Annotated in this window: 33 protein-coding genes and 2 pseudogenes; 18 read left to right on the top strand and 17 right to left on the bottom strand. The window is 34.3% G+C overall.

Going from position 1 to position 53,974, the window contains the following annotated elements; all coding sequences use genetic code 11:
* Window positions 1-105 precede the first annotated feature (105 nt).
* The 3 genes from ACP6PM_RS06605 to ACP6PM_RS06595 form a co-directional block, all read right to left on the bottom strand.
* Window positions 106-1,968 carry a methyltransferase domain-containing protein gene (locus ACP6PM_RS06605; protein WP_426582975.1) on the bottom strand — a complete coding sequence of 621 codons (1,863 nt, stop codon included), beginning with the start codon at window positions 1,966-1,968 and terminating at the stop codon, window positions 106-108.
* 366 nt (window positions 1,969-2,334) lie between these two features.
* Window positions 2,335-5,355, bottom strand: coding sequence for a glycosyltransferase family 92 protein (locus ACP6PM_RS06600; RefSeq protein WP_426582973.1), 3,021 nt, complete (start codon window positions 5,353-5,355; stop codon window positions 2,335-2,337).
* Between the two features lie 175 nt (window positions 5,356-5,530).
* On the bottom strand, window positions 5,531-8,107 hold the full coding sequence (locus ACP6PM_RS06595; RefSeq protein ID WP_426582971.1) for a sulfotransferase domain-containing protein: 2,577 nt from the start codon (window positions 8,105-8,107) through the stop codon (window positions 5,531-5,533).
* Window positions 8,108-8,618: 511 nt separating this feature from the next.
* On the opposite strand from ACP6PM_RS06595, the gene ACP6PM_RS06590 reads away from it, so the two are divergent.
* From ACP6PM_RS06590 to ACP6PM_RS06565, 6 genes and pseudogenes are all read left to right on the top strand, one after another.
* Complete coding sequence (locus ACP6PM_RS06590; RefSeq protein ID WP_426582969.1) at window positions 8,619-11,879, top strand: tetratricopeptide repeat protein; 3,261 nt, start codon at window positions 8,619-8,621, stop codon at window positions 11,877-11,879.
* Window positions 11,880-12,214: 335 nt separating this feature from the next.
* The gene (locus ACP6PM_RS06585; RefSeq protein ID WP_426582968.1) at window positions 12,215-12,505 is read left to right on the top strand and encodes a hypothetical protein; all 291 of its coding nucleotides are present in this window, start codon (window positions 12,215-12,217) and stop codon (window positions 12,503-12,505) included.
* Window positions 12,506-12,573: 68 nt separating this feature from the next.
* Entirely contained in the window at window positions 12,574-18,051 is a 5,478-nt protein-coding gene (locus tag ACP6PM_RS06580) for a tetratricopeptide repeat protein (RefSeq protein WP_426582966.1), read from the top strand.
* Window positions 18,052-18,586: 535 nt separating this feature from the next.
* Window positions 18,587-19,157: pseudogene (locus ACP6PM_RS06575) on the top strand (Uma2 family endonuclease).
* Between the two features lie 376 nt (window positions 19,158-19,533).
* On the top strand, window positions 19,534-19,719 hold the full coding sequence (locus ACP6PM_RS06570) for an STELLO glycosyltransferase family protein (RefSeq protein WP_426582964.1): 186 nt from the start codon (window positions 19,534-19,536) through the stop codon (window positions 19,717-19,719).
* Between the two features lie 213 nt (window positions 19,720-19,932).
* Window positions 19,933-20,835 (top strand): sulfotransferase family protein, encoded by a 903-nt coding sequence (locus ACP6PM_RS06565; protein WP_426582962.1) that lies wholly within the window; start codon window positions 19,933-19,935, stop codon window positions 20,833-20,835.
* A gap of 76 nt (window positions 20,836-20,911) precedes the next feature.
* Here the strand turns inward: ACP6PM_RS06565 and ACP6PM_RS06560 are convergent, their stop codons facing one another.
* Both ACP6PM_RS06560 and ACP6PM_RS06555 read right to left on the bottom strand, forming a co-directional pair.
* Window positions 20,912-23,527, bottom strand: coding sequence for a glycosyltransferase 61 family protein (locus tag ACP6PM_RS06560; RefSeq protein ID WP_426582960.1), 2,616 nt, complete (start codon window positions 23,525-23,527; stop codon window positions 20,912-20,914).
* Window positions 23,528-23,650: 123 nt separating this feature from the next.
* On the bottom strand, window positions 23,651-26,482 hold the full coding sequence (locus ACP6PM_RS06555; protein WP_426582958.1) for a sulfotransferase: 2,832 nt from the start codon (window positions 26,480-26,482) through the stop codon (window positions 23,651-23,653).
* Between the two features lie 1,829 nt (window positions 26,483-28,311).
* Between ACP6PM_RS06555 and ACP6PM_RS06550 the strand changes: the two genes are divergently transcribed.
* A complete protein-coding gene (locus ACP6PM_RS06550) occupies window positions 28,312-28,491 on the top strand; it encodes a hypothetical protein (protein WP_426582956.1) in 180 nt (59 codons plus the stop codon).
* A complete protein-coding gene (locus ACP6PM_RS06545; protein ID WP_426582954.1) occupies window positions 28,460-29,920 on the top strand; it encodes a tetratricopeptide repeat protein in 1,461 nt (486 codons plus the stop codon). Before ACP6PM_RS06550 ends, ACP6PM_RS06545 begins: the two co-directional genes overlap by 32 nt.
* Window positions 29,921-30,517: 597 nt before the next feature.
* Here the strand turns inward: ACP6PM_RS06545 and ACP6PM_RS06540 are convergent.
* The gene (locus ACP6PM_RS06540; RefSeq protein WP_426582952.1) at window positions 30,518-31,231 is read right to left on the bottom strand and encodes a hypothetical protein; all 714 of its coding nucleotides are present in this window, start codon (window positions 31,229-31,231) and stop codon (window positions 30,518-30,520) included.
* A gap of 467 nt (window positions 31,232-31,698) precedes the next feature.
* On the opposite strand from ACP6PM_RS06540, the gene ACP6PM_RS06535 reads away from it, so the two are divergent.
* Window positions 31,699-32,046, top strand: coding sequence for a hypothetical protein (locus tag ACP6PM_RS06535; protein WP_426582950.1), 348 nt, complete (start codon window positions 31,699-31,701; stop codon window positions 32,044-32,046).
* 664 nt (window positions 32,047-32,710) lie between these two features.
* Here the strand turns inward: ACP6PM_RS06535 and ACP6PM_RS06530 are convergent.
* On the bottom strand, window positions 32,711-32,989 hold the full coding sequence (locus ACP6PM_RS06530; protein WP_426582948.1) for a hypothetical protein: 279 nt from the start codon (window positions 32,987-32,989) through the stop codon (window positions 32,711-32,713).
* A 641-nt stretch (window positions 32,990-33,630) separates the two neighbouring features.
* Here ACP6PM_RS06530 and ACP6PM_RS06525 point away from each other — a divergent pair.
* From ACP6PM_RS06525 to ACP6PM_RS06515, 3 genes are all read left to right on the top strand, one after another.
* Window positions 33,631-33,915, top strand: coding sequence for a DUF427 domain-containing protein (locus tag ACP6PM_RS06525; RefSeq protein WP_426582946.1), 285 nt, complete (start codon window positions 33,631-33,633; stop codon window positions 33,913-33,915).
* Window positions 33,916-34,528: 613 nt separating this feature from the next.
* The gene (parS, locus tag ACP6PM_RS06520) at window positions 34,529-35,008 is read left to right on the top strand and encodes a type II RES/Xre toxin-antitoxin system antitoxin (RefSeq protein ID WP_293093167.1); all 480 of its coding nucleotides are present in this window, start codon (window positions 34,529-34,531) and stop codon (window positions 35,006-35,008) included.
* 382 nt (window positions 35,009-35,390) lie between these two features.
* Window positions 35,391-35,885, top strand: a complete 495-nt coding sequence (locus ACP6PM_RS06515) for an RES family NAD+ phosphorylase (RefSeq protein ID WP_426582945.1) — start codon at window positions 35,391-35,393, stop codon at window positions 35,883-35,885.
* A gap of 86 nt (window positions 35,886-35,971) precedes the next feature.
* Here the strand turns inward: ACP6PM_RS06515 and ACP6PM_RS06510 are convergent, their stop codons facing one another.
* Window positions 35,972-38,464, bottom strand: a complete 2,493-nt coding sequence (locus ACP6PM_RS06510) for a GAF domain-containing sensor histidine kinase (protein ID WP_426582943.1) — start codon at window positions 38,462-38,464, stop codon at window positions 35,972-35,974.
* An 869-nt stretch (window positions 38,465-39,333) separates the two neighbouring features.
* Window positions 39,334-39,915, bottom strand: coding sequence for a thioredoxin family protein (locus ACP6PM_RS06505; protein WP_426582940.1), 582 nt, complete (start codon window positions 39,913-39,915; stop codon window positions 39,334-39,336).
* 344 nt (window positions 39,916-40,259) lie between these two features.
* On the opposite strand from ACP6PM_RS06505, the gene ACP6PM_RS06500 reads away from it, so the two are divergent.
* Both ACP6PM_RS06500 and ACP6PM_RS06495 read left to right on the top strand, forming a co-directional pair.
* Window positions 40,260-40,664, top strand: a complete 405-nt coding sequence (locus ACP6PM_RS06500) for an NIL domain-containing protein (protein WP_426582939.1) — start codon at window positions 40,260-40,262, stop codon at window positions 40,662-40,664.
* A gap of 6 nt (window positions 40,665-40,670) precedes the next feature.
* The gene (locus tag ACP6PM_RS06495; RefSeq protein ID WP_426582937.1) at window positions 40,671-41,096 is read left to right on the top strand and encodes a hypothetical protein; all 426 of its coding nucleotides are present in this window, start codon (window positions 40,671-40,673) and stop codon (window positions 41,094-41,096) included.
* Window positions 41,097-41,445: 349 nt separating this feature from the next.
* Here ACP6PM_RS06495 and ACP6PM_RS06490 read toward each other — a convergent pair whose 3' ends face one another.
* The 5 genes from ACP6PM_RS06490 to ACP6PM_RS06470 all read right to left on the bottom strand — a co-directional run bounded on the left by ACP6PM_RS06490 (window position 41,446) and on the right by ACP6PM_RS06470 (window position 47,381).
* Window positions 41,446-41,583, bottom strand: a complete 138-nt coding sequence (locus ACP6PM_RS06490) for a hypothetical protein (protein WP_426582935.1) — start codon at window positions 41,581-41,583, stop codon at window positions 41,446-41,448.
* A 602-nt stretch (window positions 41,584-42,185) separates the two neighbouring features.
* Complete coding sequence (locus ACP6PM_RS06485) at window positions 42,186-42,743, bottom strand: shikimate kinase (RefSeq protein WP_426582933.1); 558 nt, start codon at window positions 42,741-42,743, stop codon at window positions 42,186-42,188.
* A 142-nt stretch (window positions 42,744-42,885) separates the two neighbouring features.
* A complete protein-coding gene (locus ACP6PM_RS06480) occupies window positions 42,886-43,626 on the bottom strand; it encodes a hypothetical protein (protein WP_426582931.1) in 741 nt (246 codons plus the stop codon).
* On the bottom strand, window positions 43,619-44,251 hold the full coding sequence (locus tag ACP6PM_RS06475) for a flavin prenyltransferase UbiX (RefSeq protein ID WP_426582929.1): 633 nt from the start codon (window positions 44,249-44,251) through the stop codon (window positions 43,619-43,621). Before ACP6PM_RS06475 ends, ACP6PM_RS06480 begins: the two co-directional genes overlap by 8 nt.
* A gap of 823 nt (window positions 44,252-45,074) precedes the next feature.
* Window positions 45,075-47,381 carry a ribonuclease R family protein gene (locus ACP6PM_RS06470; protein ID WP_426582927.1) on the bottom strand — a complete coding sequence of 769 codons (2,307 nt, stop codon included), beginning with the start codon at window positions 47,379-47,381 and terminating at the stop codon, window positions 45,075-45,077.
* Window positions 47,382-47,704: 323 nt separating this feature from the next.
* On the opposite strand from ACP6PM_RS06470, the gene ACP6PM_RS06465 reads away from it, so the two are divergent.
* The gene (locus ACP6PM_RS06465; RefSeq protein WP_426582925.1) at window positions 47,705-47,869 is read left to right on the top strand and encodes a hypothetical protein; all 165 of its coding nucleotides are present in this window, start codon (window positions 47,705-47,707) and stop codon (window positions 47,867-47,869) included.
* Window positions 47,870-48,212: 343 nt separating this feature from the next.
* Window positions 48,213-48,419 (top strand): hypothetical protein, encoded by a 207-nt coding sequence (locus ACP6PM_RS06460; protein WP_426582923.1) that lies wholly within the window; start codon window positions 48,213-48,215, stop codon window positions 48,417-48,419.
* A 153-nt stretch (window positions 48,420-48,572) separates the two neighbouring features.
* On the opposite strand, the gene ACP6PM_RS06455 is transcribed toward ACP6PM_RS06460, so the two are convergent.
* The gene (locus tag ACP6PM_RS06455) at window positions 48,573-48,773 is read right to left on the bottom strand and encodes a zinc ribbon domain-containing protein (RefSeq protein ID WP_426582921.1); all 201 of its coding nucleotides are present in this window, start codon (window positions 48,771-48,773) and stop codon (window positions 48,573-48,575) included.
* A gap of 203 nt (window positions 48,774-48,976) precedes the next feature.
* On the opposite strand from ACP6PM_RS06455, the gene ACP6PM_RS06450 reads away from it, so the two are divergent.
* Together ACP6PM_RS06450 and ACP6PM_RS06445 are read left to right on the top strand one after the other, a co-directional pair.
* Window positions 48,977-49,099, top strand: coding sequence for a hypothetical protein (locus ACP6PM_RS06450; RefSeq protein ID WP_426582919.1), 123 nt, complete (start codon window positions 48,977-48,979; stop codon window positions 49,097-49,099).
* Window positions 49,100-49,258: 159 nt separating this feature from the next.
* Window positions 49,259-50,413 carry a hypothetical protein gene (locus ACP6PM_RS06445; RefSeq protein WP_426582917.1) on the top strand — a complete coding sequence of 385 codons (1,155 nt, stop codon included), beginning with the start codon at window positions 49,259-49,261 and terminating at the stop codon, window positions 50,411-50,413.
* 584 nt (window positions 50,414-50,997) lie between these two features.
* On the opposite strand, the gene clpP is transcribed toward ACP6PM_RS06445, so the two are convergent.
* Both clpP and ACP6PM_RS06435 read right to left on the bottom strand, forming a co-directional pair.
* Complete coding sequence (clpP, locus tag ACP6PM_RS06440; RefSeq protein ID WP_426582915.1) at window positions 50,998-51,603, bottom strand: ATP-dependent Clp endopeptidase proteolytic subunit ClpP; 606 nt, start codon at window positions 51,601-51,603, stop codon at window positions 50,998-51,000.
* A 676-nt stretch (window positions 51,604-52,279) separates the two neighbouring features.
* Window positions 52,280-53,359, bottom strand: a pseudogene (locus ACP6PM_RS06435) (ATP-grasp domain-containing protein).
* Between the last annotated feature and the right edge of the window lie 615 nt (window positions 53,360-53,974).

Genomic DNA, 53,974 nt, shown 5'->3' with positions numbered 1-53,974 from the left:
AGTCAGAAAATTTTACTATCCATCTACATCCGGCGTGCGCTTGAGAAAATGAATTAATCAAACTTACTTTTAACTTTTGACTTGCCCTTTATTCCCTATTACCTGTTAAATACTTTTTTCCAAAACTAACAAATCTTCTTTAATAGATGAAGTCCGACCACACCAATAACCATAAGATTTTTCTAGAATCTTAAAACCTCGTTCTTCTATCCATTTTAATAGTATATTCTCACTAAACCCAATCCCTTTCTCTGGCAAATTAATATCTATATTAAAATCATCCTCTATTTCATAAATAAGCTGTAGGGGCTTGGTTACCAAGCCCCTACTTTTACCTTTAGTAATCAACTCTTCTGATTCTGAATTGACTAAAAAGCAGATTAATAAACATCTCCCTCCAGATTGCAAAACTCGATATATTTCATCCAAATAATGACGAACTTCATCACTTTGTAAATGAGTAAATAAGTGAGAAATACAAACACAATTAAAACTAGCATCAGGATAAGGAAAAATAAAATTAGTTGCAGATATTTCTCCAGTAGGATTGTAGAGAGGATGATAAATATTATGCCAGTTAAAATTAAAGTTAGCTTTGCGATTAGTAATTTCTTTTTTTGCCGAGGCAATAAAGTTTTCTACTACATCAAAACCTTCATAACGACCAGAAGGTTGTAGGTAATGAACTAAGCCATAAGCAACTGTACCAATATTACAACCAACATCAAGAATATGGTCTGTTGGCTGCAAACCTAATCTCTGAATTAAATCTCCTAATAATTTGAAGGAAGTACGAATAAATTGACTACTGTCATCTTCTCCAATTATTTCTATAAATTTCTCGTCAGGCAGTGGTAAAAGTGGTGCTAATACTTTCAATATGACAATACCTTCACTACCTTGAAACTGAGGAATTAAAGCAATTAATGAATGTTTTAATTGATTAATTTGTTGTTGATTTAAAAGCACTTTAATACGGAATCTAGCATTACCAGAACCACATAAACTAGGGTGAACTTTCTCTACATCTGGACTAGGTATATTAATAGTTTTTTCAAAGAAACTAAACTCTTGATTCCCAATAGAAACTTTAAACCCTTCTAATATACCAGCATCTAGGGAAGCAACCCAACCAGATAAGCGTAAAACTTGATTTTTAATTATTACTTTATCTATAGAACCCCAAGTAAGCAAAGGATTAATTTTTCGTTTTTTGCCGATAATTTTTTGTTTACTAGAATAGTCTTGAGTATAGTATTGTATCTGGGATATTTTTCTCCGCTTCTGCCGTAAACTTAAAGCCTCTTGATAAAGTTCTATATCTTCCTGATTTATCGTCGATATTTTATTGACTATTTCTTGATTAGATAATACTTCTTCTAGTAATAACTTATATTCTGGATAGGGATTAGTATTTTGAGTTTCTAATTCATACTCTGGCCAATTTAGCATTGCTTTGAGTTCATATAAATCCTCACTAAAAAATTGTTGAATCCCGACAAAATAAAAATCTGTTAATTTCTGTTCTTGCACAAATTTTGATTTGATTAGATTTTGCATCTCCGGCTTTTCAGCAAATTCTCTAAATGTAAAATTTGATTCTTTGACAGGTGCTAAATTTTCTGTATCACTTTCTACTAATATTTGCCAAGTTTTCCAAAAAAAGTAAAGAGAAATCAACCGTTTTATCGGGTCTCTTAGCCAAATAATTTTTCTATACTCTGGAAATTTATTATCATATTTATGGCCAGGAAAATGACCATGAATTATTTTGACTCCAGGCTTGGGATTAGTTAACATTTTATGGCGTAAATCACCTCGATGTGGATAGTCAAAGAAAATCTCTTCTGGATGATATACTTGTCTCAAAACTTTTTTAAATGTTGTACCAGCAGTTTTTGGTACATGAATTGAAATAACTTTTGCGTTTACTTCTTCTGGTCGGTGAGGTTGATTTATCTCGCTCATTTTTCGATTAAATTTTTACAATAATATTGTGCTTAATTCGTAAGCATTCAGCTATTACCAGTCAGCTCATCCTGCGGAATGCTACGCAAACAGCTTTTTAATGAACTATGTGGTTCGATAGACTATTAAGGTTGACTAATAGACATCTCCAATAATAAAAAATCAAATCAATTATCCCACATAAATCATTAATTCTTTTCCCCTACTCCCTACTCCCTCTTTTCTGGAGATATCTAATATAATTTTACACATACTTTTAATTCTTGGAAATCTCTCAATTACTTTTTCCTCCCTTAATAGTAATAAAGCTGTTAATGAAGTTCCTCCGCAGGAGGCTAGCTGATAGCTGACCGCTGAATGCTTACATTAATTCTGGTTAATTTGAGATTTTGAAGCATCAATTTGAACCTGAATTTTTTCTAATTTAGACTTGTATTTTTCTAAGATTACCTGGTAGTTAGATAACTTTGAGTTAAGTTCAGTTTTTTTTTCTACAATTAGCAAATCTTGATAAGTAAAAGATTTGCGCCCACACCATGAACCATAATATTTGCCTACAATAGTTAAGCCACTTTCTTTTATCCAATCAATTAGTAGGGATTCTTGAAAACCTACAGTCTTTTCTGGCAGTTCTGGATCTAAACATAAACCACCTTCTATTTCATGAACTAAAGGCTGAGAACTTTTATCATCAGCAATTAATGTTTCAGTTTCATAGTTAATTAAAAAACAGGCAAATAAACACTTTCCTCCTACTTTTAAAACTCGCTGAATTTGATAGAAATAATGACGCATATCAATACTAGACAAATGATAAAAAAGATTACTAATACAAATCACATCAAAACTTGCTTCTGGATAGGGCAATATAAATTCTGTCATAGGCATAGTTCCCTTAGTATTACAAAGAGGATGATAAATATCGTGCCATTGAAAGTTAAAGCTAGGCTTTCTAGAAGTAATTTCTTGCTTTGCCCAATCAATTACTTTTTCTGAAAATTCAATACCTTCATAACGCGCTCTAGGTGTTAAGTAATAAGACAAACCATAGGCAATTTCACCTATTCCACAGCCTATATCAAGAATACTATCTCTAGGTTTGATACCTGTTCTTTGAATTAAATATCCTAACCACTTGAAAGCATTAGACCGAAAATTAAAAGAACTATTTCTATTAACTCGATCTATGTATTCTTTGCTAGGAAGCATAAAAGAAGGATTAAAGACATTAACCAAAATGCAACCTTCATAATTTTCCGCAATAGGAGTTAAAACAATTAGGAGGTTTTGATAGTTTTTTATATGTGTTTTATTAAGAGGTATTTCCAGATAAAATCTCGCTTTTCCTGACCCTTTTAATCTAGGGTGGGCTTTTTTTATTCTCGGACTTGCCATTCCTAGAGTTTGTTTAAAGTCTCTATATTCTTCACCTCCAATCAAAACTTTAAAGCTGCTGATAGGAATCAGATTTAGAGAAACTATCCAACCTGTTAATTTTAGGTATTCATTCTCAATCACTACTTTACCTAAATTTCCAATAGTTAGTAATGAGTTGGATTTTTCTAAGGAATATTTTACCTTGCTTTTCTCCTTGGCAACTGCTGCTAATGATTTCTTGAGTTGAGGAATATATCTGTGAATAGTTAAATCTTCTACTTCATTAAATATCACATCTTTCGATTCAAAATGCGACCATCGTCTCCGTTCGTTTTTATTTGCCTTACCTCGCATCATTTTTTTCATACTTTCTTCTTTTGAGCGAGTAGTATAATGATTTATTCTTATTTTTTTGATGGAATGTGTTGATGACCAAGGTCTGTTAATTGGTCGTTTATTTTCTGTGACTACTTTACCTTGGGAAAATACAAATTGATGAGGATTCAGCGGGCGAACTGTTTTTTCTGGTTGTATAATACATTTGATATGTTTATTCGGACCGAAACTTGTCTTAGCACGTTTAATAAAGTTTTCTATTTGTAATCCTTCTGGCTTTTTTTCATATCCTGAAGTACCAAAGTTTAGCCAATTAACTCCTAGGGCTGAAACGTCAGAAAATTCATCTATTATGTCTGTTATCTTATCTGCTACTGTGGGAAATAAAAATTCATCTAAGTCTATAAATGCTATCCATTCTGAGTCATATTTGTGATTATTTAAGCAATGGGTATAAGCAGAAATTTGCCCTGGTCTATCCGGCCAATTATAATAAATAACTTCACTATTTTGAATATAGAATTGCAAAATATCCTGAGTATTATCTGTGCTATTGTTATCGTATAAGTAGAATTTTTCTACACCAACTAATTTATGAAATTCTAGCCATTCTTCTAGATATAGACCTTCATCCTTCATAATTGCACATATACTTAATTTGCACTTTTCTCCTTTTTTGTTAAGGTAATCGCTTTCCACCTCTTCTATTAACTGATTTCCCTCTAAAGATTTGCCAATAATTTCATCATAATTCTCAGTAGTATTTGAGTCGATATTTGTGACTTCTGTTGTTTTTAATGCTGCTTTTAATTTAGGGATAAAACGTTGAATAGTTAAATCCTCTACATCATTACGGTCATGGTATTTTATTTCTCCTAGTTTTCTTTTTTTATTGACAGTTGCTCTACCCCTTTTTATCTTATTTAAAGCTTCTTCCATAGAGCGAGTAAAGTAATGATTAATTCTCACTTTTTTCACTGAATGTTTAGAAGAAATGTTCTCTGATAATTTTTCATGATTTTCGCTAACTGCTGCTCCATCATTAACATAAACAAAATGATGAGGAGTCGTACATTTAATCGTAAATTCACTCTGAACAATACATTTAAAATTTAGATTAGCCTTAAAATCTTCTTTAGCTCGTTTAGTAAAATTTTCTATTTGCAACCCTTCCGGTTTTTCCTGATGTCCTGATGTGCCAAAAATCAACCAATTAATCCCTACAGCCGGAACATCTGAGAACTCTTCTAATATTTCTCTTAAATCATTTTTTTCTGTGGGAAATAAAAATTCATCTAAATCTATAAATGCTATCCATTTTGATTCATTTTTATACTTTTTAAAAAAATGATTATATGCTTTCATTTGTTGACCATTTTGCACTGGCCAATTTTCCATAACTACTTCATTATTTTCTCTATACGGACGCACAATATCAAGAGTATTATCATTACTATTGTTGTTGTATAAATAAAACCTTTCAACACCAACTAACTTATGAAATTCTAACCACTCGACCAAATACGGTCCTTCATTTTTCATAATTGCACACACACTTAAAGTGGCTTTTTCTCTGGCTTGATTCATAGAAATATCTCCTAAGTTACAGACTAATGCTACAACTACGTTAATTTTTTGGCGACAAAGAACACGAGCAAGTGGACAAATCCTCAAATTATATGAGCAAACTTAGTCGCAGCCAACATCTTCCTAAGCTTATGAAATAAATTGTCTATTTCCAGCTATTGGCAAGCATACCAAAACTTTTATATTTATCCTCCGAGACACTCGTTTTGGGCAACAACAAATAGAACTCAGGGTTCTGACTGATGAATGTTCAGGTAATCTATCACAGATGTTTAAATCCTTTAGGATTGATAACTCTTAAACCTTTTTTGGAATTTATTTTTTTAGCTACTAATGGTAAATTTTTATGCCTTCCATGTAGAATTTTGACAGTTCCAAAAACAGCTCCGAGAAAAGGAAACCTGCAATTATATTCTGGGGCTAGAGTTGCTATTCTGAGTTGACTCTTATATAAAGCTTCTCTAAAAGTAGGCTGATCGAAATTAGGTGGATTATACCATTCTAACCAATTGGCAAAAAATTGTTCTACTTGAGGAGATTTTTTATATAAGATTACCCCTGAGTTGAACTGTTGAAAACTTTCAGGTACACCATTCTGAAAGCCCTTCATATTCAAGGGAGCATGAGCTACTCCAATGTCAAATTTATCTAAGAGTGCAAATATCTCTGAAAAGTCAGCAGAAATATAGGTATCTGTATCAATAAATAATGTGTAATCATAAGGTGATGCATACATATATTGAACTTTATCTACATGATTGTAATGAGGTTTTTCTATAACTACTACTTGCTCAAAGTTAGAATTTTTGATATCTTCATCGGCAAAAATTGTGACAGGCATCTGAGGCATTTGAGCTTTCAAACTAGCTACTGATTGACAGGCTTCACGAATATATTTTTCTCCAGTAGCAATATAAATTACGCCTATTGATTTGTCAGGTTTAATATGTAATTTTATGGAGCCAAGAGGTACACGGCTTTTATCTTTTAGTATGGCTTGTAATGTTAATTCTGATTCTTTTGGTAAACCAATTAATCCTATATCTGCGACAAAACCACTTGTTTTTGCCAGGGGAATTTGGGGATAAGCCTTTGCCACACCAGGACGTTTTTTATTAATAGATACTTTTTGAAGTAATTTACCATTGCTGAGAACTTCTACCGCTACTGCTTGAGAGCTTTTCCCCAAAATCCAACCAATAATTTCAATCTGATTATTGTCAGAATCAATTTTATCTCCTTTTTTTGGTCTATCTATATGGTATTTCAGTAGATTTTGGGAATCAATTTTGGCAAAGCTAATATCTATAATTTCTATTTTTGCTTGTGGTTTTACTTCAGGTAATTGTTTTTCATGTTGATCAGAATCTGGTTTTTGCCACCAATAGGTAGCTTTTTGAATCTTAGTCTTACTAACAGTTTTGGTCAATTGCCAATCTCTTAACAAATTATATGCTGGTTTGTACCTCTCTCTTTGTGCATCATCTACCATCAATATTCCACCTTTTTTTAAAACTGTCATTGATGCTTCAAGACATTCTGCTCGATCGCGACCGTCTACTATAATCAAGTCGAAAAATTCACTCTTAAATTCTTGGCAAACTGTATGATATGGTCTAGCAAGTAGTCTAAAGTCCACTGGATTACAACTATTATCAGCTTGGAGATAATTTGTAACTTTTTTATACCACTCTATATCATGCTCAATAGAAACGAGTTTTTTAGTTAGCTTTGATAACCAAACTGTGGAAATACCACTGCCAAATTCCAATACTTTAGCGTTCGGTTTTTGCCGCAAAAAGTTCTCTAAAAAATTAACCGCATCTTTAGTTAAAACTGGAACAGTTCTTTTCGACTTTGGTTTTTTTGCCACTAAGTCATCATTGCTAAATTTCATATTTATTTCTCCATTAGATGAGGAAAATGGTTTTGAGTCTAGCTGTGAATGTATTTTCTCTAGCTGAGACTGATAGTTATCTAATTTCTCTTTGAATTCAGACATTAATATCTGTTCCTTTTGTTGTAAATTATGTGCTTGATTTTGTTCTTGGTCAGCACTCATATCCCAATTAAACTTTATACCCAAATATTCTTCTAGCCTTTGATTATAAGGTTGAAAATATTTGCCAAGACTAGAGCGCATTTTTTGATCTATTGGCTGATAAGATCGTTCATTGTATTTCCTGTTATTTATTACTTGATGATTAGGTAAGCCTAAAAAATTAAATACCTGTGTTAGTATAACATTTGGGTTATCATAAAAATCTTCGCTTTTGAGAATTAAGAACTGTTCTCTAGGAAAAATACTCATCCATTTTTCTAATTGTTCAATGTAAATCCCTCTTTCTAAATAGCTGTAGTTTCTATGAAATAAACTTCTATAATTTTCATCAGAGATGAGTTTTTCTTTTTCTAGATTCAATCTTTCTGGTTCTTTTTCAATTGCTTGTCTGAAAGGTAAAGGTTCTCGTTTTTTACTAATTCCTCGATTATGATGATAATGAGATACCGCTCTATCTACAGGATTTCTGAGAAGCACAATTAGTTTAACATCTGGTAACAAATTAAACATTCTCTGGGGAGTATATGGATCTACTAAATAATCTGGCGTAGCTTCCCCAGTAATGAGATTTTTTCCATTAGGAATTGTGGGAAAATGAGATAAATACCAATCTACTCCTTCTGCTTTTTTGTTGTTTACTGGTTTAGAAAACCAATTAAAAAAATGCAATTCTTTCATTGCTGCAGGTAAAATTTGTGGATGCTCAATCATATAGTTATACAAGGAAGTTGTACCACACTTTTGAGCGCCTATAATGATAAAATTAGGTAAAGTCATCTTGATATTATGAAACCTCTCTATATTTTTAGATATTGTCTTTAATTCAATAATTTATATTTGATATACAGTGGCAGAAAAAATTGATAATATTTAAGCATTCAGCTCTTAGCAGTCAGCTATCAGCAACAAAGCCATGAATAATTACTGCTAGGGTTAAGGGAGGGTAGTTTGGCAGTAACTTTTTATTCTCTCTCAATTTCTCAATTGTTTTTACCTCCTCCTCTCATCAATAACTGATATAGCGCTATGCGCAAGTCAGAAGTCAGAAGTAATTCCTAACTGAATTTGAGCATTTATAAATGTCCGCGCCCTATTTGCGTAGTGCTATAGCTAATAGCTGACGGCTGAATGCTTACGATAATATTTTTGAAATTATTGTTGCCTCTTCCTAGCCAATTGAACTACAAATTCCTATAGTCATTTATAAATGAGAACCTCAAAATCAAATTTGATCTAGGCCGAAATAATAAAATATAGCTACCTATAGTATCCTAAATTAAATACAAATATGCACTCCCAGTTAAATCCAAAAACGATAGCAGTTGAAAATCTCCAACAGGCAGAAACCTATTTGGCCAAAGGAAAATTAGATAAAGCCCAGGCAGCTTGTCAAAAAGTCTTAGCAGCACTACCAGACTTTGCCCCTGGGCACAAAATACAAGGAAACATTAGCCTTGCTATGGGCCAAGTAGAAGAAGCTATGGGTTGGTACAAAAAAGCCCTTGCTGCTCAACCTGATTGGGCAGAAGTCCATGCTAATATGGGTAGTCTATATGCTATGCAAAAGCAGTGGCAGCTGGCTATAGCCTCTTATCAAAAAGCGATCGCCCTCAAACCAAACATTGCTGGATTTTACCGAAACTTAGCAAAAATTTGGCAGTTGCTAGGTAAACTAAAGTTAGCTGCTGAGTGTTCTTATCAAGTATTAACTCTAGAGCCAAAGTCGGCAACAGCATCAGAATGTTTAAGTCTAGGTAAAGCTCTTTTTGACCATCAGAAGTTGAGTGAAGCGATCGCTTGTTATAGGCGAGCAATTGAGTTAAATCCTAATTTATTTAGAGCTTATCATTTATTAGGAGATGCTTTGGCAAGTCAGGGTAGTTTGGATGAAGCAATTAGCTATTATCAAAAAGCTGTAAAGCTCCAACCTAATACATGGATAGCTTATCAAAAAATAGGGAAAGTTTTACTAGAAAAACGTGACTTTTCGGAAGCTGTTGTTTCTTTTCAGAGCGCTATAGAAATCAATCCTAATTCTCTGTGGTCTTACCAAAAATTAGGTGTGGCTTGGATGAAATTAAAAAATTGGGATGGAGCAATTAATGCTTACCGTAAGACTATAGAGTTTAATTCTCAAAATGGTTTTTTTTACAACAATTTGGGGTTGGCTTTATCTGAACAAAAGCAATGGTCAGAAGCAGTTGATGCCTACAAAAGTGCGATTGAATTACAGCCAAATAATTCTGGGTTTTATCATAATTTAGGTAAAGTTTTATCAAAGCAAGGCAAGAAGGAAGAAGCGATCGCCTGCTACTCAAAGGTAATTGAATTAAATCCAACTAACGGTGATGCTTACTATTTATGGGGAGAAATATTACGAGAAACAGGGAGGTTTGCTGAAGCTTTAGATATTTACCAAAAAGGGTTAGAAATTTTACCTACAAAATCTCAATTTTTCGCTAAACTTAAATCTTTACTGTCACAGCAGAAGCAAAGTCTAATAGAAGATTACCGTAGTTGTGCAAAAGACCACAAACAAACTGGAAATTTAACAGAAGCAATTCAGGCTTATCAGAAAGTTACTGAACTTCAGCCTCAAAATTCAGACTATTATGAACTAGGGATGTTGTGGATGGAAAAACAAGATTGGGAGGCAACACTTTTATGCTATGAAAAAGTTTTATTTTTAGATAAAAAGTCTAGCAAAGAGAGTCAAATTTCCAAATACCTCTTGTTAGGAGTGTCTTTGGTGAAAAATGGAAAAATCAAACAGGTTATTGATTGTTATCATCGAGTTTTCCAGAAAAATTTGCAGAATTTATGGTGGTATTATTGGTTAAGTATTAGTTTGTCAGAAGTAGGCTTAATTCCAGAAGCAGTTAGTTTGTTTAAGGAATGGCCTAAACCACAGTATTACTTATTACCAAAGCAAAAAATTAATAATAATTCTCCCGATTCAATCTACGATAAAATCTGGAATTGGTTTAATCAAAAAAATACCAAAGAATTAGATTTAGATATAGAGAATATAAATTCTGAGAATTTGGAAACAGAAGCAGATAAAATTAAAAATTATTTTGCTAAACATAAAATTGTAATATTTAATATCAAAAAACTCACAGAATCAGAGCAAGAGCATCTTCAAACATTGGGAATATCTTTAGAGTATCTACAAATCATTGCTCTAGAAAATAATGAGCTAGAAAATATTTATATCAATTATTTTGATCAAGAATTACCAGTTAATCCTCTCAAAAGAATACAGCATTATCCCCATAGAAAACTATCTACTCCAGATCACCGTCTAAATAGTGGAGTAGAATTTAGCCAGACCATAGTAGAATTCCAATATATGTATGCTGTAGATCCAATCACTGGTAATCTAATCAGGTCTAATGAATCTTTTTATCTTCAAGACCTCACAATTATTTATCGTTTCGTGGGTGCAGAAGTATTTTATATATTAGCAGGTAGTTTTGGTGGCTGGAAAATATCTTTGTATATTCCTAAATTTGAGATAGCTATAATATTATCAAATAAAGCTCCCCATACTATTAAACAAACTCAGGGTAATTATAATGCCTTGAAGGCTTATTTTGTTACTTATTTTAGAGAAGTTAAACAATATATTCATTCCCAACAGCCAAGATTGTTAACATCAATTGTTGGTTTCCGACCCAATCTAGGACACTTTTTTTGGCAAGAACTTAATGGAATATATTATTTATACAAAAATCTTTTGTTAGACCGGATAGATTGTTTAGCAATAGGAAACTCTCAACACTTAGAAGTGACAGAAATTTTTCCCGAACTCAAAAATAAAAAACAGTTAATTCTGCGAGATTTGTCAGAAATCAAAAAGTTCCAGTTATTATTGAAAAATAACTGTTTATGTTTGAGGATGGCGGAACATTTTATTACTCAAGAATATGTTGCTAGAATATATGATGTTGCTTGGCATAAATGCAGTGAAAACTTCAAAGAAGTCTTGCCAAATAGAGAAAATAATCAAGAGTGTTTCCCTCTACTCTGGGTAAACATTCGGGCGCACAATAAAAGTTGGATATCACAAGAGAAAGGATATGCAAATATCATCAATAAATTAAGTGAAGATTTTCCCACTATCGGGGTGGTTTTTGATGGCTGGATTGATTGTAATGAAATAGTAGAAAATATTTTTAAACTGCTAAAACAAGATATAAAAATATATAATACATTGGGTTGTCCTTTACATGAAAGTATAGTTTGGGCACACCAAATTTATGCTTATATTTGTGTGCTTGGTTCGGGATTAGTAATTACATCATGGTTAAGTGATAAACCTGGTGTAGCTTATGCTAATCAAGGTCATCTTAAACAACAAAACTTTTGGTCGCGTGTGAAAGAAAATGCTATAGTTCCCTCTTTTTTGAGATATCAAGATATTAAAGAACTACAGAAAGGAGCCTATGGAAATTATGAAATTAATTGGCAAACTATATATCAAAGAATATTTAAGATTCTCAAAAAAGTTGAAAAGGAAAAACTAATGGCTAAAGACAAAAACTAAAAATAAGTAGAAGATATTATGATGGTTGCTAGCCAACTTTGAATAAATAAGCAGGTGGGTTTAATTAAGTGTAAAATGTCATTGCGAGGAGGAACGACGAAGCAATCCTAATTACTTTACTAGGTATACTCTGCCAACTTTTTTCGCCTTGGATGCAGCATATTATATTTATTTATGTCTACCTACATAAAAATTACAGCAAATTCCAGGTATATGAAGTACAGGTATTAAAAATTAAATGTTCCTAGTGCGAGCATCTTGCTCGCTTCGGGGTGTACCTCACCAAGGTGGAATCCGCTGTATATTTATTTCTGCCTACCTACATAAAAATATAGATGCAATCTAAAACAATATTAGTTGTCACAACAATTTCATCACCCAATAAAGCTTTAAGAGAATTGGCAGTAGGCTGTCAGTTATACCACTGGAATTTCATAATTATTGGTGATACAAAAACACCAAGTGACTTTTCTTTGGTTAAACTAAAAACTGGAAAAAATGAAATATTAGATAATCTCAGAAAATGCTACGATACTCTCATTAAAAATGAAATATTTCCATCAAAAGAGGGTGATTTACTAGAAGTTTGGCTCAAAGATATAAATTCAGTAATCAAAAGAAAATAGTCTCTAGATCAAAAAAAATCGACTTTGAATCAGAAACATAATCTTTAACTATTAGAGAAATGAAATCCTTGTCCTCAGTAAATTCAGAAACTATAACTCAATACTTCCAACAAGGCAAACAAGCTGTAGCAGCAGGTCAACTAGAAAAAGCTGTTACTCTCTATCAAAAAGCCATCGAACTTAACCCAAACTTGGCCTTGTATTACCAAAGTCTAGGGGATGTTCTAGTTCAAATAGGTAAATGGGGAGAAGCAGCTACAGTCTATCAAAAAGCGATAGAACTAAAGCCTACTTCTGCATTGTCTCATCATAATTTGGGAAAAATCCTAGTTAATCAAGGTAATCTGGAACAAGCTATCACATCTTATTCCCAAGCCATTAAGATTAATCCTAATTTCTCAGAATTCTACATTAGTTTAGGAGCAGCTTTAGTCCAAAAAGGGTTACTTTATGAAGCGATCGCTCATTTCCAAAAAGCTATTTCTCTAGAACCTGACTCTAGCATTGCTCATCAAAATTTAGGAGTAGCTTTAGAAAAACAAGGTCAGATTGAGGAAGGGATAATCTGTTATCGAAAAGCAATTGAAATTGACCCTGGTTTCTGGGAAGGATACCAAAAATTAGGAACGGCTTTAACAAAATTGGGAGACTTCCATCAAGCTGCCAAAATTTATTTAAAGGCTTGCCAAATAATTCCTAATTTTGCTACAGTTTATCATTATTATGGGGAAATCTTGGCAAAATTGCATCGGTGGGATGAAGCTATTGCTGCATATCAGAAGGCAATTGATTTGTTGGGTGAGCACAAAGGCACTGCCCCTACGGCAGTAGTCTATCACCAGTTTGGATATCTTCTAACCCAGCAACAAAAATGGGATGAAGCTATCTCAGCTTATACAAAAGCAATCGAACTTCAGCCTAACTCCCCAGATGTTTATCACCATTTAGGATATGCTCTGGCTCAACAGCAAAAGTGGGAAGAAGCAGCAGCAGCTTACCGGAAAGTTACGGAATTCCAGCCGGACTCCCCAGAGGTTTATCATTATTTAGGATATGCTCTCTCTCAACTCCAACAATGGGAGGAAGCTGTAGTTGCTTACCGCAAGGCTTCTGAGCTTCAACCTAACTCTCCAGATGTTTATCATCAGTTAGGTCATGCTTTGATTCAATTAAAGCAGAATGATTGGGCAGTGGCAGTTCTGCGCCAAGCCATAGAACTTAATCCTAACTTAGCTGAAGCTCACGGGGACTTGGGCAAAGCTTTGAGTAATATTAAACAGTGGGACGAGGCGATCGCTTCTTTGGAACTTGCCATTAAACTTAATCCCAATTTAGCTGAGGTTTATAGTTATTTAGGGGAAGCTTATGCTTCACAAAAACAGTGGGATGAGGCTATTGTCAATTATCGTCGCGCCCTGGAGTTTAACCCCAAGTTACCAAAAGTTTATCATAGTTTGGCTTTAGCTTTGGTACAGCAACAAAAATTTGATGATGCTATTGTCAGTTATCGGCAAGCTATTGAACTGGGTATTAATACAGCAGAAATTCACCATCAGTTAGGTCATACTTTGAGTAGACTGAAACGGTGGGAAGAGGCGGTCGTAAGTTATGGTCTGGCAAAAGAAATTAATCCTAATTCGGCAGCAGTTTATCATGTCCTGGGAGAAAGTCTTGCTCAACTAGAAAGATGGGATGAGGCGGTCAAAGCTTATATGAAAGCTAGACAACTTAATCCTAAATCTGCCGACGTTAATTACCATATTGGGGAACTAATGTCAAGATTAGGTCGATGGGATGAGGCAGTGACTGCTTATGCTAAAGCAGTAGAATTAAGACCTAACTCGGCAAAATTTCATTTTCATTTAGGCGAGGCAAAGACGAAAAAAAATCCATTAAGTGAAGCAATAAGTTGTTATCGTCATGCTTTAGAAATAGACCCTCATTTTTCTAAAGCTAAGAAAAGATTAGAAGAAGTTTCATCATTTCAAAATGTTCTGAAAACAGGGGAACTTGGCAGTCTTACTTTGTTAGGAGAAACAGAATTTGAAGGTTGTCTTGATTATGCAACTATCGACTATGTTTCTGGTTGGGCGAGACATAAAAAAGACCCTGATAAAGTTGTATTTCTTGATATTTTTGTCGGCAATAATTTAGTTGGAACTTTAGTAGCAAATAAATATCGTCAAGATTTAGCCGAAGCTTTTGGTACTCACGGATATCATGCTTTTGCGCAAAAAATTCCGCCATCTTTACATAGCAATGGTTTAGTTGAAGTTAGTGTCAAAATAACAGAAACAGGTCAACAACTAAAAAATTCTCCTCAACCATTAGTAGTCGGACCGAAAGGGAAAAAACATGAAATTAGTCTTAGTTTTAATCAGGGAGAAATTAACAAACTTATCTATTGTTTTCAAGGAGTCAGGAGTCAGGAGTCAGGAGTCAGGAGTGAAGCATTAAAAAGTCAAAAGTCAAAAGTCAAAAGTGAAGAAGAAGTCTGGAGTAAAGAGTTAGAAAAAGTCAGAAGTAAAGAAGGCAGAAGTGGAGAAGGAGCCAGAATTCTGAATTCTGAATTCAGAAGTGAAAAAGAAGTTAGTAGTCAGATACCTTTAGCAAAAATTCAGACAGAAAAACCAAAAGTAGCAGTAATTATTTTGAGTTTGAATGGGGCAAAACTTTTAAGTGAATTATTTGCTTCCTTTGAGCTTTATAACAGCTATGAAAAATATGAATTAATAATAGTAGACCACGGCTCTACAGATAATAGTATTGATGTTTGTAACCAGTGGTCAGAAAAATTACCAATTACAATTATTGCCAGGGGAGAAAATTATTCTTTTTCCAATTCCAACAATGTAGGAGTAGAGGAAACAAAAGCGCCTTTACTGTTATTTATGAATAACGATATTACCCTCTGCCAAGATATAATTCCTCAGATGGTTGACTTAATTCAACAAGATGAAAATTTAGGAATGGTAGGAGTCAAATTATTAGATATAGTTAGCGATCAATCTTTAGCTTTTCCTCCTACTCAACATTTAGGAGTACAGATATATTTCCACAGTCAAAATGAACCTTTTTATCCTTATGAAGTTCGTTATGCTCCACAATTATTAAAAGTACAATCTGCTCCTTGGAAAGTACCTGTTGTAACTGGAGCATTAATGATGTGTCGGCGAGAAGATTTTCAGAAAGTGGGAGGTTTTAACGAAGACTACTTTTATGGTTATGAGGATGTAGATTTATGTTTGACTATGCGACAAAAACTAGGCAAAGAAATTATCAGTGCTAATCATTTAACTGCTTTTCATAATCGTGGCTTTTCTCGGTTTAATAAAGGCAAAGAATTTATCCAGAAAATCTTGAAAAATCGCCCGATAATAGAAGAAAGATATGCCTATTATTTACGAAGGAAACATCTACAAGATTACTTTGAAAAAGGAATTTATTGGACTGGTCATCCTTTAACTATTGGCTTTGCTGTAACAGAAGCAGATATGGAAGCTTCAGCAGGAGATTATTTTACAGCAGTGGAATTAGGAGAACAATTAGTTAAAGAATTTGGATGGGATGTTTATTATATTTCTGAAGGAGAAGATTGGTATGATATGACACGATTAGATGTAATTGTAGTGATGCGTCACGATTATGATTTAGAAAGAATAGAAAATGCAAAACCAAGTTTAGTAAAAGTTGCTTGGGCAAGAAATTGGTTTGAGGTTTGGGCGTCTCAAAAATCAGCAGGAGATTATGATTGTTTTTGGTGTTCTTCTCAAAAATCGGCAGATTATATTCAACAGAAATTATTTAAACCTGCAACAGTAGTTAGAATAGCAACTAACTTTAAAGAATTGAGAATTGAGAATTTAGAATTGAGAATTCAGAAGTCAAAAGTCAAAAGTCGGAATTTAGAAGTCATAAGTGAAGAAGAAGTCAACTTAGAAGTCATAAGTGAAGAAGAAGTTAATTCTGAAGTAGGAATTTCAGAAGATTCAGAAAAAGATTCTTCCGAACAAAGTAATAAAATTCCCGAAGTCAACCAAAGTGAAGTAGGGAAAAATTTGGAAGTAGCAATTTTAGAAGAACAAGAAAACATCAATTATGAACTAGAAAATAAATATAAATCTGACTATTGTTTCACAGGAAGCTTCTGGAAATATCCGCGAGATATTATGAGTTTTTTGGAACCAGATAATTTACCCTTCAACTTTGCTTTGTATGGCTATAACTGGGAAAAATTTGAGAAATTTAAAAAGTATAATCGCGGACCTTTGCCTTATACAGAAATGCCGAAAGTTTATGTTTCTACAAAAATAGTAATTGATGATGCAAATTCAGTCACAAAACAATGGGGGTCCACAAATTCGCGGGTGTTTGATGCCATTATGTCTGGTGCTTTAGTTATTACCAATGGTGAGTTAGGAAATCAAGAATCTTTCGACGGACTATTGCCTACTTATAATTCTCGCGAATCTCTGGAAAATTTATTACGGGAGTACCTAACAAATGAAGAATTAAGATTAGCCAAAGTGGCAGAATTACAGAAAATAGTCAAAGAAAAACACACTTACAAACATCGCGCCCATACAGTATTTTATGCTTTGCGCGAAAAAATGAGTAATAGTTTCCGCATCGGCATAAAAATTGGAGTTCCTGACTGGAAACAAGCACAAGAATGGGGAGACTATCATTTTGCCTTAGCTATGAAACGGCAATTTGAAATATTAGGTCATTCTGTAAGAATTGATATTTTGCAAGAGTGGGAAACTCCCAAAACATTCGGAGATGATGTGGCAATTGTGATTCGAGGTTTAAGTCGTTATCAACCCAAGCCTTATCATATTAATTTGATGTGGAATATTAGTCATCCAGATAAAATTTCCCTAGAAGAATATGAACAATATGACAAAGTATTTGTAGCGTCTCATTCTTATGCTGAGGAGTTGCAGAAAAAGGTAAATATTCCCGTACAAACTTTACTGCAATGTACAGACCCAAATTTGTTTTATCCAGACAAAGAAGGTTATGAAGAAGTCGGAGAAATTTTGTTTGTCGGAAATTCTCGCAAAGTTTACCGCCAGATAGTAAAAGATGCAGTAGAAAGTGGTTTAAAAGTAGATGTTTATGGAACAAACTGGGATAATTTATTGCCCAGTGGTTATTTAAAAGGAGAATATATTCCCAATGAAATTTTGCGTAAGTATTACAGTAAATGTGGCGTATTATTAAACGACCATTGGAATACAATGCGAGAAAAAGGATTTATTTCCAATCGTTTATTTGATGCTGCTGCTTGTGGAGCAACGATTATTTCTGACAAAATTGCAGGTTTAGAAAAAGTGTTTGGAAATAAAATTTCCACTTATAATTCTAGGGAAGATTTGCCAAAAGTAGTAAAAGATTGTTTGCAGCAAAAAAGTCAGAATGGAAGAGAAAAATTAGAGTTAACAAAATATATTCGAGACAATCATAGTTTTGACAAAAGAGTAGGAGAAATGCTGGAGGCGATCGCCACTTTACATCAGAAAAAAATGCAAACTCCTAATTAGTAGTTGTAGAGTGGGCAAATACCAACTTCTAAATATTAACAGTCAACTTTATAGAAATTTCCCACCTATGAACCTAACCCAAGGGAGCAAGATACTCCCACTGGTGAATAATTGAAGTAGTACTCAGCACTCAGCTATATAGCAATCAGCTTTTCAAGGTGTATAATGGGGGGTACTTAAGACAAGCCGCTCCGCGTCTACAAACCCCCAAAAAAGCGCACCACTAATTAGGCAAATATAGTGGGGAATTAAACCCTCTAATTTTTAGCTGATAGCTGATAGCTGATAGCTAGTTAAATATCCTTAAACTTCTGCTCTTTTATCCAATAACTCCGATGGGTTAGCACCACGATTTATGAAACTCCATTAACGAATTTTATACCTCGCTCAGAGATAAGAATTGCTATACTATAATTCTAGTAATAAAACTTTTTGATCGTGCCAAAGCTATGACCTAAAAATGAAGTATCAAGCCTCTGAATTCAGTTCAAATTACTGATAAATGATAAATGATAAATGATAACTGATAATTGAAATGACAGCTATAACCATCAACTTTAACAATATCCTCAAACTTAACGACGAGCAATTCTATCAACTATGTCGAGATAATCCCGAAATTAAATTTGAGCGTAACATCAGAGGAGAAATAACAATAATGCCACCCACCGGAGGAGAAACAGGAAAACGAAATGCTTCAATTATTGCTGATTTTGTAATATGGAATCGTCAAACAAAACTACGAAAAGTATTCGACTCCTCTACCTGTTTCAAACTTCCCAATAATTCCAATCGTTCTCCCGATGCATCATGGATTAAATTAGAAAGATGGAATCAACTAACTCCTCAACAAAGAGAAAAATTTCCTCCTATCGCTCCAGATTTTGTATTAGAATTAATTGTCACCATCTGACAGTTTAAAGGATGTTCAAAAAAAGATGGAGGAATATATGAATGGAGGCGTAAAATTAGGTTGGCTAATTGATAAGAAAAATCGTCGTGTGGAAATTTATCGTCAAGGAAAAGAAGTAGAAATATTAGATTCTCCCACAAGTTTATCAAGGGAAGATGTATTACCTGGTTTTGTCTTGGAGCTGCGGTTATAGTTGCTAGTTTTTCTCTAGCAAAAAGAAGTTATAGGTTCAATTGTTTCATTTTCCCAAGTTACTAATATATTCATTTACCTTTTGATGTTAAACTATCTTAGATTTAATATAACCAGGACTTACGCAGAGGTTCTATATATAGAATGAAGATTTAATTAAATCTGATTTAAATTGCCCTATTCAGCAAGGACTAGCAAATGATAATCCAGATGTAAATGCTATTTATCGACTGGTTTTACCTTTACCTATAACCTTTCGAGATGACATTAAAATAGCATTGGGTGAAGGAAGTTGGTGTCCTTTTAATAGTCAAAATACAATCTGGTTTCCACCTGCATATTTATTAATGTATCTCCCAGTTTATTGTTCGTTTAGGATGACATATATATGGCGCAGTTTTGTTGCCCAGAGAATATGTTGGGAAAATGGTTGGCGTGTTTTATTCTATAGTCCGACTGTTTATCAAGAAAGAAACTTTTACAACTTGATGCGAGATTTTGAAGATGAGGTTTCCGGGTATCTTAATAATGATAAAATTGCCAAATCATTATCTGATAGTTAAACTGTAATCTGGGGAAAAGTGCATTGCTGATAACCTAAGAAAGTGTTACGATGTTTTGATAAATTTGGGAGTAGTTAAACCTGAAGAAGCTGAGTTACTAAAAGCTTGGCTTCAAGACATTTATGAAATCACATAGCAATGTATTTTTTTAGGATAAAATTGCAGTAACTAATACAAAATATATTGATAAATTCAGAATAGGAAATTTAGAGGATGTCAAGGTCAGAAAAAGAATTTTCTCGTATTACAGAAATTAAGATGGAATTAACAAAATGGCAAGAAAAAATCAAGGAAATTAAGCTTGCTTTAAATCAATCTTATTCTTCTGTTAATATCCGCTGGAAATATTTGTTTGTTTGTGGTTGTCCTCGCTCTGGAACGACAGCAATTTTAAATCTGTTAAATTATCACCCTCTGATAGCTCTCGGAGTAGAGAGATACAAACATTATGCAAATAAAACTTTGATTCATAAACTTAATCCTGATTTGTTTCAACCATCAGTATTTTTTGATGTTAGAGAAGAACAAACTAACCTTAATCCTCAACACAAAGGTTGGGAGAATCAATGGAAACCATTTTACGAAGAATTGAAAGAAAAATTTCCTAAAAATACAACTATTATTGGAGATAAATTTCCTCATTACTATGAATTTTATGAGGAAATAAACGCTCAATTTACATCAGCAGGAGTCAAATTTATTTTTATGTTAAGAGATATTATAGATGTGGCTTTATCTTATGATGCTAGAGCAAAAAATCAAAAGGATATTGGTTGGGGGAGAAACCGGAACTATAAGTTTGCTGTTTCAGATTGGAATCAATCTCTGATTAACACATGGAATTACTTAGAAAATAGGAAGCAAGAAAATTTATTTATATGTGAATATGAGAAGTTATTTTCTGGTGATGATCGCTATCTTAATTTGTTGCTAAATTTTCTAGATATTAATAGCGAGCGCGAGTTTTTTGCTTACTACAAGTCTATGACCCAAAATTGGAAAAAGTACAAACAGAGAGAAAAAGTTATAGACCAAGAAGAATTAACATACATTGAACAAAACAGTAATTATGTTTTAAGAGATAAAATACTTCAAAAGTACGCACCCCAAGCATAGCAAAGAGGTGTAAAAAGCCTGAGTGTCAAAATAAGACTTTCCCAAAAGCTATATTAACTTCAACCTCTATTGCTGTTTATAGTTCACTCAAATTCTTTTCTATCCTTTCAAAGATATCAAAGTATTTTTCTCTTTTGAATAGTGTTTCTTTTAACTCTACAAAATCTAAATATTCTAACCTACTAATTTTTTCCAAAGAGTTCCATTTAGGATTAAAATCTCTTCTCCATTGATACCATACTGCTGTTTGTCCATGATTTGGAAAAGTGGCAAAACTAAACTGTGGGAAAAAATCATGGATAGCAGCAACAACCTTAAACACATCACCCATCCAACTGCCATCTTTTTCTCCTGAAGCTTGCTTTAACTGTTTGGAAATCTGTTGTGAAGATTGGGCTTGAGCATAGCTACCTGGACAAGTATCATCAATTAACCAAATAGTTTTATTATGTGCACAAGAAAGAGAAGCACAAAAGTCTCTAAAAGTTTGCTCAAACGTATGAAGACCATCTAAATAAATTAGGTCAAATGGAGGAAAATCTTGAGCATGACTTGTAAAGAATTCATCACTAGGAACTTCTAAAAAAAATACCCTTTCTGTTTCATAATTCTTTGTATTAAATTGAAAATTCACATCAACAGCTACTTTGTTTTGAACTTCAATTGCATTGAAAGTTAAACCTTTATGAACACCTATTTCTAGATATTTTGATGATTGGTTAATACTAGCAAGTTTATTAAGACGAACGTGGCGGTGTTTAAATTCCATAGTCTTTTTTGAAGTTGAAGAAGGATAGATTAACTGCTTATTTAATCCTGTTAGAGGTTGATTACGGACTTGTGAATATTTTTCCATAATACCTAAACAATGAACTGGGTCTTGATTTTTTAATAAATCATAACCTTGATTTATATATGTTATAATATCTTCTCTCTCACAAGCCAAAAATTCATTTTCATTCCAGCTCTTGAGTGTGGCAAAATTATGCTCTCTCAGAGATTGAATAACCTTAGATGGATGTATATTAATTGAGATAGCATCTCCTCCATCTTTCTTGTTATAACATCCCAAGCGAAGAGTATCTTCAACACTTCCAGCTACAACATAATTATGGCATTTATTATGGAGATGTGGAGTAAAAAGTTTATTGTCTGATCTTCTCGGAAGACAACAAATTTCAGCATCTAAATAGTTAATTAACTCTAGTGAATATATCGCACTTCCTTCGGTAAATATAATTTTTTTGGCACTGATAAAATAAGCTAACTGATCTATAAAGTCATAATCTTCTGGCTTTAGGGAGATATAACCCTCATTAACTAACATATTCTCAAGATACTTCTCACCCGCAACTGAGCCATTCAAAGGAATATGAGACCTGCCAAGAAATAGCTTTAAATCTTGCTTTTTTAAGTTAGATGTTAATGTCAAAATCCTCTGTTGTAGCTGCTCTAAATAGGATGAATACCATGCTTTATGGCCTAATGTTAGTTCACTACCAGGTTCAGGAACAAGAAGATTTTCAAAAATACAACTCTCTGTAACCCAAATACATTTAGCTAAAGGAATATCTAAGACTTCTAAAATTTGAATAAACCATTCAGGAGGGATATATTCAGCTATGGAAACATTTCTTGGTGCAGCTAATGCTAAAGTAAAAACAACGCCCTTATGGATAGTATTATTAAAAGCCCATAAGCGATGAATACTTTCTGTTAATGTATGTCCAAAGTGTGGATGAAAAAAACCTCCGTAAATGTATGTTCCAGAGTAAAATTTTGAGGTATTTTTCTTGAGATTGTCAATATTTTTACTTGGAATATTTTGATCCAGGTAAACTGGTTTACTTACTTGACCAGAACGTCGATGACGGAATACTCCTGGGATATAATTAGGAAAAATTAGACCCCCAAGTAACTCACGCTGACCTCGAACAATTTGAATTCGTTCAACAATTGCATTTTCTATTTTGAAAAGTCGATCTTTTTCCGTTCGATCTAAAGTAGATAATTCCTGTTTTCTCTGTTTTGGTTGAATTTGAATTTCATTGGATAGTAGGTTACTCTGCTGAGTGTTCCTTTTTAGTTGTTCCAATTCTTCCTGCTTTCTTTCAAATTGCGAGTAAGACTCTTCTAAAACCTCCATCGTCTCACCTAAGTGCGAATGCGACTGCTCCAATAACTCTTCAGTCTCCCGCAACTGAGATTTAGTTTCCTCCAACTCTTTCTGCAACTCCGCATCTGACCCCGACTGCTTCTGTGCTAACTCTACCTTAACTTGCTCTAACTCTTCGTGCTTCTGCTGCAACTTCCCTTGCGACTCCTCCAAAGTCCCCATCGTCTTTTCCATTTGAGACTGATATTCCTCTAACACCCCCATGGTCTCACCTAACTGCGACTGCGACTGCTCCAACAACTGCTCAGTCTCCTGCAACTTGGTCTTAGTTTCTGCCAACTCCTGCTTAACTTCCCAACCAGACTGCGATTGCTGTTGCTCCCCCTTTTCCTTAAGTTGATGTAACTCAAAGTGGGTTTGCTCCAACTCCCCCAATACCTCATCTAACTGAGATTGCGATCGCTCCAACTCTTCCCTCACATCATGTAACTCTGACTTAGTTTTATCCAACTCCTGTTGAGTTTGTTGCCACTTATCCTTAACTTCTTCTAGTTCTTTTTCTACTGTTGCTGCCATTAATTTACTTCCTTATTAATACAAACTTAATTACAAATTAGTTGATAAAATAACATTTTTCTAAGCTAGACTTTATCCTACACCAATTCGTTCCAAATCCTCCATTTTTTTTCAAATGCTTATTTATTTCTCGCTACCCACCAAAACTTTTTGTTTAATTTTCATTGCACGTTTCATCAACTTTTGCCATTCTTCAGAATTTGTCAGTTTTTCACTATCAAACTCTATACCTTTTGTCTGAGAGAAATTAGCAAAACTATCTAACCAATCTATTACTATTTCTGTTCTAGAAGTTTCTGTATATTTCAAAGACTTCTGAAGGCGCTCTTGCATTTCAGCTAAATTATTGTTTTGATAAGCATACCATGCTTCCCAAACTAACAGTTGATATTCTGTTTTACCCTCAGATTTTGAATTTCTCAAAATAGCTTGCTGATATTGTAATTTCTCTAATTCTGACTTAGTTTCTACTAATTCTTTCTTGGCATTTTGTTGTTGAGATTGAGACTGTTGCAATAATACTTCTGTTTTCCGCCATTGAGTCTGAACTTCTTGCAATACTGCCTGAGTTTCTTGTAGTTGCATTTGCATATTTTCCCGATCTTCATCAGTTTGATGTAGTTGAGTTTGAAACTCTATTAATAAAGCTTTTGTTTGTTGTAATTGAGAGTGGGATTGTTGCATTAATATTTCTGTCTGCTGAACTTGTGAATTAGACTCTACTAATTCTGTTTGAAGTTCTTGTTTTTGTAGTTCGGAATGCTTCAATGCTTGTTTGGTTTTATGCAATTCAGACTTTGATATTTGCCACTCGCTTTGACTTTTTTGAATTTCTTTTAGTTGTGTTTTCGAATGTTGCAATCTTGTTTCTTTATCTTTGAGTTGAGAATTAGATTCTGCTAACTCTGCTTGAGTTTGATTTAGGATCTCTTGAGTTTTTTCTAATTCTTGGCGAGTTTTTTGCAGTTCAGATTCAGACTTTTCTAATTCTGGTTTAATCTTTTCTAGTTGAGAATTAGATTCTGTTAACTCTGCCTCTTTTGCCTGCAATATTCCCTGAGTTTCTTTTAAACTAAACTGGGTTTGCTGTTCTTTTTCTTCGATCTGTTTTAGCTGAGAATTAGATTTTGCTAAGACCGACTTTGTTTCCTGTAGCTGTGACTGATATTCTTGCAAAATTGCCTCAGTTGCTGTTAACTGAGACTGATATTTTTCCCACTCTTCCTGAGTATGATGGAGTTGATATTTATAACCTAATAATTCGCCTCTGCTTTCAGACAAATTCTGTTTTGTTACTCCTAATTCTGCCTGAGTTTTTTGAAGTTGTGAATGGGTATCTTCTAATGCCGTTTGTACATCTTTTAAATCTTGCTGATATTTTTCTAATATTGCCTCTTTTACTGCTAATTGTGATTGGGAATATTCCCAATGTTCTTGAGTTTGATGTAGCTTATACTGAGAAACTTTTAATGCTGCTTCAGTCTCGGATAAATTCTGTTTTGTTTTTCCTAATTCTGCTTGATTTTGTTTTTCTTGGCAGTTTAATTCATCCAATAATTCTTCTGTTTTTTCTAGCTGAGATTGAGATTTTTGCCATACTAATTCTATTTCCTGGAGTTTATATATAGATTCTTCTAATTCTTCTTGAGTTTGATGTAGTTGTGACTGATATTGCCCTAATTCTCCTTGAGTTTGATGTAGCTGAGATTTTGTTTGTAGGAATTCTTTTTCTGTCTCTTGAGATTTTTTTAATTCACTTTCTGTCTGCTGTAGTTTTGACTCGGATTCTCTTAGTTCAGTTTGAGTCTGATTTAACTGGGATTTAACTGTAGCTAGTTCATTTTCTGTTTCGTCAAATTTAGTTTTAATATGTTCAACTGTTTGAAGTTTGCTCTGTGTTTCTTCTAATACTTTTTCTGTGTTGTGGAGTTGTTTTTCCGATTCTAATAATTTTGTCTCTGTAGCATCGAGTTGAGTAACATATTTTTCTAACTCATCTCGTGTTTCTGTTAACTGAGACGTTGCTTGGGTTAGTTCTAACTGACTTTGTTCGTATTGATTTTTATATTTTTCTAGTTCTGCTAGTAGAATTTTATTTTGGTTTTCTAGACTAGATAAATTCATCCAATCTTGAAATGCCCAAATTCTATAGGGAGATGATTTAATTTTTTCTTGCCAGGAAAAGTCTGGTATTTCATCTTCTGGTTTCCATGCTCTTGCTTCTAATTCCTGATACATTTCTGTAGCTTCAGGAAAGTAATAATCTATGATAGTAGGTCTATGACTTTCTGTTGATACTTGATTATTAAATAATGATGGCTCGTAGATATTAGTAGTCGAATAATTCAAGAAAAACTTGAATTTTTGATTGATTTTTTCAATAAATGCTTCTTGGTTATTAATTATTGTCTGAATATTTGTTAACAGGCAACGATTAATCGCATGATTATAAAAATCAATAATTTTCTGGTTGTAGCTTAACCATAATTTTACTGCTAGTTCTGGTTGACTTTGAAATATCTTATCTTGTCGAGCATACAGAGAATTAACTACTTCCCAAGGAGAACGATAAATTAATATAAATTTGGCATTTGGTAGCAGTTCTGCCCAAAAATCTAGGAACAAAGTTGTGCGGGGTTCTTTCCATCCCCAATTCCCACTTATTGAGTTTTGAGCAATAATTTTCTTTGCTTTTTCTTGAAGATTTTCTTCTATATCTATTTTTTCTTGTAAAGTCCAGCCATCCTCATCTATACCTTGGGATTGTAATACTTGTTTATGAAATTCATAGAAGTCTAAATTTTCAAAATATCCTTTAGTATTGTACTCTGTTCCCTCCATTAATTTCCGACCAATATGCAAACCTAAACTTTGGAGGATAGAAGCTGTTAAGGAACTTCCTGAACGGTGCATACTGGTAATTATCAGAGTTGATTTTTCTGTTTTTTGCATCATAGTAGATTTGGATTATGTATTACTGAATATTAGTTTTTAGTATATAATTTTATTTTTACCGTTGTTCAAGTAATTAATTTTGAGTATAACTTGCTGAGAAATTAATTTTCTTGCTAATAACTAACTTTCTGTGTAAGATAACCTCACTTCAGTCAGTCTAAATTTGATCGACTTTCTGAGATAATAGGTAAGTATTTTCTGCGGAACACTGTGCAAACAGCCATCAGCTATTAGCTAGTTTCTTGCAGAGGAACTGCGTTATCAACTATTAATTTTGTAGGAGATAAAAGCAATTGATAAATTGAGATAGAATTAAAAGTTACCGAATAATTAATAATTAAATAATTCAGGTTAAAAGCTTCCCCTAATAGGGAAAAAAGTGGTCGTTTAGCTAGCGCACAACTTCGTTAACGCTTCGCGACATGAAAAGAAATAATATTTCCTTATATTCAATTCCGTTGCGGTTTCAACCAGAGGTAATTATCCATTATCCATTATCCATTAATCAATGCCAAATTGCCCTCCTTTAACCTTTAGAAGGAACTATTCATTATTTGTTGTTAACGCAGTTCCTCTGCAGGAGGCTAGCTGACTGCTAAAAACTGAATGCTTACGATAATAGTTACTATTTTTTTCCAGTTTACAGTTTAGCCACAGCTAAGTAGGTAGGTTCAATAATTAATAATTAACAATTAATAATTAATAATTACCTCTTTTTATAACAGATAGGATTGGCTAAAAGGAATTTTTTTTCTTCTCTTGGTCGATTGGATATGGTTAGGTAACCCATCCATCCCTCGACAGCTTTTTCTCCATGAATTGAGAGGCTTTATACCTGAATTTTTCGGTCAAATTTCATTGGTAATTAAGCAAAGGAGAATGTTTGCGAAGCATTCCCTCCCTAGGAAAGGAAAACAATTACAAGAGTTTGCTTTGTGTCCATCTACGATTAGGAATTCTATGAATTTTTTATTTTCCTACCATTATTCATGCACATTTGTCAATCACTTTTAACTTCATATATTAATTTTTTGGTAATGACCATTTATCGATTTCTGTCTGAATTATAGTTAGTTAGCCAATACTACAATTATTGTAGTCGTATTTTAATCTTTTTGATTGTATCATCTCGCTGCTTGACTAAGAAATTCTAATTACCTAAAGACTAATAATACCATTTTCAAAAAATAGTGTTACTAGGAGTGTTGAGATTAATACTATAGCGACCTTTTTTGAATTTGTATAAAAAATTATGCTTCTTCCACGGTTTTGATTTATCCTAAATTCCGCAACTATAAATCTTTAGTAATATGTTTTTTGAGGGTAAATTGAATTTATCTGGGAGAAATAAACTCTATGTAACGACAATATTTTTGTTAATTATGATGCCTAATAAATATACGACTAATATTTATTAAGTAGGTAAGCATAAAGTAAGCATTCAGCTATTAGCGTAAGGATTCAGCAATAAAAATGAATCTAAATAGCTAAAATTAGCCGATGATGTCCGCTTTTACCTAGACTTTTAATTCTCGCTCAACCTCAATTCTCAACTCCAGATAAATGGAATAAACGAGGAACGCTGAGAGCTGTTAGCGAAGCTCCTCTGAAAGAGGCTGGCTGACGGCTGAATGCTTACGGCATAAATAAACCTTAAAACGAAAAATATAAAAATCAAACTAGTGGTTTGTCAAACTTATTTTGATGGGTTATGAATTCTTAAAAGTCTTGAATGTCAAATAATTGCCTCAAACTTTTCTCTTGTCAAAGTTTTTAGCCTATCCAATTTAACTTCATAATTCTGAATTCAGAATTATGAATTCTGTGAAATGGTATTACCTTGTGACAATAGAAAAGATTTAGCAACCAATATTCTTGCATATTTAGGAAGACCAAATAGTGTAGGATATCAACAGGTAATGAGCAAGATAGCTCAACCCCAAATTATCAATCAAATCAAGGAAATTTTAGACAAAAATGTCAACAACAGCAACAGAAACCAGCGTTAACTATCTTCAGACTGGGAATAAATTATTAAGGCAAGGTAACTTCCTCGAAGCTTCTGATGCTTACCGCCAAGTAATTAAACTTAATCCTAAATCAGCAGTAGCTTATCAAAACCTAGGAGAAACTCTCAGTTTACAGGGAAATTTAGAGGAGGCAGCAAATATCTATCACCAAGCAATTCAACTACAGACAAATTATTCCTGGTCTTACTATAACTTAGGAGAAATTCTAATTAAACTTGAGAGGTTTGATGAGGCAGTTATTTATCTACGTCAAGCTATTGAACTTAATCCAGAGTTTCCCAAATTTTATCAGAGTTTAGGGTTTGCTTTGGCAAAACAAGAATTATTTGATGAGGCGATAGTTACTTATCGTCGTGCTCTTGAAATAGACCCCAATGCAATTTTAACTTATCAATATTTAGGTGAAGCATTAGCAAGTCAAAAACAGTGGGATGAAGCAATAGAAAGTTTCAATCAAGCTATTGGAATTAATCCCTATTTGTCAGAATATCATTTAGGTTTAGGCAAGGTTCTCGAAAATGCTGGTCAACTAGAACAAGCAATTATTTCTTACCATCACGCTCTTGAGTTAAATCCAAATTTAGCTGAAGCTTGCTATTATATTGGGTTAGGTTTAACCAAGTTGCAAAAGTGGGAAGAAGCTATTAATGCCTGTATGCAAGCTATCTCTCTTAATGTCAAAAATGCAGAAATTTATCATCATTTAGGAGCAGCTTTAGCCCAACTGCAACGTTGGGAAGAAGCGATTGCTGCCTATCAAAATGCAATTGAATTTAATCCAAATTCTGCAATAATTCATCATCAATTAGCTTATGCTTTAGCTCAACTAAAACAGTGGGAGGAAGCTGCGGTTGAATATCGTCAAGTTCTCATAATTAATCCAAATTCTGCAATAGTTTATGACCAGTTAGGAGAAGCATTAACAGAAATGCAAAAGTGGGAAGAGGCGATAAATTGTTATCAGAAAGCTGTAGAAATTAAGCCAGATAATCAAAAGTTTAATCAGCATCTACAGGAAGCATTGGCAAAAAGACAGGAACAGAATAAAACTGTAATTGAGTCTCATCTAAAATTAGCAGAAATGATGGAACAACAAGGATTTATTGATGAGGCTATTTCTACTTATCGTCGAGTAGTAAATCTTAATCCTACTGCTGCTGATTTGCACCATAAATTAGGATATAGTTTAGCTAGTTTAGAAAGATGGAATGAAGCTGTTTCTGCTTATCGTCAAGCTATTGAACTTCATCCAAATTCGGGAGTTGTACATTATCATTTGGGCGAAGCTTTGGCAAATTTAGGCTTAGATGAACAAGCAATATCTTCCCTAGAAAAAGCAATTCAACTTAAACCTGATTTGTCTGGCGCTCATCAAGCTTTAGAAAAATTACAAGCAAAACAAAAGTAACTTAACTGATATTTTTTCCACCGATAAAACAGTTAATAGAAACTTTTATTACTGCGCTCGTTTCGCTGCGCATTCATGTCGCGCAGCATTCCGTTTCTTCTATAAATTTCATTTGAGCTGATTAAAATTAGTGACTTATACCAATTACCGAATAATTAAGGTTTAAAGCCTCTCCTTTAAAGGAGAAACAAGAAAAAATTTTCATAATTAGTCAATCCTCTCCTTTTCAACAAGAGGTAATAATTAATAATTACCTCTTGTTGAACATGTATTAATGCTATACTTAAGCGACACTTCAATTATTAAGTAATTAACAGGACTAAATAACCTTTTTAATAATTATAGCAATCCTAAATTGGTTATGATAATTTTTATAATAGCTAATTTGAACTGAAAACCTTTAAAATTATGTACGTAGCTAATCCGACGGCGACCCTACTTGACTCCTGACTTCTAACTGCCACTAAAATATTACAACTTAAATAGGATTGGTATAGCACCCCAGAAGCGTGTTCATTACTCTTATGTTTACTTCTCCCCCACTCCCCTACTCCCCTGCTCCCCCGCTCAATAAAATTCTGACTTAAAAGTATATGTTTAGCGGCAATTGTGTCTCCATTTATTCACAACTTGTTCTCTGTAAAGCATTTGATTTCCTCGTCTCCGAATAAATTCATTATCATTAATAAAATAGCCCAGACGAGGATTAACAAAACCATTATAAGCAACTTCCACAGGAAAATTTCTCCAACCCGAATTATTTCTATTTCGACGTTCAAACAAAACTAATTTATTACTATTTTGATATCGACAAATGTGGATAATTCGATTCTCTGTTCGGAAAAATGCTTCCTGGGATAAATTACGATTTATACCTTCACAACTCAAATTATTATTGCCAAAAGAAGGCTGATTATAATTATCATAAGTTTGAGGTTGTGATGGGTTAGAAGCACCAGAACGGTTTTCATATTGACCATTTTTGAGATAATGATCGTAACCAGACTTAAATTCACCACGACGTACAGCATCTGCTACATCAGGGTTTTGTCGCAAATATTCTTGTTCATTGAATGTTTTAAAAGCACCAGAACGATTTTCATATTGCCCATATCTGACATAATGTTCGTAACCAGAGCGATATTTCCCTTGACGTACTAACTCTGCTACATCAGGATTTTGACGTAGATATCCTTGTTCGTCAAATTCTCTGGTGTAGTTTTCCGCAAGTGCTAGGGGACTGCTACAAATAGTTATAACCACTGTGGCGATCGCTACTATATTTGTTTTAATCTTATTAATATTGAGCATTTTTAACACCTCAAAAATAATTGTTCTTAATTATCAAGATATCCTCTCAGAGTTAGACACTGTAGAGGATTTTAGGTAGTTAAAATTTTTTTTTGCTCAAATCAGGAAAAAATTGCTCAAATTCCGATCTGATTAGACTTGTAAAGATTTTTTGTTCATTCCATAGCTCCTACCTAACTCCCTTAATATCCTGAAAGAGTTGCTATCTTCCTGAAGTGAATAGTACCAATTACAATTTAATTTCCGTTTGAGTCGCACTGCCACAGACAACTATTTGAGTAATAGTATCAGTGCCAATTTTTGAAGTGTCTACTTTTAGGATAATCCTGCTTTCCGATATTAGCAGTAAAATTTGGAATTCGCCTCATGTCTAAGATGTTGTGGTTAGGATAGTGGCATATATCTATCACTATTTCAATATCAAAGTTCCTATAGTTAAAGCATAGAGTTAATCAAGGAATTTAACAATGACATCTAACTTCTGCCTCGAGCAAGTCAACCCCCAATCTTCCTCTTTTGTTGCTGATACTAATACAGATTCTTGTATTACTATTGCGTGGCTTGACTTAATAGCATCAACAGTAGACAATTTTGATGGAGATGATTGGTTAGCCTTATGTGGTGATATTGACGAAGGTGAAATTTACCGAGATTGGTTTATTTGGCAAGATGTAGACTTTTCCCAAGAGTGGGAAGCTTACGATCTGGTTACTAACAAGATATTTGTGGCAAGAGACTTATCTTTACTTAAGGCTAAAATTGATGTAATAGAAGATGCCAGAAGCAACACATCCATCAGAAACTCAGAAAATTAATTATTGTGAAAAAATACTGTTATTGCAGGTAGCAAAACTTATCTGTTATCTGCATTGCTGCTTTTAATGTTTGTCATTATATATTGCCCCATACATTATCTAGCCCATCATTGATGAAAATCACAATTGACCTATGGCATAAATCACTTACATTTGATCTATTTCCACATAATATAAAAATATAAATTTAATTAACGAATACTATTAAAAATTTTACTTCAGTCTGCTCTAATACTTTCAGTATTTTTTTAATTACTTGATTAAATTTTCCTCAGGGAAACACAACGGTTTTCTTTAACTTTGCAGCTTGTTCAGGCTGCATTTTTTTTATTCTAGTACCATAGGTTATACCAAATCTCAAAAAGTTTGCTATATATCCTGAAAAAAAGTGTTATACCAATTCCCAAAAGCATTGCTATACTTAGGTCGCACTTCAGTTATTAAGTAATTAACACAGGGGAAATTACTTTTTTGCTATTTATTAATTAGCCCAGTTAATGTTTATTATTCTGTGGAATTGTTAAAGAGTCTCTGTTTTTATCAGAGCGCTTAATCAAATTGCAGCGTTTGCAATTTTAGCTGCGATATAAATTTGAATGCAGCGTTAAATTTAGCTATGGCGGTTATTGACTTCTGCGCGCACTAAAGTGACGGGGATTCTTGATTAAGCAGTCCAAAAGCGAACTCTTAAAGGCATAGTCAAATTGCCTCTACCAACTCCTTTAAGAGAAAATCCTAAAGTTGTTGCTACTTTTTTGAGAATATTAACTGCTCCATTAATATCGGCATTAACTAACAAACCATGTTGAGTTTGATCAAGTCCTCGTTTGATTAGTTTGCCTGATGCTTTCCAGCTTTCAGGTTTTTCACCGATTGTTGGCAGGAAATCATCATCTAAAAATGGGTAGTGGTATACAAGTAGCGATATATTAAAAAAAGTCAAGTACTCAAGGAAATACTATTTCTTTGAAACTAAGAATTTAAGATAATTTCTGTTAAGTGTTAAGTGTTAAGTGTTCCCTACCTCCACCCTAAATCACAATCATCAAAGGACTACCTAAAAATGGGTAGTGGTATACAAGTAGTGATATATTAAAAAAAGTCAAGTACTCAAGGAAATACTATTTCTTTGAAACTAAGAATTTAAGATAATTTCTGTTAAGTGTTAAGTGTTAAGTGTTCCCTACCTCTACCCTAAATCACAATCATCAAAGGACTACCTAAAAATGATGCTTGTGAGGTGTACGATTCCTCAGTTTCGATCAACTCAATGCTGTACAATTCCCATAACAAACTAATTCGTTCTTTAAGTTTTGCTGTAGGAATTTGTACAAATTTATGGTTGTTTTTGCTTGGGATATCAATGCTATCTTTTTGCCTTTTATTTCATCCAAAAACTATCCGACCAAGGCCATGCTCTAAGCAATGATTAATAACTAATCTCGCTGCTTTGTTCATGGCATCGCGCATTTGCCTATTGCGTTTCTCAGTTATGCCAGCCAATTTTTTTGACCAAAATCCTTGGGGTTTACCTTCTTTATTTGGTATTATAAGTAGGCGAGTTATTAAAATTAGGAAAAACTAATGGCAACAGCTATTTTGAACGGGGTTGTTTTAGCACAGAGCGATGAGTGTGAAATTGTCGAAGGTAATTATTATTTTCCACCAGATACGGTCAACCGTGAATATTTCAAAGAAAGCAATACCCATACTAACTGTTTCTGGAAAGGTAATGCGAGCTACTATGATATTGAAGTCAATGGTAAAGTTAATAAAGATGGTGCTTGGTATTATCCCAATCCTAAAGAAAAAGCCAAAAAGATTCAAAACTATGTGGCCTTTTATCCTACTGTGCAAATAGAAACCTAGGGATAAAAATTGGCCACAATCATTTTAATGATTCATTCACGAAATAACAACAAGAAAAAATTGTGTTTTTTCTAGCTTGTTGTGGAACAATAGTCTCTGAAGCGATTTTATTTATGGGGGTAAATGGGGTAAATAAAGTTCCTTAACTTTCTAGACATCCCAATTATTCTAATTATTACTAACAAGGAAAATGGTTTCTGACAGCCTCATTTTTATACTTTTTCTTATCTTCTTGATCCTCCTGTTTTTTGGCTCTGGTCTCTAGACTGCCAAAAATTATATCCTGAACTATTTATTCTAAGAGCTAATCTGTAAAAAATGATGATGTAAATATAGTCTGATATTGTCATTGCAAGGTGGGGATTTAACAAGCTAACCTTCTATAATATATTATCAGCCGACACAATGTTGAAGTTGACTGTTATGCCAAAGATTGCCACAGGGGTAATAATTGGGTAAATTATTTATGATTCCTCTTTAAGTCCCCCCTCGCAACGATCATGGAGAAGCTCCTTTAATATTTAGCTTATGAATCAGCTCTAAAATAAAATTTCCACATTTTTAGACATCTGACGTTATAATATTAGACAGGTGACTGTTAGAGGATGTCCAGATGCTATTCCCAGATCAAGTTTCTCAGAACTCAGAAACTGAACCCATCCCTAGAATCTATCAAATTTTAGGATTTGACAGAATACCTAAAAATGTTTTGGAATTACCCCAAGAACTGCAAATAGTCAGTATAATTCGTCAGGGATTTTCAATAATTTCTGTAATTAAAGTAGCAGAATATTGTGGTATTTCTGAGTCACAAATGGCTGCTTTATTAGCAACTTCCGAACGGACTATATCCAGGCGTAAGAAAGATCAGAAACCTCTTGACCTTTCAGAGTCAGATAGACTTTATCGTATTGCTAGAATTTTTGTACACACATTAGATGTATTTGAGAATGTGGAAACAGCAAGAGATTGGCTGAAAAAATCAAACCGTGCCTTAGCTGGAAAAACTCCTTTAGAACTATTAGATACAGATTCAGGCACACAACAAGTAGATGAACTTTTGAATAAAATAGAGTATGGAGTATATAGCTAATGATTAATGATTGATTATTAATGGCTAATGCTTGTTAGTCATCAATAAAAACCAATAGAAATAGGTGGGTATTCAACTACCTTTTGGTAGTTGAATAGTGAGTTTTAACTAGCTTTCAGCTATCAGCTAAAAATTCAAGGGTTTAAGTCCCCCAGTATAGTATATTTGGAAAAGCGCGTGTTGCGTGTTAATGGGGGTTATAAGACGCGGAGGAGTAACTCTAGATTATTCTCCCATTATACACCTTGAAAAACTGATAATGCAGTTCCTCTGTAAAAAGCTTATTGATACCTGAGTGCTAAGTGCTACTTTAATCATCCAAAAAAATCACGATAAATACTGCCTTTTTCTTCAAGTAATAGTAGTTAAAAATATAATAATTATGAGTTTAACAGTATGGCGAATTTCTCATAAAAAATACATTGATCTTGCTTTTACAGGTGAAGCTTATAGTCGTAGTAGAGGTCGTTGGAATTCTAAAGGAACAGCTTTAATATATACTTCAGCCACATTATCTCTAGCCGCATTAGAAACTTTAGTTTGTATGGAAATAGAAAACTTTGGTAATATATTTGTATCTATTAATGTAAAAATTCCTGATAATTTTCCAATTAAACAAGTAGATGAATCTATATTACCCCATAACTGGCGTGATACTCCTCCACCGGAAGCTTTAGCCTCTATTGGAGATAAATGGTTGACTTCTAAAACTACAGCAGTTTTGAGGGTTCCTTCTGCTATTATTCCCCAAGAATATAATTATTTGATTAATCCTCTACATCCAGATTTTGAGAAAATTTCAATTGCTCCACCTCAGCCTTTTATCTTAGACCGCAATCTAAAAAGTATCAACAAAAACTTGTTGGCAAAACTTTAGTATGGCTAAGAAAGAATTAGTAATGTTTTTCCAACTGTTCCCTATTCCCTATTCCCTATTCCCTATTCCCTATTTGTAATAATTATCTAGCTCAACTCGATCGGAATTGTAATTATAAATTCTGTACCTTTTCCGATCTGAGAATTACATTCTAGTTTTCCTTGATGTTTTTCCACAATAATTTGGTAACTAATCGAAAGTCCTAATCCAGTTCCTTTTCCAATAGGTTTTGTGGTAAAGAAGGGGTCAAATAAATTAGACCTCACTTTGTCACTCATTCCTCCCCCATTGTCAGCAATTAAAATTTGTACCCGATTATCTTCTATTACTTGAGTTTTAATCCGAATACAACCAGTATCACACTGTTTTTCTCGATCGGATTGAGCATCTTCAATTGCATCAATCGCATTACCGATAATATTCATAAATACTTGATTGAGTTGTCCTACATAACATTTGATATTAGGAAGTTGACCATATTCTTTAATTACTTCAATACCAAGAGATCCAGGTTTCGGTTTGAAGCGATTTTGTAAAATCATTAAGGTGCTATCTATTCCTTCATGCAGATCGACTTCTTTAATTTCTGCTTCATCCAGACGGGAAAAATTTCGTAGTGATTTAACAATCTCTAGAATTCTTTCTGTTCCAATTTGCATAGATTTGAGCACTTTTTTGAAATCTTCTTGGAGGAAATTTAATTCAATAGCTTCAATTTCTTTCTCAATTTCAGGATGGGGATAGGGATAATGATTTTGATAGAGTTGAAGTAAATTGAGCAAGTCTTGAGTATAATCTGTTGCATAAACAACATTTCCATGAATAAAGTTAACTGGATTATTAATTTCATGGGCAACTCCGGCAACCATTTGACCTAAGCTCGACATTTTTTCACTTTGAATCATCTGAGCTTGAGTCCATTTCAGTTCTTCTAAGGTTTGCTCTAGTTCTTGTTTTTGTGCTCTTAATTGAGCTTCTGATTCTCGTAAAGCACTCTCGGCAAGTTTGCGATCGCTAGCTTCAATCGCTAAAGAAACTATGTTAGCAATTGAACGGACAAAAAATTCATCCTCAATAGTCCAATATTTGATTTGACTGCACTTTTCTATACAGATAAGACCAACCATTTCTCCACCGATCCAAATTCCTGCGTCAAGCATAGAAAAAATATTTAAAGGTTGAAGATAATTATCTAAAAATTCCTTGGTTTTAGGATCGTTGCGAGCATCATTAGCTGTAATAATATTATCTTTTAGTGAACTAACCGCTTGCAAATAATTAGGATAATCCTTGAGGTTAAGATTTACTTCTCTAATATGTTCATTGAGTTTGTGTTGGTACAAATCTAGAGATTTTAAATAAGTTTTTGAGTCGTCATACAACCAGATTCCCACTCGCTCAACCTCTAATATTTTTGCAGTAGCTTCCGTAATTGCTTGTATACCTGTTAACAAATCTCCTTGATTTACAGCTCGGTTTTGAGCAAGTTCTATTAATATTTTATTATCATTTTGCAGTCTAGTTTGGCTTTGTTTACGTTGGCGAATTTCCAAAAGTAGCTGTTGTTGAGTATAATTTAATTCGTCTAAAGCCTGTTTTTTTTCTTCTAGTTGCTGTTCAAGTTCATCAGTTTGAATAATCACTTGACCAGCTAATGGACGGAGTAGTATAACCATGCCACCAGTACCCAAAAGGCTTAAGACTATTATGACAGTTCCAATGGTAATAAGCTGACGATTCACTGGAGCATACAATTCCTGACGTTTGATGGCGATCGCGAGTCCCCAATTTACTTGTGATACAGGTTCAAAGGCAACTTTTTGACCATAACTCCATAAATTTGGTTTAACAACTATCAGTCCATTTTCTTGAGAAACTACTGTTTTTTCCAACACTTTAGCAATTGATTCAGATAAACTTTCCCTTTCATTTTTGGAGGACAAAAATAATTTTACCTCTTGTTTTTCTAAGGTTCCTAAAAATACTTCTACACTTTGACCTAGCCCCGTATTATTTGTGACAATTTTTTCTAAACTTTTGGTTTTAAATAAAACCAAATCTGTACCTACTTGTTGTTTTTTTGAGTTAATAATTGGTTGGCTAATAATGAGATAAGATTCATTTTTGAGGCGAATTGGATTGCTAATTTTAACTTTTTTAATTGGCAATTGCCAATGTTCTTGAGGGATGGGTAAACCAAGTTCAACCACTAATTGATTATCTCGACCAAAGCGACTAATTCCAACCACATCTTCAGTCTGATTAAAAGCATCTTTCAGATAGTCTGCCATTTTATAAACAGCAGCATCAGAATAGTTTGGGTTGCGGTTATAAGATTCTAATTCTCGTCTTGCTTGAGTACGACTAGCAATTTGTGCAGCAATATCCTTAGCTCTGAAAAGAAATTCTTCTACTGCTACAGTTCGAGCTCGTAAAGCTAACTTTAAGTTACTTTCTGCGTTTTTTCTAAGTTGTTTGTAGAGTGGCAATATACTTATTATTGCTAACAATACACTGATAGTAAATATTCCTACCGCAGAATAAAAGATTAACAACCTTTGTAATTGTTTAGAGTTCATTATTTTTCCGAAAAATTAATTTGGCCAGCCTCCCTCTTAAGCTTGGGGTTATTTTATTCTTGAGGAAATAGCTATGGGCGAGATTTATGTAATATCAAATCCGCCTGCAATAGAAGTTTTACAAAAAACTAGGTTTATGGGAGGTAGATGTTAGTATGGTGAGGGATTTAATACAAACTCAGAATAATATACTTTTTTATAAATAATAATCCTAAATGATTTGTGAGAATTTTTATAATAGTTAAGATTGACGAAAAAACTTGAAAATTATGACTCCTGACTCCTGACTCTTAGCTACCACAAAAATATTACAATTGAAATAGAATTGCTAAAGAATAATAAGTTATTTTCAATTATCATGTATTGAAGAAATACTTATTCAAAAATTTTTACTTTTCAATAAGTATTTCCTCTCCCCTGCTCTCGCAATAAATTAAGTACCTTTACAAGATTAATTTAACATTTTTAATTTTTAAGGGAGTAGGGAGGTTGCATTTAAGGTCTGTAAGGAGTAGGGAGTAGGGGAAAAAATATTTGTATACTTTTATCTTAACATTGGTTGAAGACCCGCGCTCTCCCGCAGGGGAGCGTCGTATGGGAAAACCAATCAATAAGAGCGGTTTTTACAATAGTGTGCTATACTTGCCCAAACTAGGCTGCTGGGCTAGCAGTATCAGCGCCAGTCGCTCATGGGGGAGACCCCCAAGACCGCGCTGGCTTGTCTGTGGAGCGACCGTAAGACCAGAAAGAGGTTCGACCTTGGAGGCAGGTGCTATGTTAGCGCAGCTCCTCTGAAAGAGGCAGCAGAAACCCAAATCGTGAGGTTTGGGAATCCCGCGTTGTCGCGTCAGCGCAACGTCGGGAGGATGTCAATGTACTTGACTACCATGAACCCGAGGATCGGCTTGACTTGCTTTAATTGGTGCTACTGGAGCATCAAATTCAGAACCTTGACCAACTGTACCATTATATGGTAAGGAACTTCCGGCAACTAAAGCCTCTATATTTGCTGCCATGACAGACTTCGGTATCTCTCCAATAGTCTGGCCAACTTCAGTTCCCTCTCCATCTAAAAACACAAAATGGGGAATACCATCTACCCGGTATTTAACCAATTCTGGTAACCACTTGCTATTATCCACATTCAACATCACAAAGTTGGTATTCTGAGCATATTGTTGTCTAATTTCCTCCAACTCAGGAGCCATAGCTTGACAAGTCGTACACCAATTAGCATAAAATTCAACTAGGGTAGGCTTATCATTACTTAACGCTATATCTAGAGGTGTTGCAGTTTCAGCCATTTCATTTAGGGAAACGGAGGCCGTCTCAGTTCGTAGTCCAATAAAAATGGTTACTGATAAAGCGATCGCTACCAAAACAATAATGAAATTTCTCAGGCGTATCGCCAAAGAGGAACTGTTTGTAGGATTAGATGAGTTTACGTTCATTGTCAGAAAATTAAATAATTATTACAATTGCCGAAAAAGGGTTAAGAGCAATGTCTCTTTTAGGGGGGGCATGAAAACAAGGTAGCCGTTAAAGCCAGACAATTACAGTCGTCTTCTTATATAGTATAATTAACTAGAATTTCAAGGTAGAAAAATATATGGTTGTCAGCAAGTTTTAGTTAGTCAAACTTTAGATAGCTCAACCACACAATAAAAATACAACTTTTTTAGGGATGTTCTGTCGAATGTCCCTATTGTATTCTAATATAATAAAAACTACTGTAACTAAATAATCAGATAATGAAAAAAATCAATTTTCTAATTGAGAATAAGAGGATTAATCCGTGAAAAAACGAGTAACGTTAACATTTCCACAACGGTCAATTCATATGCCGATTACCTATAGATTAGCAAAAGATTTTAATGTTGCTGCTAATATTATTCGTGCTCAAGTAGCACCAAATCAAGTGGGTAAATTAGTGCTGGAATTATCAGGAGATATTGATGAGTTAGAAGCTGCACTGGAGTGGATGAGACTGCAAAATATAGATGTATGTCTAGCTAGTAGAGAAATTTTAATCAATGAAAATAGCTGCGTAGATTGTGGTTTATGTACTGGTGTATGTCCTACAGAAGCTCTAAGTTTACAACCTGATACCTTTCGTCTCAATTTTGTCAGATCCCGTTGCATTGTATGTGAACAATGTATTCCTACCTGTCCAGTTAAAGCAATTTCTACTAACCTATAAAATAATGTGAAACCAATACCTTTACTTTCTTTCACTCTACTTTTAATGAGTTATAGCATTTTTGGCTGGAGTCTAGCCAATGCTGAAGTTTCTCTGTTTTTATATCTAGTTGTTATAGCTGGGATTTTTTTATTCTATGCAATTTTAACCTTTCGTTTACTTGATTTGAAAGCAATAGTTCCATGGTTTGAATCTGATATTTTTAGTTTTATTTCTGCAATTATTATTGCTTTTTTATTTGTAGTTTTCATTAGATGGATAAACATTTTTATCCATGCTTTAGTATTAGTATCTGCAGGGATATTAGCAAAATTAGAGACTCAAGTTTATGGTTTAAAAAAATGGCAATCTTTTGGAATTTTACTAATTATTTCAGAGGGGAGTCTTTTTCTGGGAACTGCACTTTACATATTGATCAAAAACTATAAATAGTAATCCTATTTCTTTATGTTTGAATATTTTGTACAAGTTGGGAGTGGGGAATTACTAAAGCAAAATTTTAGATAAAAATAACTGTAATCCTAGTTGCAAAAAATACTACTATCTTAACTTTTTTTGAATCCAGAATTCAGAAGTAGGAGAAGCCTGAAGAGAGGCAGTATCTGACAATTAAATTTGAGGGGTCAGATCAAATCCGGTTAAACAGTTATAGAAAGGTTTAAGTCGTAATTGAGTCAACACACACCTAACCCCTCCCAGGAGGGAAAGTCAGGAATCAGAAGGAGAGAGAATCACTTTGATGAGCGTAGTTATGACCATTGGAGAATTTTTTTCTGTCCAATCAAACGGATTCGACATCATACCATTTATCAGGCAACTTTATTTGATAATTATTTTCTGCTTTGTAACTTAGCATTATCCTCAAAATTCCCCAACCATAATCACTAATTCCCTTAGCTAAATTGTGGTTTTTCACCATGTTTTTGAGTGCTACTTTAGTGCTAGATTTTCTACCGCAACATAGGATCAATATCAGCAATTTAGCCTAGGGTATTTGTATAAATGTAAAGCATAGTTATTATAGACGTTTAAAAAATTGTCACAAATAAACCTACCAATAATAGTTAATTTCTGAGATAATAAGAAATAAGCGTTTAACTGTTCTTGACCCCTACCTATCAATGGTGGGGGTTTTTCATATTCAATTACCGAATAATTAATAATTAAATAATTAAATAATTAAATAATTCAGCTTTGTTAGCCTCCCCTTTCAAGGGGAAAAAGCGGTCGTTTACGGAGCATTCCGTCACGATGGGATGGCGAGGTCTCCTCGCTTGCCTCCAATCGACCAAGAGAAATAAATTTTTTCCCTACCGCGTCAATCCTGTTCCTTTTAGGGAGAGGTAATTATCCATTATCCATTATCCATTATCCATTAATGAATGTACAATTTTAATTCACCCCAGATATCATCATATTAGTACAAATGTCTTATAGGGAGAAATTACTGTAATCTTTTTTACAAAAAATATGAATTCATATTTTTTTTATATTTAAAAATTGGAATGAACAACTCATTGACTAACTTACTATCTTTGACTTTACCACTCTTCTAATTTCTTCTAGCACTAACATTGTCAATTGTTCAGGAGTATCTTGACTATCTACAGTAACATGAACATCTGCATTGGCATAAAGCGGCCTTCTTTCCTCCAAAATAGCCTGAAGTTTAGCCAAAGGGTTACTATTTTGAAGTAAAGGTCTAGTCCGATCGCCTTGCAAGCGACTATATAACACCTCTACTGGCACATCTAACCAAACTACTATACCATGTTGTAAATAACTCCAGTTAAAAGGTTTTATAACTATACCACCACCTGTTGCAATAGTCAATTTTTTGTAACTACATACTTCTGATAATATATTTGTTTCCAACTCCCGAAAAGCTGCCTCACCCTCAGTAGCAAAAATTTCGCTAATTGACTTGCCAGCAGCTTGAGAAATCAAACTATCCGTATCTAGAAAACGATATCCCAATTGTTGGGCTAACAAATGTCCCACAGTTGTTTTGCCAGCGCCCATCATTCCGACTAAATAAAGATTTACTCCCTCTAACAATTGCCTATTACCAATATCCATAACTTATCAAAATAATTAGGTCTAAAACCCCGCCCCCTAAGGCAGAATGTTTTTGGAGGATTGCTCAAAATACCCTTGACAAAAACAACTTCTGACTTCGTTAAGAGTGACTATACGGAAAAACTATTAAACTTAACCAAACTTATTCTGGCTCTGACTGACCACCTGGTTTATTAGCTTGCTCAGGAACTTCGCCTTCAGTCTCTTCATTTTCAGTAGGTTTAGATGGATCTGCAGGAGGGGGAGGAGTAATCACCCGATAATCTGCATCATACACAGATTCGGTTTGACCAACCCCAGAACTACTAGGGTCGCGATAACCATAAGAATAGACAGAACCCGACCAAGACTCTGTTTTTGGCTGTTGTTCCGCTTCATAATTTTTCTGTGTAGAATCTTGATTAACAGACCCTTGTGCCTCTTCAATATTTTGTTCGCTGGTACTACTGTCCCAAGAATGACTAACTTTAGGAGGTCCTTGTTCCCAGTCATCAAAGTTTTCATCTTCCTTAGTTGGTTCAGAATCTTTATTCAGGTTAAAGGAGCTTTGAGAATCTGATATTCCTTGAGACTGTGAATATCTATCCCTACCTTGCCCAGTTTGATTTTGATGCTGAGATTTTCTAGAGCGAGGTCTGGAAGGTTGAAAACTTCGTTTAAACAGGTAATTGGAAAGTTCAAAGATGCCATAAATCAACAAGTAAGTGATTATACCTGCAATCAGACCTCCTAAAATCCATACAGATAGAGGTATAGGTATAGATTTTAACCCCAGAAAAGTTAAGGACAAACTAGGAGACCAATTTTGCCAAGCAAATAAGGCCAACCCACTGATTACAAAGATTAAAAAAAATAACAATAGTAAATTCCGACTTTTATTCATGGCCTATCCACCGTTTAATAGGAACACAATCTAAACCAAATTGATCTAAAGCACGAGCTACCACAAAGTCTACCAAATCTTCTATAGTTTGGGGATTATGATACCAGGCCGGGATTGCCGGGACAATTCTTGCTCCTGCTTCTGCCAGAGTAGTTAAATTTCGTAAATGAATTAAGCTCAAGGGTGTTTCCCTCGGCACCAAGATTAGTTTACCACCTTCTTTTAATTGTACGTCTGCTGCCCGCTCTAGTAAATCTGAACTGAATCCAGCAGCTAACTTACTTACTGTTCCCATGCTACAAGGGATAATTATCATACCCTGAGTTCGATAGGAACCACTAGCAACATTTGCCCCTATATCTTGCCAAGGATGACAATAGAGTTTACCGTTACTTTCTTCTCCAGCTTGTTCTCGCCAGAATTTTTCTTGTCTAGTTGGTTCTGCAGGCATTTTAATATTTTTCTCTGCTTGCCAGACTGAATAAGTAGCTTTTGATGCTACTAAGTCAATAGTATAATTAGCTGCCAGCAAAAATTTAATGCTTCTAACAGCGTAAATTAGTCCTGATGCTCCTGTAACTCCGATAACTATCGGTAGTTTAGGAGTAGAAACAAAATTACTCATGTTTGAATAAATCTTCAGAAACTTCCTTTCATCTGCTAGGAGATTGGGGTTGCAAAATCAGGGAAAGATAGATCAAAAAGTAGATATTTTTTGATCTATCTTTCCTCAACTAATAAATAGTTGAAAATCAATTATCATTCGTTAAATCTACAATGCCAATATATTAGAAAGATTTGGCAATTATGGAGATAGGACAATTTTTTTATACCTAATTAAACGGATTTAGTATTATATCATGTCTGGAACGGAGCGCGATTAAACGGATTTAGCACTACGCCGACTCGGTGTTTGACATTGCTAAATCCCGTTTTGCTACGCAACATATTTGCACAGCATGACAAACGGAAAACGCGGAGCTTTTCCACACAGAAAACTCTCTGGTGAGATTACTTTTGACTTGCGCGTAGCGCTATATCTTGTCAAAGCAACTAGAAAAAAGGAAGAGGATGTATTTCAATTTCTCGCCCACTTCCCTACTCTCTGTTAATTAGGGTTTGCTTATGGAAAGTCTTTTGGTAGGGGTAGGAGACAGGAGACTGGAGACACGAGACTGGAGACACGAGACTGGAGAAATGGAGATTATAGAGGAGGTAGTCGTAAAAATTGTCCCAAGATTTTTCTGCCATAATCATCCCAAAATACTAGCATGCATGAGCTTTTTGGACCGAAACAGGCGCACTTTTTTCGACCAAAAAAGGCTCAAAGCAATATCTGTCAGTGCTTTGATATTTAATCAGCAAGCCCTAATTAGACATCTCCGATAATTCACTTGAAACAACTATAAAAAGGTTGTTAAATCTTAATTTCCGGAGATGTCTATTAATTAGAACCGATAAGGATTACTCGAGGAGGAGAATTCTTCATCATCAAAAGCGGTGCTGCCACCACTGACTGCAACTAAGTCAATTTGCTGGCGATAATAATCAACACTCTTGACCTGTACTTCTACCATATCTCCTAGTCGGTATTGGTTACGGTTTTTGCGTCCGACAAGTGTTTGTTGTCGCGAACGATATTCATACCAATCATCTTTCAGAGAAGATACATGAACTAAACCCTCTACTCTGAAAGTTTCTGTAGACTCAGAGGCAATTTCAATTTCTACAAAGAAACCGTAAGACTGCACTCCTGTAATCAAACCTTGGAAAGTTTGACCAGTGCGTTCCTTCATTAATCCAGTTTTAATTAATCCTTCTAAGTCTTGTTGAGCATCCTGTGCCACGTTTTCTCGTTCAGTTAAATGCACCACTACTGATGTTAGTTGTGCTTCCAATTCTTGCTGTATTTCTGGAGCTAAAACATTCCAGGATATTTTGCCATGACATGAAGAATGTCCTAACTCTACACCTTCTTTAGAACGACTAGAACGGCGATCGCGACCTTCATTAAATACAGTATGTAAGACTCGTGAAATCAATAAATCGGAATATCTCGAAATTGGTGATGTACAATGAATATAACCATGTTGTAAGGCTAATCCAAAATGAGGTTGAGCCGTGGTGCTGTAAATTACTTGCTTCAAAGTATCTTCGAGCAAGTATGTTAGCACTCTTTCTGATTTTGGTGCAGTAAATGCCTCAACAAATGCTTGATAGTCAGCTGGTTGTACATCTTCTTCATCTTCTAGATATAAGTCAGCTCCAAGATTGCTAGCTAACTTAATAAATTCTTGAATATCTCCTGGATCTGGGGAATTTTGGACCCGATAAATTGCAGGTACTCCTAGTGCTAGCAAGTGACTCGCTATTGCTTGGTTTGCCAAGACGATTAATTCTGCTACCATGGAACGAGCTGGAAACATCTCAGGAACTATCATTGCTCCTAAGGGTCCTTCATCGTTATAGTAGCTTTTTTCATCTGGTAAATTTAGGTCAAAAGCACCTCTTCGTAATCTGGCACTTCGGACTGCTTGACTAACATCTTGAAGTTTATTGATGGCACTCTCGAGTTGCTCTAAGTTTATATTAACTAATTCCTCTGTATTGCCATTAATAATTTTTCTTGTTTGCTCATAGCTGAGATGAGCATCTACCTGGATGACACTAGGTTCAATTTCAAACTCAACTATCTGACCGTTTTTATTGACAGTTATCAAAATAGATATAGCTAGTCGATCTTTTTCTGGTAGTAGGGAAAAGTAATCACTTGATAATCCCTCTGGTAGTATAGGAACTACTTGATTTCGCAGGTATATACTGATACTTCGCTTACGAGCTTCTTTATCTAGTTGGGAGTCTGCTTTAATAAAGTAGGCTACATCAGCAATGTGAACTCCTACTCGCCAATAACCAGAGGTTGTAGTTTCTATACTCAGAGCATGATTAATGTCTTTCTTGTTGATTTCTCCAAAAGAAATTGTGAGTAGTTCACGCAAATCTAGTCTATTTTTTTGATCTGCTTTAGTAGAATGGTTAACTAGAGATTCAGCTTCTTTGAGAACTGCATCCGGAAAAGACCGGGGTAAGTCATGTTTGCAACATACTATGTCTAGGTCATCTGCTGCTTCTGCATCTGAACCAAGAATCTGAACTACTCTTCCTATAGGACGTTTTTCTCCTAGGGGATAACGCAATACTTCGACATGGACAAGGTGGTCTATAGCACCTGCTAAGTCTGGACCTTCTGGTACTAAGTCGAGTTCAAATAGTAGGCGATCGTCTAGGGGAACTGCTCGATAGTAGGGATCTCCATTGTGCCCATTGATTTGTTTGATTCTTGCTAATAAGGAAGGGTTAGCACGTTCTAATATTAACTTTACTTCTCCTTCCGGACTCCGGCGACGACTGCCTTCTTTGATAATTTTGACAAATACGCGATCGCCATTCCAAGCATTACTCAGATGACTTTCCCGAATGTAAATATCTTCTGTTCCTTCTGAGTCTTGTATGGCGAAGCAAAATCCTTTACTGGAACAGCGAAGTTTTGCTTCTACAACTGCCTCTTCCAAAAGTCGCCGATAGCGACCTTTGTCTTTGGCTAGAACTCCTATTTTTTCTAGAGCATCTAAGGCAATTTGTAATTTGCGGATACTTTGATCGTCCTGACAATCTAGTTTTTTCTCCACTGCTTTGGGAGCAACTAATTTGTCATCACTGAAATTTGCTAGGAGTGTAGCGATGGAAAATTTCATGCAGCGTTTTATCCTTTTTCTTATCGGTTATACTATTCTATAAATTAGTCTGCCATTCAGTATTTCACCCTGGTTTCCTCAAGTTAGCAGATCGGTTGCGTTCATGCTAGTTTTCCGTTCCTAGAAATCTACAAAAATCAGCTAACTTCTATAGATTATCTGATTGATTGTCTACTTCTATTCCTGCTTAAACCTGGAAGTGTCGGCACTCTCCAGTCCACAGGCTATAACGGTCGAACTGACTGCCATAGCTAAATTTTGGGCTACCTTTCCTACCGAATGCTCCGCAAACATGTCGCGTAGCGAAACAGTCTGGGATTTTGATGTCTTTGCTTGAGACCATCAAAACTTCCTTTGGGGATATTCCCATTACAGCATTTTATAGTCAGGTGGGCATCCTGCCGTTTCGAGTTGGTAGCACTCCCTGTTCTGCTACATTGCCATTGACTGGTCATACTGTGGATTTCAAAAACCCGTTGTTTGGGTAATTCAGGAGTCTCACTTTTAACTAGAACAGTTCATTATCTTGCAGCCAAACATTAATTGTAGCAGATTATGCCAAAATCAAAACCCGTGTGTCGTTATTCACCCAGCCGTTGAAACGCTCTAACTAACTTTAAGATAGCCCATTAGACCTCTCCGAAAAATATATAGACTTTTTGTAAAAGTAGGGAACAGGGAACACTTAACTGGGAACAGGCAAGAGATTTTAAGTAAAAATGTACAGAAAATGATTTTGTTAGGAAATTTTACAACTCTGGCTTATGGTAAATAAAGGACAAGTTTATTTTCTGGAGATGTCTATTTTTTGTTTATTTATTCTATAAGAAATTGTCACTAATTTTGGCCTGTCTTGTTTGTCAAGTACCTAGTGCCGCTACACGGAAGTCAAAAGTATTGATTGGTAAAGCTTTTATGATTTTGCAGGTAACGGGTTATTTTCACCAAGCTCCACTACTAGCTAAACTCACAGCTTTCCTTTCAGACATAAAATGCTTATTGGGTTTGCTGTTAGTAGAAATCTACGAAAATCAATAAAATATGGAATTATCTGATTTGTTGTCTATTTCTATTTCTGCTTCGTCCTGGCAGTGTCGGCACTCACCAGTCGACAAGCTGCCACGGCATAACTGACCGCCATAGCTAGATTCTCTCCTAGCATTTAAGTCTTTATCACAACTGAACCCACAGTTAGAGCAATTGAACACTCTCTCGGACAAAGACCAAAGATTGTTTGATGTTCCCACAATTAGAGCAAGTTTTAGAGCTAGGAAATGATCTATCAATGATGATTAGTTCCCCACCATATAGTTCACACTTGTACTCTAGCTGCCTTCTAAATTCATAAAAACCTATAGAAGCAACAGCATTTGCTAGCTTATCCTGATTCATTTAAGTCTTCAATTACTATCCGACTTTGGTTTTTAGCTAAATAGGATTTAAACTTAATTTATGTCATCTTTTCTGATGTTGGCTATTTTGCTATGTAGTCGAGCTATTTTTATAAGACAGATAATTGGAGATTATTTATAGATAATACCAGATTATCGCCAACAGTTACTAACCCTCCTCCAATAGACTAATTACCAAAACAATTGAAGATTGATTCAGAATTAGTGGGCATAGGTGGAGCAATTTCTATTTGGTGGAGTAAGCAAATTGAGGCAATGGAGAATTTATTAGAGAAATATTTCCCTCGCCGTGGCTACTTCTGTTAACCTCCCCCTATTGTTGTTTTAATGGCCTTATATTGTGATTTGGCCTGTTTTTGGTTAAATTTTATGATAGCTTCAAATTAGACTTCTGGCAAAAGTAATTTTTGCTAATGTACTAAATTGGACATTGAAATTTCTTCAGGTTTCACCAAGTAAAGAATTATGTTAGAACGTTTTCGAGCTTCTTATCCTAGAGGTTGCTTCATCTGTGAGTTAATTACTATTCATAATGGCAAGTATGTAGTTCGTGTCTTAGTCCAGGTGAATGGTGAAACTTTAGCCACTGGATTAGGGTCTGCTGATACTGTGGAGTTGGCGGAAGACAAAGCCAGAGAGCGATCGCTTGCTACTCTTACACTTGATACATCTTTTTCTGCACCTCAAACTTCTATTGAACTTTCTCCATCTCCATCTGCTACCAAACATGAACCACAATTTACAAAATATGTCAATACTCCTTTACAAATAAAAACAGAGGAATTACCAACAGCAGGATTAAATCTAGATTTAAATGAAGTTTCTGATAGTCCAACTGTTTCGTCTGGGTTAGAGGCATCAGAAATTTCTACCCCACTCGAAAAAGAGGAATTACTAACAGCAGAGTCTAGTATTAATTATGATGATGTTTCTCAGCCTACTCAAAATTCAAGTGCATTTGATAATAGTTGGTTAGATACAGACTATAGTCAGGAACAAAAGGAAAAAAAGATTGATGAAACTACAGAATCACTAATGGATTCGACAAATCATCTAGAAAGTAAAATAACTACATCAGAACCAATAAATTTGAGAAGAGACTTAGCTGAGTCAATAAATAGTAATAATGAAATTTATTCCTCAGATTTATCACAGGATGTATCTGATAATAATGTCAGTATAGATATCTTAATGGATGGTTTGGGATGGACAAAAGAGCAGGAGCGAGATTTTCTAGAGCAAAATTATGGTCAAAAAACACGCCAATTTTTAACAACTGAAGAGTTATTGGATTTCCATCAATATTTAGATATGCTACAGAAAGTAACCAAGGAAATTAAGGGTCAAGGTTGGAAAGCAAAGCAACAAAAAGATTATTTTGAATATAACCACAATAAAGAATCTCTGGAACAATTAAGTGTAGATGAATTACAAAGTTTTTTGCTGTATTTGGAGGTATTTGCCAAAACTACTACTGAAATTAAACGTTTGGGTTGGAATGCTACAAAAGGAAAAACTTTTCTCAAACAAAATTATGGAGAGGAGGGTCGTACACGCCTTTCATTTGATAAATTGCAAGATTTTTTACAACGTTTAGAGGGGTGGGATACGCCGGAATAGATGAAGTTAGGACTCAGAAGTTAGAAGTTAGAAGTTAAATTTGCAGCACTAACTAAATTTGAGAGGAGTGAGAATGTCCTAACCGCCCTGGCGGCCTATAGAAACAATTTGGTTCTTTTACATTGATTTTCCTCTATACAACATTTACGCCTTTGTTGAATTAAAAATCATGTATATGGGCGATATAAACCATCTAAACTTTACTATATCACAAAAACTGTGAAGATGTAACCGAAAATCTTTTGACGTGCGATTTTTTAAGAGCTTCAGAGAATGAAAATGTTTGTGATTTTCCACTAGGGAAGTTAATAGATGGAAAGATTTAATGATGGGAAAAATTTAATTTTAATCTTAAAAAGTAGGGAAGAAGGGAACATTTTTCAATTTTTTTCCTGTATTGCCTAATAACCACTCCAGACTCGTAACTCAAAAATTTAATCACGAGTAAAGATACCAAATGGCTTCTATAGTTAATTGAATAGGAATAGGGGCAAAACTAGGGGACAATTCTTTCGACTACTTCCTCTAGAATTCCCGGCTTACTTCTGACTCTTAATTACTCCCTACTCCCTACTCCCTACTCCCTAAGATGGAGATATAGGTTGAGAATTTGAGGGATTACGGTTATAAACTTGGTCTATTATGCCGTATTCCATTGCTTCTGTGGCTGACATAAAAAAGTCTCTTTCTGTATCTTCGGTAATTTTTTCTATGGGTTGACCTGTATGTTCTGCTAAACATTCATTGAGATATTTTTTGAGGTACAATATCTCTTTAGCTTGAATTTCAATATCTGTAGCTTGACCTTGGGCACCGCCTAATGGTTGATGAATCATAATGCGGGAGTTGGGTAGACTCATTCTTTTGCCTTTTGTTCCTCCACTCAGAAGAAATGCTCCCATACTAGCAGCTATTCCCATACAAATAGTACAGACATCGGGCCGAACGTGTCTCATTGTGTCATAAATACCCATCCCAGCACTAACGGAACCACCGGGGGAGTTTATATAGAGATAAATATCTTTTTCTGGGTCTTCTGAGTCTAAAAATAATAATTGGCCTACGATCAGGTTGGCCAAGTCAGAATCTATGGCTTCTCCTAGATAAATTATGCGATCGCGCAAGAGTCGAGAGTAGATATCGAAGGCTCTTTCGCCACGGCCAGATTGTTCAATAACGGTTGGAATCATAGTCTTTAACTCAAAATTTTCAAAATTTAAAGGTCAACAATATTGACATCAATAATATGTATATATTAGCGATTAGAGTCTAACTTTAGCAAACTTTTTTTGATTTGAATTTAGCTAGATATTATTAGGGTTTGTTATGTAGAAGCCATTTGATATCTTTTTCTAATATTCCTCTAAAATATTTCAATTGAATCAAAAACGTAACATCAATCCTAAATATATTAACCTATTTATCGACTGTGATAAATTCACTTTGCTCTGAATCTAAAATGTTTTGAATTTCCCGAAAATTTTCTTCTCTAGTTTCTCTAAACAGGATACCAAAGATCGGATGTGGCAGATACAAATATAATTTAGCATTAAGAAAATAGCTGAACCTTTTTTCAACTTAGACTTTTCTGAAAAATTTATTCTACTACTGATATTTGTAGGGTAAGGATGAAAAAAATACTATTTATTGACTGTGATAAATTCACTTAGGTCTGCATCTTAAGATATTTTGAATTTCCCGAAAATTTTCCTCTTTAGTTTCTATAAACAGGATACTAAAGATAGGATGTGGTAGATACAAATATAATTTAGCATTAAGAAAATTGCTGAACCCTTTTTCAACTGAGACTTTTCTGAAAAATTTATTCCACTACTGATATTTGTAAGGTAAGGATGAAAAAAAATACTATCTATCGACTGTGATAAATTCACTTAGGTCTGAATCTAAAATGTTTTGAATTTCCCGAAAATTTTCCTCTTTAGTTTCTATAAACAAGATACCAAAGATAGAATATTGTTTGTAATCTATCTTTCTTAACTCCACGGGTTTTTCAAAATTTGCCAGCAATTTATCATAATTAAATGATGTAATCTCATTAACGTTTTTACCAGTCGAATTATCTAATATAACCAAGCTAAATAATTTTCCTTCTTTTCCTTGAATAACTTGACACCAATCTGGCTTTTTTTGGTAGTAAAAATATAAGTAGGAGTTAAAACCATAAGCTAAGAAAGATAAATATGCGGTACTGCACCAACCACCAAATCGAATTGGATTTACTTCAATAGGTAATAAAAGACCATTACTATTTCTTCTCAACTCAATATGTACTGGAAAGTTTTTCACTTTAGCCAAATTACCAATTTTTTCGAGAAAATTTGTAAATTCGTCAAGGTTACTTTCAATAATTTCTTTGGATGAATAATAAACTCTGTCACTAACACTATTTTCTGAAGAAAATATATGTTTAAAAATCCCCAGGATAACTGGTTAGCCAATGGAGTTATAATAAGCATCAATAGCAAATTCTTCGCCGTCTATATACTCTTCAATGATAAATGAATTAGTATTCAATACACTTTCAGGATATAAGTTTATTGTTTGATCTATTTCCTCTGTGATTAAATCGATGGTTTTCAGCCATTCCTCATAACTTGAGACTTGATAAACTCCCATGCTCAAAAAACCAATTGTTGGTTTAATAATAAATGGTATGGGAATTTTATCAAGTTCAATTGTTTTTAGGTCTTTTTTAGGTATTTCTTTGAAGTAGAAGTTGGGAAAGATTGATTTCGTTAGCTGCCGGAATTTCCACTTATTCTTAAATAGCTCTATTTTTTCAGGTATATCGGTAAAATAGAAATGTTCTGATATCCAATGATAGGAATTTTCAGAAGTAGTGTAAATAATTGGATTATCTAATTGTTTAACTATCTCAATTGCTTGCTCTTCAGTAATTATCTTTGTGCCATTATAAAGGTTCATTTTTTAAGCTATATCTGTACCTACTACAGGAATAGCATTATCTCTAACAGTAGCTTTAAAAAATTCTGAAACGTATGGTTTATCTACAAAGAACATAGTTAATTTTGAAAATATAAAATAGCAAGTATGTTTTATTATAATAGCAGATGCCACTATAATTTGGTATTAAGAAAGTTGCTGAACCCTTGTCAACTTAGACTTTTCTGAAAAATTTATTCCACTACTGATATTTGTAGCCTTACTATAACGTCTGAGCATCTATCGAGAATTTTTCTGATGACTACTTTGGAGATTTTCATTGGCTATCTTTTTGATGGAAAGGATGCAGAAAATATTCTATCTCGGCCGACTCATTACTATAACGTCTGAGTATCTGTCGAGAATTTTTCTGATGACTACTTTGGAGATTTTCATTGGCTACTTCTTTGATAGAAGGGATGGATAAAATCTTCTATCTCCGCCGACTTATTACTATAACGTCTGAGTTTTTTGTAAGGGCTTGATTCTGGAAAAAAAGGAATTTTTCTGATGACTATTTTGGAGATTTTCATTGGGTACTTCTTTGATGGAAAGGATGTAAAAAATATTCTATCTCGGCCGACTTATTACTATAAC

The sequence above is a fragment of the Dapis brunnea BLCC-M229 genome (assembly GCF_050015995.1).
Taxonomy (GTDB): domain Bacteria; phylum Cyanobacteriota; class Cyanobacteriia; order Cyanobacteriales; family Microcoleaceae; genus Trichodesmium.
The sequence above is the reverse complement of the archived record's forward strand: the minus strand, read 5'-3'. Positions and strand labels throughout refer to the sequence as shown.

Excerpts from the sequence above, each read along its gene's own strand:
- ACP6PM_RS06525 (WP_426582946.1), top strand. The coding sequence starts at position 33,631 with ATGGCAACAGCTATTTTGAACGGGGTTGTTTTAGCACAGAGCGATGAG.
- ACP6PM_RS06555 (WP_426582958.1), bottom strand. The coding sequence starts at position 26,482 with ATGATGCAAAAAACAGAAAAATCAACTCTGATAATTACCAGTATGCAC.
- ACP6PM_RS06505 (WP_426582940.1), bottom strand. The coding sequence starts at position 39,915 with ATGAACGTAAACTCATCTAATCCTACAAACAGTTCCTCTTTGGCGATA.
- ACP6PM_RS06565 (WP_426582962.1), top strand. The coding sequence starts at position 19,933 with ATGTCAAGGTCAGAAAAAGAATTTTCTCGTATTACAGAAATTAAGATG.
- ACP6PM_RS06590 (WP_426582969.1), top strand. The coding sequence starts at position 8,619 with ATGCACTCCCAGTTAAATCCAAAAACGATAGCAGTTGAAAATCTCCAA.
- ACP6PM_RS06470 (WP_426582927.1), bottom strand. The coding sequence starts at position 47,381 with ATGAAATTTTCCATCGCTACACTCCTAGCAAATTTCAGTGATGACAAA.
- clpP (WP_426582915.1), bottom strand. The coding sequence starts at position 51,603 with ATGATTCCAACCGTTATTGAACAATCTGGCCGTGGCGAAAGAGCCTTC.
- parS (WP_293093167.1), top strand. The coding sequence starts at position 34,529 with ATGCTATTCCCAGATCAAGTTTCTCAGAACTCAGAAACTGAACCCATC.
- ACP6PM_RS06490 (WP_426582935.1), bottom strand. The coding sequence starts at position 41,583 with ATGGTGAAAAACCACAATTTAGCTAAGGGAATTAGTGATTATGGTTGG.
- ACP6PM_RS06480 (WP_426582931.1), bottom strand. The coding sequence starts at position 43,626 with ATGAATAAAAGTCGGAATTTACTATTGTTATTTTTTTTAATCTTTGTA.
- ACP6PM_RS06455 (WP_426582921.1), bottom strand. The coding sequence starts at position 48,773 with ATGAATCAGGATAAGCTAGCAAATGCTGTTGCTTCTATAGGTTTTTAT.
- ACP6PM_RS06475 (WP_426582929.1), bottom strand. The coding sequence starts at position 44,251 with ATGAGTAATTTTGTTTCTACTCCTAAACTACCGATAGTTATCGGAGTT.
- ACP6PM_RS06595 (WP_426582971.1), bottom strand. The coding sequence starts at position 8,107 with ATGACTTTACCTAATTTTATCATTATAGGCGCTCAAAAGTGTGGTACA.
- ACP6PM_RS06535 (WP_426582950.1), top strand. The coding sequence starts at position 31,699 with ATGACATCTAACTTCTGCCTCGAGCAAGTCAACCCCCAATCTTCCTCT.
- ACP6PM_RS06540 (WP_426582952.1), bottom strand. The coding sequence starts at position 31,231 with ATGCTCAATATTAATAAGATTAAAACAAATATAGTAGCGATCGCCACA.
- ACP6PM_RS06570 (WP_426582964.1), top strand. The coding sequence starts at position 19,534 with ATGACATATATATGGCGCAGTTTTGTTGCCCAGAGAATATGTTGGGAA.
- ACP6PM_RS06545 (WP_426582954.1), top strand. The coding sequence starts at position 28,460 with ATGTCAACAACAGCAACAGAAACCAGCGTTAACTATCTTCAGACTGGG.
- ACP6PM_RS06605 (WP_426582975.1), bottom strand. The coding sequence starts at position 1,968 with ATGAGCGAGATAAATCAACCTCACCGACCAGAAGAAGTAAACGCAAAA.
- ACP6PM_RS06585 (WP_426582968.1), top strand. The coding sequence starts at position 12,215 with ATGCAATCTAAAACAATATTAGTTGTCACAACAATTTCATCACCCAAT.
- ACP6PM_RS06465 (WP_426582925.1), top strand. The coding sequence starts at position 47,705 with ATGTCTTTGCTTGAGACCATCAAAACTTCCTTTGGGGATATTCCCATT.
- ACP6PM_RS06515 (WP_426582945.1), top strand. The coding sequence starts at position 35,391 with ATGAGTTTAACAGTATGGCGAATTTCTCATAAAAAATACATTGATCTT.
- ACP6PM_RS06485 (WP_426582933.1), bottom strand. The coding sequence starts at position 42,743 with ATGGATATTGGTAATAGGCAATTGTTAGAGGGAGTAAATCTTTATTTA.
- ACP6PM_RS06560 (WP_426582960.1), bottom strand. The coding sequence starts at position 23,527 with ATGGCAGCAACAGTAGAAAAAGAACTAGAAGAAGTTAAGGATAAGTGG.
- ACP6PM_RS06550 (WP_426582956.1), top strand. The coding sequence starts at position 28,312 with ATGGTATTACCTTGTGACAATAGAAAAGATTTAGCAACCAATATTCTT.
- ACP6PM_RS06445 (WP_426582917.1), top strand. The coding sequence starts at position 49,259 with ATGTTAGAACGTTTTCGAGCTTCTTATCCTAGAGGTTGCTTCATCTGT.
- ACP6PM_RS06510 (WP_426582943.1), bottom strand. The coding sequence starts at position 38,464 with ATGAACTCTAAACAATTACAAAGGTTGTTAATCTTTTATTCTGCGGTA.